General features: G+C 42.8%; 46 protein-coding genes, 1 tRNA gene and 2 pseudogenes (2 of these 49 cut by a window edge). 23 read left to right on the plus strand and 26 right to left on the minus strand.

All coding sequences use genetic code 11. From position 1 onward, the window contains the following. The 3 genes from Q7674_RS19740 to Q7674_RS19750 form a co-directional block, all read left to right on the plus strand. Positions 1 to 1,938, plus strand: the 3' portion of a protein-coding gene (locus tag Q7674_RS19740; protein ID WP_045063578.1) for a valine--tRNA ligase. Its footprint begins 924 nt before the window's first position; the window shows 1,938 of its 2,862 coding nt (coding positions 925-2,862); its start codon lies off the left edge, out of view; its stop codon occupies positions 1,936 to 1,938. Between the two features lie 179 nt (positions 1,939 to 2,117). Continuing rightward, positions 2,118 to 2,534 (plus strand): DUF2061 domain-containing protein, encoded by a 417-nt coding sequence (locus Q7674_RS19745; protein ID WP_045063577.1) that lies wholly within the window; start codon positions 2,118 to 2,120, stop codon positions 2,532 to 2,534. Positions 2,535 to 2,623: 89 nt separating this feature from the next. Then, the gene (locus Q7674_RS19750; RefSeq protein WP_045063575.1) at positions 2,624 to 3,529 is read left to right on the plus strand and encodes a bifunctional helix-turn-helix transcriptional regulator/GNAT family N-acetyltransferase; all 906 of its coding nucleotides are present in this window, start codon (positions 2,624 to 2,626) and stop codon (positions 3,527 to 3,529) included. 87 nt (positions 3,530 to 3,616) lie between these two features. Here the strand turns inward: Q7674_RS19750 and Q7674_RS19755 are convergent. Beyond that, positions 3,617 to 6,049, minus strand: a pseudogene (locus Q7674_RS19755) (beta-mannosidase). Positions 6,050 to 6,244: 195 nt separating this feature from the next. Next, the gene (gene rraB / locus Q7674_RS19760; protein ID WP_008989772.1) at positions 6,245 to 6,643 is read right to left on the minus strand and encodes a ribonuclease E inhibitor RraB; all 399 of its coding nucleotides are present in this window, start codon (positions 6,641 to 6,643) and stop codon (positions 6,245 to 6,247) included. Positions 6,644 to 6,948: 305 nt separating this feature from the next. Here rraB and Q7674_RS19765 point away from each other — a divergent pair, with 305 nt between their 5' ends. The 5 genes from Q7674_RS19765 to Q7674_RS19785 all read left to right on the plus strand — a co-directional run bounded on the left by Q7674_RS19765 (position 6,949) and on the right by Q7674_RS19785 (position 10,951). Continuing rightward, positions 6,949 to 7,959, plus strand: coding sequence for an ornithine carbamoyltransferase (locus tag Q7674_RS19765; RefSeq protein WP_045063573.1), 1,011 nt, complete (start codon positions 6,949 to 6,951; stop codon positions 7,957 to 7,959). Between the two features lie 276 nt (positions 7,960 to 8,235). After that, positions 8,236 to 9,165 carry an aspartate carbamoyltransferase gene (gene pyrB, locus Q7674_RS19770; RefSeq protein WP_008989774.1) on the plus strand — a complete coding sequence of 310 codons (930 nt, stop codon included), beginning with the start codon at positions 8,236 to 8,238 and terminating at the stop codon, positions 9,163 to 9,165. Between the two features lie 15 nt (positions 9,166 to 9,180). Next, complete coding sequence (pyrI, locus tag Q7674_RS19775) at positions 9,181 to 9,648, plus strand: aspartate carbamoyltransferase regulatory subunit (RefSeq protein ID WP_008989775.1); 468 nt, start codon at positions 9,181 to 9,183, stop codon at positions 9,646 to 9,648. A gap of 325 nt (positions 9,649 to 9,973) precedes the next feature. Then, a complete protein-coding gene (locus Q7674_RS19780; RefSeq protein WP_045063612.1) occupies positions 9,974 to 10,411 on the plus strand; it encodes an arginine repressor in 438 nt (145 codons plus the stop codon). A gap of 153 nt (positions 10,412 to 10,564) precedes the next feature. Beyond that, on the plus strand, positions 10,565 to 10,951 hold the full coding sequence (locus Q7674_RS19785) for a Rid family detoxifying hydrolase (RefSeq protein WP_053987200.1): 387 nt from the start codon (positions 10,565 to 10,567) through the stop codon (positions 10,949 to 10,951). 109 nt (positions 10,952 to 11,060) lie between these two features. On the opposite strand, the gene idi is transcribed toward Q7674_RS19785, so the two are convergent. From idi to nudF, 8 genes are all read right to left on the minus strand, one after another. Continuing rightward, positions 11,061 to 11,585, minus strand: a complete 525-nt coding sequence (gene idi / locus Q7674_RS19790; protein ID WP_045063571.1) for an isopentenyl-diphosphate Delta-isomerase — start codon at positions 11,583 to 11,585, stop codon at positions 11,061 to 11,063. Positions 11,586 to 11,703: 118 nt separating this feature from the next. After that, positions 11,704 to 12,432 (minus strand): 1-acylglycerol-3-phosphate O-acyltransferase, encoded by a 729-nt coding sequence (locus tag Q7674_RS19795; RefSeq protein ID WP_008989779.1) that lies wholly within the window; start codon positions 12,430 to 12,432, stop codon positions 11,704 to 11,706. A 173-nt stretch (positions 12,433 to 12,605) separates the two neighbouring features. After that, positions 12,606 to 14,885: a DNA topoisomerase IV subunit A gene (gene parC, locus Q7674_RS19800; protein WP_045063570.1), complete on the minus strand. Its 2,280-nt coding sequence runs from the start codon at positions 14,883 to 14,885 to the stop codon at positions 12,606 to 12,608. Positions 14,886 to 14,960: 75 nt separating this feature from the next. Beyond that, positions 14,961 to 16,844, minus strand: coding sequence for a DNA topoisomerase IV subunit B (gene parE / locus Q7674_RS19805; RefSeq protein ID WP_305423185.1), 1,884 nt, complete (start codon positions 16,842 to 16,844; stop codon positions 14,961 to 14,963). 217 nt (positions 16,845 to 17,061) lie between these two features. Continuing rightward, on the minus strand, positions 17,062 to 17,643 hold the full coding sequence (yqiA, locus tag Q7674_RS19810; protein ID WP_045063568.1) for an esterase YqiA: 582 nt from the start codon (positions 17,641 to 17,643) through the stop codon (positions 17,062 to 17,064). Continuing rightward, entirely contained in the window at positions 17,643 to 18,467 is an 825-nt protein-coding gene (gene cpdA, locus Q7674_RS19815) for a 3',5'-cyclic-AMP phosphodiesterase (protein WP_045063566.1), read from the minus strand. The genes yqiA and cpdA overlap by 1 nt, the downstream gene beginning before the upstream one ends. A 38-nt stretch (positions 18,468 to 18,505) precedes the next feature. Then, positions 18,506 to 18,898, minus strand: coding sequence for a DUF1249 domain-containing protein (locus tag Q7674_RS19820; RefSeq protein WP_045063610.1), 393 nt, complete (start codon positions 18,896 to 18,898; stop codon positions 18,506 to 18,508). 74 nt (positions 18,899 to 18,972) lie between these two features. Beyond that, positions 18,973 to 19,596 carry an ADP-ribose diphosphatase gene (nudF, locus tag Q7674_RS19825; protein ID WP_045063565.1) on the minus strand — a complete coding sequence of 208 codons (624 nt, stop codon included), beginning with the start codon at positions 19,594 to 19,596 and terminating at the stop codon, positions 18,973 to 18,975. Between the two features lie 317 nt (positions 19,597 to 19,913). Here nudF and tolC point away from each other — a divergent pair, with 317 nt between their 5' ends. Next, positions 19,914 to 21,203, plus strand: a complete 1,290-nt coding sequence (gene tolC / locus Q7674_RS19830) for an outer membrane channel protein TolC (protein WP_045063563.1) — start codon at positions 19,914 to 19,916, stop codon at positions 21,201 to 21,203. Positions 21,204 to 21,296: 93 nt separating this feature from the next. Here tolC and hldE read toward each other — a convergent pair whose 3' ends face one another. From hldE to Q7674_RS19845, 3 genes are all read right to left on the minus strand, one after another. Next, positions 21,297 to 22,727: a bifunctional D-glycero-beta-D-manno-heptose-7-phosphate kinase/D-glycero-beta-D-manno-heptose 1-phosphate adenylyltransferase HldE gene (gene hldE, locus Q7674_RS19835; RefSeq protein ID WP_045063562.1), complete on the minus strand. Its 1,431-nt coding sequence runs from the start codon at positions 22,725 to 22,727 to the stop codon at positions 21,297 to 21,299. Between the two features lie 78 nt (positions 22,728 to 22,805). Continuing rightward, a complete protein-coding gene (gene glnE / locus Q7674_RS19840; RefSeq protein ID WP_045063560.1) occupies positions 22,806 to 25,703 on the minus strand; it encodes a bifunctional [glutamate--ammonia ligase]-adenylyl-L-tyrosine phosphorylase/[glutamate--ammonia-ligase] adenylyltransferase in 2,898 nt (965 codons plus the stop codon). A gap of 124 nt (positions 25,704 to 25,827) precedes the next feature. Continuing rightward, entirely contained in the window at positions 25,828 to 27,411 is a 1,584-nt protein-coding gene (locus Q7674_RS19845; protein ID WP_045063558.1) for a methyl-accepting chemotaxis protein, read from the minus strand. A 130-nt stretch (positions 27,412 to 27,541) separates the two neighbouring features. On the opposite strand from Q7674_RS19845, the gene Q7674_RS19850 reads away from it, so the two are divergent. Further along, entirely contained in the window at positions 27,542 to 28,354 is an 813-nt protein-coding gene (locus Q7674_RS19850) for an ion transporter (RefSeq protein ID WP_305424167.1), read from the plus strand. Positions 28,355 to 28,378: 24 nt separating this feature from the next. On the opposite strand, the gene Q7674_RS19855 is transcribed toward Q7674_RS19850, so the two are convergent. Beyond that, a complete protein-coding gene (locus Q7674_RS19855; RefSeq protein ID WP_045063557.1) occupies positions 28,379 to 29,893 on the minus strand; it encodes a CYTH and CHAD domain-containing protein in 1,515 nt (504 codons plus the stop codon). Positions 29,894 to 30,079: 186 nt separating this feature from the next. Here Q7674_RS19855 and Q7674_RS19860 point away from each other — a divergent pair, with 186 nt between their 5' ends. The 3 genes from Q7674_RS19860 to Q7674_RS19870 all read left to right on the plus strand — a co-directional run bounded on the left by Q7674_RS19860 (position 30,080) and on the right by Q7674_RS19870 (position 32,794). Continuing rightward, complete coding sequence (locus Q7674_RS19860; protein ID WP_008989792.1) at positions 30,080 to 30,760, plus strand: TIGR00153 family protein; 681 nt, start codon at positions 30,080 to 30,082, stop codon at positions 30,758 to 30,760. A 31-nt stretch (positions 30,761 to 30,791) separates the two neighbouring features. After that, positions 30,792 to 32,060 (plus strand): inorganic phosphate transporter, encoded by a 1,269-nt coding sequence (locus tag Q7674_RS19865; RefSeq protein WP_045063555.1) that lies wholly within the window; start codon positions 30,792 to 30,794, stop codon positions 32,058 to 32,060. Between the two features lie 116 nt (positions 32,061 to 32,176). Further along, positions 32,177 to 32,794 (plus strand): TIGR04211 family SH3 domain-containing protein, encoded by a 618-nt coding sequence (locus tag Q7674_RS19870; RefSeq protein ID WP_008989794.1) that lies wholly within the window; start codon positions 32,177 to 32,179, stop codon positions 32,792 to 32,794. A gap of 78 nt (positions 32,795 to 32,872) precedes the next feature. On the opposite strand, the gene Q7674_RS19875 is transcribed toward Q7674_RS19870, so the two are convergent. Continuing rightward, entirely contained in the window at positions 32,873 to 33,817 is a 945-nt protein-coding gene (locus Q7674_RS19875; protein WP_045063554.1) for a general secretion pathway protein GspB, read from the minus strand. Next, positions 33,817 to 35,488: pseudogene (locus Q7674_RS19880) on the minus strand (AAA family ATPase). The gene Q7674_RS19875 and the pseudogene Q7674_RS19880 overlap by 1 nt, the downstream one beginning before the upstream one ends. Before the next feature lie 231 nt (positions 35,489 to 35,719). On the opposite strand from Q7674_RS19880, the gene Q7674_RS19885 reads away from it, so the two are divergent. Beyond that, positions 35,720 to 36,955 (plus strand): multifunctional CCA addition/repair protein, encoded by a 1,236-nt coding sequence (locus tag Q7674_RS19885; protein WP_045063550.1) that lies wholly within the window; start codon positions 35,720 to 35,722, stop codon positions 36,953 to 36,955. Between the two features lie 77 nt (positions 36,956 to 37,032). Here the strand turns inward: Q7674_RS19885 and Q7674_RS19890 are convergent, their stop codons facing one another. From Q7674_RS19890 to folB, 3 genes are read right to left on the minus strand one after another with little or no spacing between them, the layout of a single operon-like run. After that, on the minus strand, positions 37,033 to 37,836 hold the full coding sequence (locus Q7674_RS19890; protein WP_008989798.1) for an undecaprenyl-diphosphate phosphatase: 804 nt from the start codon (positions 37,834 to 37,836) through the stop codon (positions 37,033 to 37,035). A 57-nt stretch (positions 37,837 to 37,893) separates the two neighbouring features. Then, positions 37,894 to 38,376: a 2-amino-4-hydroxy-6-hydroxymethyldihydropteridine diphosphokinase gene (gene folK, locus Q7674_RS19895; protein WP_045063548.1), complete on the minus strand. Its 483-nt coding sequence runs from the start codon at positions 38,374 to 38,376 to the stop codon at positions 37,894 to 37,896. Then, a complete protein-coding gene (gene folB, locus Q7674_RS19900) occupies positions 38,373 to 38,726 on the minus strand; it encodes a dihydroneopterin aldolase (protein ID WP_008989800.1) in 354 nt (117 codons plus the stop codon). The genes folK and folB overlap by 4 nt, the downstream gene beginning before the upstream one ends. A gap of 248 nt (positions 38,727 to 38,974) precedes the next feature. On the opposite strand from folB, the gene plsY reads away from it, so the two are divergent. Beyond that, a complete protein-coding gene (gene plsY / locus Q7674_RS19905; RefSeq protein WP_023932249.1) occupies positions 38,975 to 39,586 on the plus strand; it encodes a glycerol-3-phosphate 1-O-acyltransferase PlsY in 612 nt (203 codons plus the stop codon). 57 nt (positions 39,587 to 39,643) lie between these two features. On the opposite strand, the gene tsaD is transcribed toward plsY, so the two are convergent. Next, the gene (tsaD, locus tag Q7674_RS19910) at positions 39,644 to 40,663 is read right to left on the minus strand and encodes a tRNA (adenosine(37)-N6)-threonylcarbamoyltransferase complex transferase subunit TsaD (protein ID WP_045063546.1); all 1,020 of its coding nucleotides are present in this window, start codon (positions 40,661 to 40,663) and stop codon (positions 39,644 to 39,646) included. A gap of 248 nt (positions 40,664 to 40,911) precedes the next feature. Between tsaD and rpsU the strand changes: the two genes are divergently transcribed. The 7 genes from rpsU to Q7674_RS19945 all read left to right on the plus strand — a co-directional run bounded on the left by rpsU (position 40,912) and on the right by Q7674_RS19945 (position 48,687). Further along, positions 40,912 to 41,127 carry a 30S ribosomal protein S21 gene (gene rpsU, locus Q7674_RS19915; protein WP_005301411.1) on the plus strand — a complete coding sequence of 72 codons (216 nt, stop codon included), beginning with the start codon at positions 40,912 to 40,914 and terminating at the stop codon, positions 41,125 to 41,127. Positions 41,128 to 41,157: 30 nt separating this feature from the next. Next, entirely contained in the window at positions 41,158 to 41,601 is a 444-nt protein-coding gene (locus Q7674_RS19920) for a GatB/YqeY domain-containing protein (RefSeq protein ID WP_008989803.1), read from the plus strand. A gap of 134 nt (positions 41,602 to 41,735) precedes the next feature. Then, complete coding sequence (gene dnaG / locus Q7674_RS19925) at positions 41,736 to 43,496, plus strand: DNA primase (RefSeq protein ID WP_305423194.1); 1,761 nt, start codon at positions 41,736 to 41,738, stop codon at positions 43,494 to 43,496. Positions 43,497 to 43,581: 85 nt separating this feature from the next. After that, complete coding sequence (gene rpoD, locus Q7674_RS19930; RefSeq protein WP_045063543.1) at positions 43,582 to 45,432, plus strand: RNA polymerase sigma factor RpoD; 1,851 nt, start codon at positions 43,582 to 43,584, stop codon at positions 45,430 to 45,432. Between the two features lie 203 nt (positions 45,433 to 45,635). After that, positions 45,636 to 45,711, plus strand: a tRNA-Ile gene (locus Q7674_RS19935). 578 nt (positions 45,712 to 46,289) lie between these two features. Further along, complete coding sequence (pykF, locus tag Q7674_RS19940) at positions 46,290 to 47,702, plus strand: pyruvate kinase PykF (protein WP_008989806.1); 1,413 nt, start codon at positions 46,290 to 46,292, stop codon at positions 47,700 to 47,702. Positions 47,703 to 48,021: 319 nt separating this feature from the next. Continuing rightward, complete coding sequence (locus tag Q7674_RS19945; protein WP_179946563.1) at positions 48,022 to 48,687, plus strand: GntR family transcriptional regulator; 666 nt, start codon at positions 48,022 to 48,024, stop codon at positions 48,685 to 48,687. A gap of 323 nt (positions 48,688 to 49,010) precedes the next feature. Here the strand turns inward: Q7674_RS19945 and ilvN are convergent, their stop codons facing one another. The 6 genes from ilvN to Q7674_RS19975 form a co-directional block, all read right to left on the minus strand. After that, positions 49,011 to 49,508: an acetolactate synthase small subunit gene (gene ilvN / locus Q7674_RS19950; RefSeq protein WP_045063541.1), complete on the minus strand. Its 498-nt coding sequence runs from the start codon at positions 49,506 to 49,508 to the stop codon at positions 49,011 to 49,013. Beyond that, a complete protein-coding gene (locus Q7674_RS19955) occupies positions 49,508 to 51,226 on the minus strand; it encodes an acetolactate synthase 3 large subunit (protein ID WP_043128841.1) in 1,719 nt (572 codons plus the stop codon). Before Q7674_RS19955 ends, ilvN begins: the two co-directional genes overlap by 1 nt. Before the next feature lie 326 nt (positions 51,227 to 51,552). After that, the gene (locus Q7674_RS19960; RefSeq protein ID WP_045063540.1) at positions 51,553 to 53,376 is read right to left on the minus strand and encodes an AMP-dependent synthetase/ligase; all 1,824 of its coding nucleotides are present in this window, start codon (positions 53,374 to 53,376) and stop codon (positions 51,553 to 51,555) included. 612 nt (positions 53,377 to 53,988) lie between these two features. After that, positions 53,989 to 54,945: a transcriptional regulator LeuO gene (gene leuO, locus Q7674_RS19965; RefSeq protein WP_023932256.1), complete on the minus strand. Its 957-nt coding sequence runs from the start codon at positions 54,943 to 54,945 to the stop codon at positions 53,989 to 53,991. Between the two features lie 324 nt (positions 54,946 to 55,269). After that, on the minus strand, positions 55,270 to 56,388 hold the full coding sequence (locus Q7674_RS19970; RefSeq protein WP_045063536.1) for an MJ1255/VC2487 family glycosyltransferase: 1,119 nt from the start codon (positions 56,386 to 56,388) through the stop codon (positions 55,270 to 55,272). A gap of 10 nt (positions 56,389 to 56,398) precedes the next feature. Then, the gene (locus tag Q7674_RS19975) at positions 56,399 to 56,908 is read right to left on the minus strand and encodes a phosphatase PAP2 family protein (RefSeq protein ID WP_045063534.1); all 510 of its coding nucleotides are present in this window, start codon (positions 56,906 to 56,908) and stop codon (positions 56,399 to 56,401) included. 508 nt (positions 56,909 to 57,416) lie between these two features. On the opposite strand from Q7674_RS19975, the gene leuA reads away from it, so the two are divergent. Then, a protein-coding gene (gene leuA, locus Q7674_RS19980) for a 2-isopropylmalate synthase (protein WP_305423199.1) crosses the window boundary here: on the plus strand, positions 57,417 to 57,671 show its 5' end (the start). 1,287 nt of this gene lie beyond the right edge of the window; 255 of the gene's 1,542 nt are visible here — the first part of the coding sequence; its start codon is at positions 57,417 to 57,419; its stop codon lies off the right edge, out of view.

The raw sequence follows: 57,671 nt of genomic DNA on the forward strand, positions 1-57,671 counted from the left end.
GACGCGGCAGAAGTATTTAATACAAACGGTGAGCCAAGCGACGCATACAGCGCGGAGCTACCTGCGAAATACCACGGTATGGAGCGTTTCGCTGCACGTAAAGCTATCGTTGCTGAGTTCGATGAACTAGGTCTTCTAGAAGAGATCAAAGATCACGACCTACAAGTACCATACGGCGACCGTGGTGGCGTGGTTATCGAACCAATGCTAACTGACCAATGGTACGTACGTACTGCACCGCTGGCGAAACCTGCGGTAGAAGCGGTTGAAAACGGTGACATCAAATTTGTACCTAAGCAGTACGAAAACATGTACTTCTCTTGGATGCGTGACATTCAAGACTGGTGTATCTCTCGTCAACTTTGGTGGGGTCACCGCATCCCAGCATGGTACGACAACAACGGTAATGTTTACGTAGGTCGTACAGAAGAAGAAGTGCGTGCAAACAACAACCTTGCACCTGTTGTGGTTCTTCGCCAAGACGATGACGTATTAGATACATGGTTCTCTTCTGCACTATGGACATTCGGTACGCAAGGCTGGCCTGAAAACACTGCAGATCTTCAAACGTTCCACCCTTCAGATGTATTGGTGACAGGCTTTGACATCATCTTCTTCTGGGTTGCACGTATGATCATGATGACCATGCACTTCTGTAAAGATGAAGACGGCAAAGCTCAAGTACCATTCAAGACAGTTTACGTAACGGGTCTGATCCGTGATGAAAACGGCGATAAGATGTCTAAGTCTAAGGGTAACGTACTTGACCCAATCGACATGATCGACGGTATTGATCTTGAATCTCTGGTTGAGAAGCGCACTGGTAACATGATGCAGCCTCAACTTGCAGCGAAGATCGAAAAGAATACCCGTAAGACATTTGAAAATGGTATCGAACCATACGGTACAGACGCACTACGTTTCACCCTAGCAGCAATGGCTTCAACAGGCCGTGACATCAACTGGGATATGAAGCGTCTTGAAGGTTACCGTAACTTCTGTAACAAGCTATGGAACGCAAGCCGTTACGTACTGATGAACACAGAAGATCAAGATTGTGGTTTTGCTGCAGGTAGCGAGCTTGAATACTCTCTAGCTGATAAGTGGATCGAATCTCAGTTCGAGCTAGCAGCAAAAGAATTCAACGCACATATCGACAACTTCCGTCTAGATATGGCAGCGAATACGCTATACGAATTCATCTGGAACCAATTCTGTGACTGGTACCTAGAGCTGACTAAACCAGTTCTATGGAAAGGCTCTGAAGCACAACAACGTGCAACGCGCCGTACCCTAATCACAGTCCTTGAGAAGACACTACGTCTTGCTCACCCAGTACTACCTTACATCACTGAAACTATCTGGCAGAGCGTGAAGCCGCTAGTAGACGGTGTTGAAGGTGACACTATCATGCTACAAGCTCTACCTCAGTACGATGAAAACAACTTCGACGCTGAAGCTCTAGCTGATATCGAGTGGGTGAAAGGCTTTATCACTAGTATCCGTAACCTACGTGCGGAATACGATATTGCGCCAAGCAAACCACTTGACGTAATGCTAAAAGCGGCTGATGAAAAAGATGCAGCACGCCTTGAAGCTAACCGTACAGTGCTAATGTCGCTAGCAAAACTAGAGTCACTAAACGTACTAGAAGCTGGCGCAGAAACACCAGCATGTGCAACAGCACTGGTAGCGAAATCTGAGCTAATGATCCCAATGGCAGGCCTAATCAATAAAGATGCAGAGCTTGCACGTCTAGCGAAAGAAATCGCCAAGACTGAGGGTGAAATCAAGCGTATCGAAGGTAAGCTAGGTAACGAAGGTTTCGTTGCTAAAGCGCCAGAAGCAGTTATCGCTAAAGAGCGTGAGAAGCTTGAAGGCTACCAAGAAGCACTTGCTAAACTTGCTGAGCAAAAAGAAACTATCGCTGCGCTATAATCTGCACCAATAATTTCTATTGATAAAAACCGATGGCTTAGGCTGTCGGTTTTTTTATATCTCCAATTTGCTACCTTGGAATAGATAATAGCTTTTACCTATTAGTAGAATATAAATTAACGAATTTAGTTATTGATGTTTTTTCATGATAATGACTTCATCGAATTGAGGATCAGATTATGAAAAAGACAATCAGTTTTGCCGCCATCCATTTTACTGTTGCTTTTACAGTGGCTTACCTTCTTACAGGCGACATTATTATTGGTAGTTTAATCGCAATGATCGAGCCTATGGTTAACACCGTAGCCTTCTATTTCCATGAAAAAGTATGGCAAAGCAAAACACTTAAACAGTCACGCTTTAGCACACCAATTCGTAAAACTGTTAGCTTTGCCATTGTTCATTTCAGCGTTGCATTTAGCGTAGTGTACTTACTAACTGGCGACGTTCTTATTGGTAGCTTAATGGCAATGATTGAGCCTGCGATTAATACCATGGCCTACTACTTCCATGAGCGTGTGTGGCAACGTAAAGACAATAGCCAAGAAGAGAAACACCAACACACATGGTTAGACGCAATGGCTTGTCAGCACTAATATCAGCATCATTACCATAAGTTAGGTTGACATTGTTGTAGGCTGCAACTAATTTAATTGCGTAGTGCAATTACACTCAAGGATGGATCATGCAGCCACAACAACTTCGTCAACTCTCTCGGCAATTAGTCCGTCAATTAGGCATGCTCAATAGCCAATGTGGACAACTCGCCTTAACCCCAGTGCAAGCACATACCTTGATTGAACTTGAGCAAGGCCCTTGCACAGTCAATCAAATGGCTGAGCGACTACGAGTTGATAAATCCAATGCCAGCCGTAATCTTGCTATGTTGCTCAATCAAGGACTTATTGATTCAGTCCCAAATCCTGACGACAAACGTAGCCAACTGTCTCAACTTACCTCAAATGGTAAACGCACTCTCACCGCCTTGCACCACCAACTCGATCAAGATACCCAAGCGATTTTAGATCAGCTTGATCAAGACGAAATCGACCAACTCGAAAGTAGTTTGCTCCGTTACTACAAAGCGCTAACGATCACAGAACATCAACAAGGTTATACGATAAGAGCAATCACACCGCTGGATAATGCCGCCGTTGCAGCGCTTATTCGTCGGGTATCAGCAGAATATGGATTAACACCTGATAAAGGTTTTAGTGTTGCCGATCCCCACCTTGATGATCTGTGTCAGCACTACCAAACAGCGAATAGCCGCTATTGGGTGATAGAAAAAAATAATCGGATTTTAGGCTGTGGTGGAATCGCACCGTTAGCGGGTGATACACAGTGGAGTGAGCTACAAAAAGTCTTTTTCTTACCCGAACTCAGAGGCAAAGGACTCGCACGAACACTGACCGTTAAAGCGTTAAAGTTTGCCAGAGAAAACGGCTTTAAAGGCTGCTATTTAGAAACCACAGAAGTATTAAAAGAAGCAGTGAAACTCTATCAATCTCTGGGCTTCGTTGATATTCCTACCGCATTAGGCAGTACCGGGCATGATGCTTGTGAAATTCACATGCTAAAAACCTTCTAACCCGTTATTAAGGTGTAAGGTTAAGATAATAAAAAAGCCTGCGGAGAGTGACTCAGCAGGCTTTATATTTCTCACAAGTAGTATGAATTAATAACTTTGTTTTAGGTGATAAACACGTAAACCTTGCACTAATTCATCAACACTTGCAGAGCCGATGTATTTCACTTGACGTTGGTGCTCAGGGACAAGAGTGAAACTTGAATCTTCAAAACGCCCTTCCCCTTCAAACTCAAGATGGACATAGAAAGCAGGCTTACTGCTACTTAGCATCACAAAGATCTCACCATGTAACTCTGCTACCTCAAAGCGCAGATCAGGATCTTCTAATTCACACTCTTTCGGCTTGGCTGGGAAGTAGGTATTTTCAATTAACTTCTCGCCATTACGTAAATGTACATGGAAGAAACCTTCTGTCTCGTGTCCCTCAAGATCTTCATTCAACCACTCCCACGTCACTTTCGTGCTATCTGGGTTTAAGAACTCTGAAATCGGTTCACGATATAAGATCTCACCTGCCCAACTTTGCCATACTACTTCACCTTTCAGCTCGGCACTGTCACGACCATCGTTGATCAAATGCAGTTTCACCCCTTGTTCATCACGAATAAAGGTCGCCATTTGCTGATCAAAGAAACGACGCACATGGTAATGCAACTGCTTCCAACGACCACTGTATTCCAGTGATGACCATGAACTTACTGACCAACAATCATTTAATTGCCAGTATAAAATGCCACGGTTCGTTGGCTTATGAGCACGCCAGTATTCCACTGCAGTTTTGATCGCCATCGCCTGTTGTACCTGCGATAAGTACAGCATATTAACGAAACCATTAGGAAAGCGGAAATAGCGGGTAAACATCTCAGTGATGATTGAGTTACCACGGCTGTTTTTCTGGTGACACTCAAAACTTGGTGAGGTGATGTTCCAGTCTTGCTCTGGTGCAAACGTCTTCACTGTAGGCAGAGATGACTATGATTGAAAGCCAAACTCAGAGCAGAAACGTGGAGTAACACTTTGGTACGCTTCTAAGTCTTTACCTGAATGCCACACATCCCAAAAATGCATATCACCACGTTTATCGTCATGCCAAGCATCACCAAAATCTAACTCACCGTTACATGGCGAACTCGCCCAGAAACGACGAGAAGGATCTTCTTGCTCAACCACTTCAGCTAATGCGCGATTTAAGCGATCGTAGTTCACCAAGTATTTCTCACGATTTTGACGAGACTCTGGGTACCAGCTGATTGCACCGATTACTTCGTTATCACCACACCATAGCGCAAGGCTGGCGTGATCTTTTAGACGACGCACCTGATATTCCACTTCTTGACGCACTTCTGCCACAAAGTCAGGGGTTGATGGATATAGCGCACAGGCAAACATAAGATCTTGCCATACTAAGATCCCAAGCTCATCACATAGCTCATAGAAGATGTCTTTTTCATACATGCCACCACCCCATACGCGTAGCATGTTCATATTGGCGGCAACCGCATCTTCTAACAGTGAACGGTAACGTTCATCAGTCATACGCGCAGGCATCGCATCCATTGGGATCCAGTTTGCACCACGAGCTGAAATATCAACATCGTTCACTTTAAAGACCATACTTTGGCCTAGCTCATCATCTTCAGTGATCAACTCAAGCTTACGCAGACCGATCTTCTTGTCGATCTTACTACCATCGGCTTCAATTTTAAGATCGTATAGGCGTTGTTTACCGTAACCTGCAGGCCACCAGCGACGAGGCTCAACAATACGGAATAACACACAAGCTTTGGTTGCATCACGATCAAGCGTTAACTGGAAGGTTTGATCATCAAACGTGACGGCAGCTGTCGCTAAACCTTTATCTGACACCACTTCATAGTTAAGCGTAACGGAAAGCTCACACTCTTGCTCTAACCATTTTTGCTTAGTACTGATATGACTAATACGAACATGCTCAATTGGCTGTAATTCAATATCGCCATATACCCCTAATACAGATAAACAAATACCCCAGTCCCAACCCGCATGACATTGGGTTTTACGCAAGGTATTCATATGTGGAATTTGGTTGTTTCCTTCCGCCCATGGCACTGGAAATGGCAATTTATCAGCACGCTTTTTAGCAGCAAGATCGGCACGATGTAATACGATTTCAATACGGTTACTGCCTACTTGCAGACAACTTAATACATCTACTTTGTGGCGCATAAACATATTATTGAAATCAGCCACGGTGTGACCGTTTAAACGAATTTCAGCCACGGTATCAAGGTGATCCATCACTAAATCCATCGCATTACAGGCTAACTGTGCTTCGGTTAAGTCGAACTGTCGACTTACGATCCAGTCGCATTCCCCAACCCATTGGACTTTCTTTTCATTAGTTGCCCAGTAAGGATCCGGGATCTCACCTGCAGCAAAAAGTGCAGAATGAACATCACCTGGTAAATCAATATGCAGATCTTGTAAAGCCGCTCGCTGAACACAGGTTAATTGCCATTGACCATTAAGCGAAATTGTCATCATAACTCCAGCACTGAGTACACTCAGTAAGCTTGATAATAAAAAAGGTATATCTACGCAGTTTTTCAATAACACACTGTGATCATTATTAAAATTTGATCATTAAGCAGAATAAAAAGTGCGAGTCCCCACAGCTAAAAGGCGAAAAAGCCAGCAAAAATGCTAGCTTTTTTATTATTCGTCTATTTTTAACGATTATTCTTCGTCGTCGTACTCTTCATCATCGTCTTCACCAGACTCGAAGTAAGTACCCCAACCGTCGTAATCGATCTTGTGTTTTTCAGCAAGTTTGATCAACTTCTCAGCTTGTTCATCGATCAATTCAGCTTTTAGTGCCGATTCCATTACCGCGTCAAAGCAAACAACCTTACCGCCGCCATCTTCTGGATCTAACTCAAGCTCTTCAGCTTCTAGTACTTCAAAACCAAGTTTAAATGCTTCTACAGCTGCACCTTCTAGCTCTTCAAATGTATCAGCTGAAAAATGGTGCTCAATCGTATAAAGAGCATCTGGCTCACTGCCATCTTCAAGTAGTGCGGCAATAATTTCGCGCGTTTCTTCTTTTTGCTCTTCGATTAGTTCTGCATAAGACATGGGTTCACTCCAACTGTGGAATCAATTTGCTGGCAAATATCGCATGGTTTGCACTCAATTACCACCTGTTAAAACACCACCACTGACAATTCCCTAAATAGCCTTTGTTATCCCACTGTGTTGGACTGCCTATAAGCCATGCTCAAGCTCAATTAAAGTAAATAAAATTGCTTAATAAGCGAACAAGTATTCACAACAAGCTAATAATAAGATAAACATAACGTAACATTATTAAATATCGAGCACCTAGGGATGACAGGTCGCATTCGATGTAAAGCAGCATAAAATGAACAGAGGGAACTCGTATGGCTTTTAATCTTCGTAACCGTAACTTCCTTAAATTACTCGATTTTACTCCTCGTGAAATTCAACACCTGCTCGAACTCTCCGCTGAATTAAAGAAAGCGAAATATAATGGCTATGAACAGCCACGCCTGACGGGAAAAAATATTGCGCTCATTTTTGAAAAAGCGTCAACGCGTACCCGTTGTGCATTTGAAGTGGCAGCATTCGATCAAGGCGCACGCGTTACATATTTAGGCCCATCGGGCTCACAAATTGGTCACAAAGAATCGATGAAAGACACCGCGCGCGTATTGGGTCGTATGTACGATGGCATTGAATACCGTGGATTTGGTCAGTCTGTGGTTGAAGAGCTAGGGCTATACGCTGGAGTACCAGTCTGGAATGGCTTAACCGATGAATTCCACCCGACTCAAATTCTGGCAGACTTCTTAACTATGCAAGAGCATGGACGTGGCAAACAGCTTCATGAAATCACCTTTGCTTATTTAGGCGATGCACGCAATAACATGGGTAACTCGCTACTTGTCGGTGCGGCAAAAATGGGGATGGATATTCGCCTTGTGGCGCCAAAAGCATTTTGGCCTGAAGCAGAGCTAGTCGCACAATGCCAAGCCATAGCAGCTGAAACAGGGGCGAAAATTACCCTAACAGAGAACGTGCAAGAAGGTGTGCAAGGCTGTGACTTCCTATATACCGATGTGTGGGTATCAATGGGTGAAGCAAAAGAAGCATGGGCCGAGCGTATTAAGCTGATGCTACCGTATCAAGTCAATATGGCGCTGCTCAAAGCAACAGGCAACCCAAATGTGAAATTCATGCACTGTTTACCCGCTTTCCATGGTGAAGACACGGTGATTGGTAAAGAGTTAGCACAAGAATATCCAGAGCTTGCACAGGGTATTGAAGTCACTGATGAAGTGATTGAGTCTAAACATTCCATTGTTTTTGATGAAGCAGAAAACCGTATGCACACCATCAAAGCTGTTATGGTGGCAACATTAGGTCACTAATAACGATAGACAATTGATAGTTTTAGCAAACGCTTGCGTCACTAAAAAATGGCGGTATAATCCTTGCCAATTTGTCTAACACGAGCTAACAAATGAACCTGACAATAACGTTACTAACAACTTATCGTCACCGCTTTTTCACGAAGGTTCGTGTTTCTATTTTTTCAAAAAAAGCCTCCTTTTGTTAAGGAGGCTTTTTTTTGTCTGGAAATCGGCAAATAGCACGGTTTGACCGTTTATTAGCGTTATTTATTTTTATTTTGAGGGAAAGACGCCATGGCTAATTCGCTGTTTAAAAAGCATATTATTTCCATCCCAGAACTAAGCCGCGCCGAGCTTGAACTAATTATCCAAACCGCTGGACAATTAAAAGCCGAGCCAAATCCGGAATTGCTAAAAAACAAAGTTATCGCAAGTTGCTTCTTTGAGCCTTCAACCCGTACTCGCCTTTCCTTTGAAACTGCTGTTCAACGCCTTGGCGGTACAGTGGTAGGTTTTGATACCGCAGGCAATACTTCGCTTGCCAATAAAGGTGAAACCCTGTCTGATTCCGTTCAAGTGATCACCTCTTATGTTGATGCCTTTGTCATGCGCCACCCTCAAGAAGGTGCAGCACGTTTAGCCTCTGAGTTCTCAAATGGTACGCCTGTGATCAATGGCGGTGATGGGGCAAACCAACACCCAACACAAACCCTGTTAGATTTATTCACCATCTATGAAACCCAAGGTACGCTAGATAATATCAACATCGCTTTTGTCGGTGATTTGAAATACGGTCGTACCGTGCACTCTTTAACACAAGCACTATCTAAGTTTGATAACGTGAAGTTCTTCTTTATTGCACCTGAAGTACTCGCAATGCCTGACTATATTTGTGAAGAATTAGATGACGCAGGTATCGCTTACAGCTTGCATAGCGATATGGAAGATGTGATCCCAGAGCTCGATATCCTTTACATGACTCGCGTCCAAAAAGAGCGCTTTGACGAATCTGAGTACGCACATATGAAAGCAGCTTACATCTTAACGGCGAAGATGCTTGAAGGTGCACGTGACAACTTAAAAGTGCTTCACCCTCTGCCACGTGTTGATGAAATTACGGTAGATGTCGATAAAACCAAGCATGCTTACTTCTTCCAGCAAGCAGAGAACGGTGTTTACGCACGTCAGGCACTATTAGCCCTAGTTCTTAACGAAACTTTATAAGCAGGAGCGATGATCATGTCTAAAGAAACCCAACTTAAAGTTGAAGCCATCAAAAACGGCACTGTTATCGACCATATTCCTGCTCACGTAGGCATCAAGGTACTAAAACTGTTTAGCATGGATAATTCAAACCAACGTGTGACTATTGGTCTGAATTTGCCTTCGTCTGCACTTGGTGCAAAAGATCTGATCAAGATCGAAAACGTCTTTATCAATGAAGATCAAGCGAACCAGCTGGCGTTATACGCACCGAAAGCAACAGTCAATCAAATTGAAAACTATGAAGTGGTGAAGAAACTAAACTTATCACTGCCAGATTTTATCAGTGCGGTATTTAAGTGCCCGAACACGAACTGTATTTCACACGGTGAGCCTGTCGATAGTGGTTTTAAAGTATTAACCAAAAAAGCGGACATTCAGCTGAAATGTAAATACTGCGAAAAAGTCTTCTCCCGCGAAATCGTGACCGAGTGCGGCGCTTAACCTCAGTCAATTCTTTTGCCTGCTATGACCGCCATAGCAGGCAATTAATCACATATCATCAACGAGCTTGCTACACAGTCAAAACCTATCTGAAAGTTGATATTAACATTATACATCAATACGTTATGCTAATCACCGTTTAGTGATAACCATCAAGTTTCTTATTCTCCTTAATTGATATTATTTTATTCCCTAAAAGCATTCCCTTTCTTTTGCTTTGCGTCTTACTAGCACAGCCGCACCCAATAACAATAAATATAAGGAGCTGTCCGTGACTGGACATGAATTCCCTAACGCTATTTCCTGTCATTTCAACGATGAAGATATGACTGTTGCCTGTAAACGGCTGTTACAAAAACAAAGTTTTTCCACTCAAGATGATATTCGCCATTCATTAGTTGAGCTTGGCTTTGAAGATATTAGTCAATCTACGGTGTCACGTCTTTTGGCAAAGCTTAAAATCATTAAAGTACCCAATGCTTACGGCAAAAGAGTTTACTGCTTAACCGAAAGTACAGAGCCTGCACACCTGCACGCTGCAATTTCATCGCAAATAGAATCAGTTACCCATAATCAGCTACTCGTGGTGGTAAAAACACGTCCAGGTTGCGCACAACTGGTTGCTAGGATCATCGATCTCCATCCTCATACTACGGTTTTAGGCACCATTGCTGGTAATGACACCATCATGGTTGCACCTCACGATATTCAGCAGATCGGAGAATGTGAAGCCGCGGTCTGTCAGTGCCTAGGCTTAAGATAAAAACCTCGATTACAGCTTGAATATCTCTTACTTTGTCCCCATAACTGTAACAATATCGGTGGCATGCTTAGCATGAATCCACTGTTTGCCTATATTTGCTCACGTTGTATTTACAGCGAATGAGCACAACCTGACAATAAGTAAGGAAAAACAATGACTAAGGTTCTTCACACAGAGCAAGCTCCTGCTGCAATCGGTCCATACGTACAAGGTGTTGATCTTGGCAACATGGTACTAACTTCAGGTCAGATCCCTGTAAATCCAACAACAGGTGAAGTGCCTGAAGATATCGCTGCACAAGCACGTCAATCTTTAGATAACGTTAAAGCTGTTGTTGAATCTTCAGGTCTACAAGTTTCAGACATCGTGAAAATGACGGTTTTCGTTAAAGATCTTAACGATTTCGCAGCAGTTAACGAAGTTTACGGTAACTTCTTCGACGAGCACAATGCACCATACCCAGCACGTTCTTGTGTTGAAGTTGCGCGTCTACCAAAAGATGTGAAAATCGAGATCGAAGCTATCGCTGTTCGTAAATAATCTCGTATTGATGGTGCGCGATTAAACTCATCTGCACCATAAAACAGAGATAAAAAAAGCTGCCATGGTGAACGCCTTGGCAGCTTTTTTATTGTGCGCTATTGATGGCTTATTTAATTGCAAAAGCAAATACTTGGCTAAACCATGCAGTAAATAACTCAGGCTGTGATACTAAAGCTTGCTTAATATCTTCTTCTTTCCACCAGCGATAATCCATCACTTCCTCAGGATTAGGTACAACGCTGATCTCACTAGCATCAGCGACTAAGACATGATCAAGTTCATGCTCAAACAGTTGGTTATCAAGCGTTGCGTGATAGCAAAAGTGACCAATATCGGTCAATGCGTTCACATCAGTGATCCCCATTTCTTCAGCTAATCGACGAATACCCGCTTGCTCTATCGATTCATGTTGACGAGGGTGAGAGCAACAAGTATTAGTCCACAAACCACCGCTGTGATATTTGTGCATTGCACGTTGTTGTAGCAAATATTCTCGACCTGAAGGGGTATTACGGTACAACAGCACCGAAAAGGCCAAGTGCAACGCGCCCTCTTTATGCGCTGCCATTTTTTCTTGCAAGCCTTGGAATTCACCTTGGCTATCAACCAAGATCACATACTCTTCCGTCATTATTCTTTTTCTTCTGTTAGCTATGATTCCCTGTATCTTCAGGGTAATAAAATAAAACAAGGACATGTCATCAACATGTCCTTGTTCATTAAAACTTGGTGTTCTCTATTATTATATTTTAGCGCTTGTTACGCTCATTCGCTTCAGCATTTAGCTCGGCTAACTTCTCTGCCATTAAATCATGACAACGAGTTGATAAGCTGCGAACATCATCTTTGCTTAAGCCATCCGTTGAAACAGGCTTCATTACTTCGACGATAACGACACCATTGTCCCAACGATTTAAGCTTACATTATCAGTAGAGCTACAAACGATAGGCACAACAGGAACATTAGCACCGATAGCTGCATGGAAGGCGCCTGTTTTAAATGGCAATAAGCCACGACCACGCGAACGAGTACCTTCAGGGAACATCCACACTGATACTTTATTTTGTTTGATCTTCTCAACCACTTGGCTAATGGTGCTCACAGCCTTACTGCGATTAGCACGATCAATTAAAATGTTACCTGTGATCCAATACAACTGACCGAATAAAGGGATCCACACAAGACTCTTTTTACCTACCGTCACGGTACGTGGCATGATCGCACCAGATACTGTGAATAAGTCGTAGTTATTCTGATGGTTAGCAATATATACCGCAGAGCCTAGCTCTTCAGCTGCATCATCGGCGTAACGGATCTCTAATTTGATCCCGAGTACGCGTGACATCTTGCTAAATAAGCGTCCAAACGTATAAACATGTTTAGGGTTACGTGGGCTTAATAAACAGTAACCACAGCCACCGATAAACATGACGATGGCAAAAATTGCGACAGCAAAAATCCGCAATAGAAAAATCATTTTAGCTCTCCTCAGCGTACAAGCGTTCGCTAGTATACTCAGCATAAGAGAAAATACACGCTTTATGTGTACGCTTTACCCATTAATTACAATAATGTTAATGGTAAAAACAGGGATAAATAACACAAAAAAAGCCCTCACAAGAGGGCTTTATCTATTCATAAACGCAATCTTTAAGCGTCAGTATCTGAGTCAGAACTAGCGTCTTTTGGTGAGTCAATTTCCATACGTGTTACACGTTGTAAGCCACGTGGTAGCATTGAACCACGACGACCACGCTCACCACGGAAGTTATCTAAATCCGCAGGTTTTAAGCACAGCTTACGCTTACCTGCATGCAATGTGACATGAGTATCTGCACCAATCACCGCAAGATAAGACAAGAACTCTTCTCGAGCTTTAGCACGTGCCGATGGAATATTGATGATCTTGTTACCCTTACCTTTACCCAGCTTTGGTAAATCTTTAATCGGGAACAATAACATACGACCTTCATTAGTGATCGCTAAGATCTCGTCGCTATCAATATTATCAACAGGCTGAGGCGGTAATACAGCTGCATTTTCAGGTACGGTCAATAAGGCTTTACCGCTCTTATTCTTCGATACCATGTCCGTACTCTTACAGATGAAGCCGTAACCTGCATCCGATGCCATTAACCATAGTTGCTCATCTTCCGCCATCAACACTTGGCGCATATTTGTGCCCGGTGTTAAGTTCAAGCGACCTGTAATTGGCTCACCTTGGCTACGTGCTGACGGTAAACTATGAGATTCTAACGCATAGCTTCGACCATCAGATCCTAGGAAGATAGCAGGCTGATTACTCTTACCTCGAGCATGAGCAAGGTAGTTATCACCAGACTTGTAGCTTAACGTGGTTGGGTCAACCTCATGACCTTTCGCATGACGGATCCAGCCTTTATCAGACAGTACAACGGTGATCGCTTCACTTGGAATCAAGTCACGCTCAGTCAGTGCTTTGGCTTCTTCACGCTCAACAAGCGGTGAACGACGCTCATCACCGTACTTTTCAGCATCAGATAGAATTTCTTTTTTGATCAGGGTATTTAGACGACGCTCAGAGCCTAATAACTTCTCTAGCTGCTCACGCTCTTTAGAAAGTTCGTCTTGCTCACCACGGATCTTGATCTCTTCCAGTTTCGCTAACTGACGCAGTTTAATTTCTAAAATCGCATCGGCTTGAATCGCAGATAAATCAAAACGTGACATTAACTCGGCTTTTGGATCATCTTCACTACGGATGATTTCAATCACTTCATCAATGTTTAAGTAAGCAGCCAGTAAGCCTTCTAAAATGTGCAGACGCGCAATCACTTTGTCTAAACGGTATTGCAGACGACGACGCACAGTAGTACGACGGTACTCTAACCATTCAGCAATGATTTGTACTAAACCTTTTACTTGCGGACGACCATCAAGACCAAGCATGTTCAAGTTGGCACGAAAACTCTTTTCTAAATCTGTTGAAGCAAACAGGTGATTCATCAACTGCTCGCAATCAATACGATTAGAACGTGGCACAATCACGATACGAGTGGGATTTTCGTGATCAGATTCATCACGAAGATCTTCCACCATTGGCAATTTCTTCGCACGCATTTGGCTTGCGATTTGCTCAAGTAATTTCGCACCGGATGTTTGGTGTGGCAGCGCAGTAATAACGATATCACCGCTCTCTTTATGCCAAACCGCACGCATTTTAATGCTGCCACGACCGCTCTTGTAGACTTTCTTTAAGTCTGCTTTCGAAGTAATGATTTCCGCTTCTGTTGGGTAATCAGGACCTTGAACAAATTCCATCAGCGCATCAAGATCCGCTTTTGGATTATCAATCATATGTACTGCCGCATTTGCCACTTCACGGGCATTATGCGGTGGGATATCTGTCGCCATACCAACGGCAATACCCGTCACGCCATTAAGCAAAATATGCGGCAGACGTGCTGGCAACATTTTTGGCTCTTGCATGGTACCGTCAAAGTTCGGAACCCAATCAGCCGTACCTTGACCTAGCTCAGAAAGCAGCACTTCAGAAAAACGAGACAAACGTGATTCGGTATAACGCATCGCCGCGAATGATTTCGGATCATCCGGAGCCCCCCAGTTACCTTGACCGTCAACCAGTGGGTAGCGGTAAGAGAACGGCTGCGCCATCAATACCATGGCTTCATAACAAGCTGAATCACCGTGTGGGTGGTATTTACCTAGTACGTCACCGACGGTACGAGCAGATTTTTTATATTTTGCTGTCGCACTTAAACCCAGTTCTGACATCGCATAAACAATACGACGTTGTACTGGTTTTAAACCATCGCCGATAAACGGCAAGGCACGATCCATGATCACGTACATGGAGTAATTTAAATAAGCGTCTTCAGTAAACTTCCTTAGCGGAAGCTGTTCAACGCCATCCATTGAGACATCTGTCATCGTAAGATAATCCGTCTTTAATTTTGCTTATCCGCAAGCCATTGCCTGCGGATGAAATAGAGTAGAAAAAGCTGCTTATACTTCAGCCATATCGCCTTTGCTTTGTAACCAATGACGACGATCTTCGGCACGCTTTTTACCTAAAAGCATATCCATCATTTCGTTCGTTTCACTGTCATCATCAATGGTCAGCTGGACTAAGCGGCGAGTGTTTGGATCCATGGTCGTTTCACGCAGCTGCAGTGGGTTCATCTCACCCAGACCTTTAAATCGCTGTACGTTAACTTTGCCACGTTTGCCTTTTAGGCGATCTAAAATGCCGTTTTTCTCAGCTTCATCAAGGGCGTAGTACACTTCTTTACCCAAGTCGATACGATACAGTGGTGGCATTGCGATAAACACGTGACAAGCACGTACTAGCGCTTCAAAGTGCTTCATAAATAGCGCACAAAGTAGGGTTGCGATATGAAGACCATCGGAGTCCGCATCGGCAAGAACACAGATCTTACCGTAACGTAAGCCGCTTAAATCATCGCTATCCGGATCAATACCTAACGCTACCGAAATATCATGGACTTCTTGTGATGCCAGTACCTGATCTGCTGACACTTCCCATGTGTTTAGGATCTTACCGCGAAGTGGCATGATCGCTTGATACATACGATCACGTGCTTGTTTCGCAGAGCCACCTGCCGAGTCACCCTCTACTAGGAATAATTCGGTACGGTTAAGATCTTGTTGTGAACAGTCAGCCAATTTACCTGGCAGTGCAGGACCTGAAGCGATCTTCTTACGGACAACCTTTTTGCTGGCGCGCATACGACGATGGGCATTCGCAATACACACTTCAGCCAGTTGTTCAGCCAGTTGTGGGCGCTCGTTTAACCATAAGCTAAAGGCATCTTTCACCACACCTGAAACAAATGCAGCACATTGACGTGACGATAAACGCTCTTTGGTTTGGCCTGCAAATTGCGGATCTTGGATTTTTACTGATAGTACGTAAGCACAGCGATCCCAGATATCATCAGCAGTTAGCTTTACACCACGAGGTAATAAATTGCGGAATTCACAGAACTCACGCATCGCATCAAGCAAGCCCTGACGCAGACCATTAACGTGGGTACCACCTTGGGCGGTAGGAATAAGGTTAACGTAACTTTCAGTGATCAGTTCACCACCTTCAGGTAGCCACAATAGTGCCCAATCAGCCGCTTCCGTTTGTGCGCTAAATACGCCTGTAAATGGTTCTTCTGGCAGTAAGGTATAACCTTTAACACCTTCCGCAAGGTAATCTTTCAGGCCATCTTCGTAACACCAACGAATAGTTTCATCAGTGATTTTATTAGTGAAAACAATCTCTAAACCCGGGCATAGTACTGCCTTCGCTTTAAGATTGCTCTTAAGGCGAGATACTGAGAATTTTGCGCTATCGAAATATTTTGCATCCGGCCAGAAATGAACACGAGTACCTTTCGCACGACGACCACAAGTGCCAATCACTTCAAGTTCAGAAACTTTATCGCCGTTTTCAAAGGCAATTTGATAAACCTGACCATCACGTTTTACCGTGACTTCAACACGTTTAGAAAGGGCGTTTACTACCGAGATACCCACCCCGTGTAGACCACCAGAGAATTGGTAGTTTTTACCAGAGAATTTACCACCGGCGTGCAGCTTACATAAGATCAGCTCAACCCCTGATACCCCTTCTTCAGGGTGAATATCAACAGGCATACCACGACCATCATCGACGACTTCTAACGATTGATCGGCATGTAGGATCACTTCAACTTTGCGGGCATGTCCAGCCAATGCTTCATCGACACTGTTATCGATAACTTCTTGACCTAAATGGTTAGGTCTCGCCGTGTCGGTATACATACCTGGACGGCGACGTACTGGCTCAAGGCCATTAAGAACCTCAATGGCTCCAGCGTTATAGCTTTGATCTGTCATATCACTGAAATTTACGGGAAAATTTTGAAAATAATAGTCAGTAACCCAGCCTTATATGTCAAGTTATGGGAAACATTAAGGCTCACGACTGTGAGTTCTGACGCGCTTATCAATAAGCACCTCAGGGTAAATATGTTTTAGAAATACAAACAATGATAGAGAGTATATAGTGACTCTCGCCTGCTAGCGAATGCTAAACATGGCATTATTGTCGATGTTATAGATCTAAGAATTGGATGATGGCGGCAGGAAATCGTTCAAAATTAACGAAACTATGATCGCCATTAGGCTCAATAGTGAGCTTAGATTGTGCGTATTTGGTAACAGCTTGGCGATAATCTAGCACTTCATCGGCTTCTTGCAGTAATACCCACAAACGTTCTGGATAGGTTATCGTTTCCACATCAAGTTGCTGTAATTGTGCCATGTGCTCTGGCACTAACACATACTCTTCGCCGCTGTATGGGTTTTGCTGAGCCCCTAAATAATCAACTAGCAGCTCATAAGGTCTAACGGCAGGGTTTACTAGTACCGCAGGCACATCAAATCGTTCACTCAGCCATGTACACAAGTATCCACCGAGCGAACTACCTACTAAACCAACCTTGTTATCACCGCCTTTTAAGCTATCCATGAGCTGTGTTAAATACTCAGCAGCATCATTGGGGTAGCTTGGCAGTTGCGGCATCACTAACTGAATATCTGGGCGATGTGCCGCACAATACTCAGCCATTTGTAGCGCTTTTAACGATTGTGGCGAGCTATTAAAGCCATGTAGATAAACAAGAACAGATTGCATTAGTAGCCTGCTGCATCAAAGGTGGGTTTAAACTGATCACCTTCAAGGCGGTGAACATGAGTGATAACGTCGCCTTTCGGCGTTAATTCTAAATAACGCCAACCCGGATTTTCTTGGTCTAGCGCAAAATCATCAGAGTCCGGCAAAAATTGAATGCATGTTGATGGTGTCGCAAGTACTCGCACGCCGCGATACATGCGATCAAGCTCTTGGTGAATATGACCACAAAGGATAGCTTTAACTTGAGAATGCTTTTCAACCACTTCCCATAACGCATCATTGTTGTGTAATTGATGCTGATCGAGCCATGCACTGCCCGCAGGTAACGGATGATGATGCAATAACACTAATGCATGACGCTCAGGGTATTGTGATAAGGCGTTATCAAGTAGCGCTAACTGCGCTTGAGATAATTGACCATGTGGCACTCCAGCAACTTGGCTGTCCAATAGGATCATTTGCCAATGCTCGCCTACTAAAACTTGTTCACAAGGCTTAATCTGTTCTGATGGTAAAACAGATGCCATGGTTGGCTGATAATCGTGATTGCCCGGTAACCAAAAACAAGGCTGCGACCAACGGGCAATACCACCAGCAAATTCTTGATAAGACTCTGGCGTATGATCTTGAGAAATATCACCTGTTGCAACAATAGCATCAAATTCACGTGCAACCGTATCTACCGCATCTAACACGGCATGAAAACTCTTCTGTGTTGCCACCCCCAGTAATGAACCGGATTCATTGGCAAACAAATGGGTATCTGTAATTTGAAGAAGAACCACACTTTCTGGGTTCGTCTGAGGCAGCAAATAGGTCTGCAAAACGTCAAAAACCTTGTCTTTAAATCAATCAAATATAATTAGCAAACAGATTGGTTGCTGATCCCATGGCGTAAACAATGGTTTAACCAATCACCTAAAAAACGATTTACTTGATGTTTCTCATCTTTCTGATGCATTCGCAAGTTAGGATAATCATATATTGGCTTTAACCGAGAAATCTGCTGTGCAGAACACACTTCTGCGACTTTAGCGTCATGATAAAGCCTGATAGTTAACGAAGGGGAAAGATAATCAGCAACAGCTTGCTCCCCTTGTAACTCAAGAGAAATCATCGTGGTATAACGTGTCGACTCAATGATTTTTAGGCAGTACACATCATCACACACTCGATAAAACCTTTCATCACCCACCGCATCACTACGAGGCAATAACGGGAGCAACTTAGCATAATTGGTTTCGTACAAGCGCATCAAGCTTGATAAATCAACAGAGTACCGAGAATTCAAAGATAAAATCCTTTAGGTCATCACGACCTTTTATTTGCCTATTTTTGCAGGCGTGAATAGTTAAGCTGTAACCATTGTAATGCAATAATGGAAGCTGCATTTTCAATTTTACCAGATTCTACCCACTCATAGGCTTGTTCACGCGATACTACGTGTACTCGGATATCTTCACTTTCCTCAGCTAGGCCATGAATCCCACCTGCTTGCGTGCTATCCACAGTTCCAACAAAAATATCGAGCATTTCAGAACAACCACCAGAGCTTGATAAGTAACGTGTTACCTGTTCCAACTCGGCAACGATTAAGCCTGCTTCTTCCACTGCTTCACGCTTTACGACATCTTTAGCTGACTCATCTTGGTGATCGATCATCCCCGCAACAATTTCTAACTGCCAAGGTGCACAACCAGCGGCCATCGCCCCAACACGAAATTGTTCAATCAGCACCACTTCATCCGTGATAGGATCATAAGGCAACAATGCAGCCGCATGTCCTCGTTCAAACATTTCACGACTGATTTCACCACTCCAGCCACCAGCAAAAAGTTTATGCCGAAAACGGTATTTCACCATTTTAAAGAAACCTTGATAAACCGTTTCTTTAACTAGGATATCGACATCTTCCATACCGAATGATTGCGGTTTTTCTGAATGCTGAGACATGATGTTTCCCTAAATAAATTCAGTGTGCCAAGTCGCAATAATTAATTTACAGCCTAAAAAAGCAGAGAAGATTGACTATTTTTTCATTCAATTGCTTTATCAGCAATGATTTACTTCAACAAATTTGATAAACCTTACACCTTTTTTTAATCTCCGTGGTGTATTGTATAATTCGCAAGCAGCATAAATGAAAAATAAACCGTTTTATTTACGTAAATATTTGCAATGATCAGTTTCAAGCAAGGCAGGTTAAGGTAAACTGTCTCTATATTTTTATTTTGCACTCATTTTTGTCAGCAAGACCAGGAAAGGCATCCATGAAAAAATTGCTTCCAATCGTTATCAGCCTTGCATTTGGCTCACTCAGTCAATCAGCATTTGCTGATGATCTCGCACAAATTTATCAGCAAGCGAAACAAAATGATCCACAACTGCTAAAAGCCGCGGCAGATAAAGATGCAGCCTTTGAAGCAATTAATTCATCTCGTAGTACCTTGCTACCACAAATCAACTTAACGGCGGGCTACAATACTTTCCATCTTGATGCAAAGAACAAACAAGACGGTTTTAATGCGGGTGTTGCTTTAACTCAAGAAATTTACAATCGTTCAAGCTGGATTAACTTAGATATTTCAGAAAAAGAGGCTCGCCAAAGTGATGCTGCTTATGCTGTACAACAACAAGGTTTGATCCTTCGCGTTTCAGAAGCATACTTCAACGTGCTAAAAGCAAAAGATGATTTAAAATTCGTAGAAGCTGAAAAAGCAGCGGTAGGTCGTCAGCTAGAGCAAGTAAAACAACGCTTTGAAGTGGGTCTATCTGCCATTACTGACGTCCATGATGCTCAAGCACAATACGATAGCGTACTTGCTAACGTGATCATCAAAGAAAACGAAGTGGCGAATAGCTACGAAGCACTACGTGAAATCACAGGTCAAGATTACACATCAATTGACACTCTAAACACTAAGACATTTGCAGCAAGTAAATTACCACAATCTGCAGATTCTTTAGTGAAAACAGCACAAACAGAGAACCTAACCCTATTAGCTTCTCGTATTGGTCAAGATGTTGCTCGTGATAAGATTTCTCTTGCTGATTCAGGTCACCTACCAACGTTATCTTTTGAATCAGGCTATAGCTACGATAAAACAGCAATGCCTGCAGTTGATGAAGGTACTTTAACTGCTGGTATTAAAATGAACCTCCCTGTTTACAACGGCGGTAATACAACATCGCAAGTTAAACAGGCTCAATACAGTTATGTTGCTGCAAGCGAAGAGCTTGAAGGCCAATACCGTACTGTTGTAAAAAATGTACGTAACTACTACAACAACATCAATGCACAAATTGGTGCTATTCACGCTTACCAACAGTCTGTGATTTCTGCAAAATCTGCATTAGAAGCAACAGAAGCAGGTTTCGATGTAGGTACACGTACCATTGTTGACGTACTAGACTCAACTCGTCGTCTATACCAGGCAAATAGCCAATTAGCGAATGCACGTTACGATTACATTCTTGCTCAACTACAGCTAAAACAAGCCGTAGGTACGCTAAGTGAGCAAGATATCGTTGATATCAACAAAGGCTTAGTACAAAACTAATACTTTGTTTAACCAACACGAAAAACAAAAAAGCGCCTCTCGGCGCTTTTTTATTATCTGTAGTTTTGCTACTAAGCAATCATAATCAACGTCTTAACCACGTCCACCACGGATCGCTTCAATAATCTTAGTGGTTGAGCAACCATCTTCAAAGTTCAGCACCAGTACCTGTCCACCAGCAGCAATCACTTCTTTACCACCAGCAATGTCTTCAGGCTTATAGTCACCGCCTTTAACAAGAAGGCTTGGTAGCACTTCACTGATCAAGCGTTGTGGGGTTTGCTCGGTAAATGGTACTACCCAATCGACCGCACCAAGACCGGCTAACACAGCCATACGACGATCTTCTGGGTTTACTGGACGACCGGGGCCTTTTAACTCTTTCACTGAACTATCAGAATTCACCGCAACGATGAGACGATCGCCTAATTTCGCCGCTTCTGTTAAGTAAGCGACATGCCCAGCATGCAAGATATCAAAACAACCGTTCGTCATAACCACAGTTTCACCACGTGCTCGTGCCGCTTTTACTGCTTGAATCAACTGAGGTTCAGAAATAACGCCGTAGCCACTATCTTGGCTACCATGAATCGCATTAGTTAATTCAATGGTAGATAGCGTTGATGTACCTAGTTTACCAACCACAACACCTGCTGCAGCATTAGCTAACTTACAACAATCAGATAACGATTTACCTGCTGCTAAAGAAGCAGCGAGCACAGAAATTACCGTATCACCGGCACCTGTTACGTCATACACTTCTTGTGCCTGCGTTGGCATGTGCAGTGGCTCTTGGCCTTTTTGCAGTAACGTCATACCGTGCTCAGAGCGAGTCACTAACAGCGCTTCAAAATCAAATTTATCAATAAGGCCTAGACCTTTCTCAACTAAATCTTCATCTGATGTTACTTTCCCCACCACCGCTTCAAACTCAGATAAGTTAGGTGTTAATAAGGTTGCACCACGATAACGTTCAAAATCAGAACCTTTAGGATCGATCAATACAGGTACACTAGCTTCACGAGCTAATTGAATCATGCTTTGTACATGCTCTAACGCACCTTTCGCATAATCCGATAAAATCACCGCTTTCACATCAGCCAATGACTGCTTCATTCGTGCTAACATTGGTGCAGGATCGACGTTATGGAAACCTTCTTCAAAGTCCAAACGGATCAACTGCTGACCACGACTCATCACACGTAACTTAGTAATGGTTGGGTACTCAGGAAGAGAAACAAAGTCACAAAAAACATTCAATGATGAAAGTTTTTCCGTTAACGCTTTAGCTGGCTCATCAATACCCGTTAAACCTACCAATTTAGCGTGACCACCTAAAGCTGCAATGTTCATTGCAACGTTAGCTGCGCCGCCCGGGCGTTCTTCAATCTGATCAACCTTTACTACAGGTACAGGTGCTTCTGGGGAAATACGACCAGTCGGTCCCGTCCAGTAACGGTCCAACATAACATCACCAACAATCAACACACCTGCTTGGTTATAATCAGGAAGGGTCAGTTTCATTTTTTTCTCCGGGAATGTGAAAACGCTCAGATACTAGCATAAACTAAAATTAAGATGCATCAGGACAATGTTATTCCATTAATTATCATCACTATTGGATGATATTAAGAGCTTTTGCCAAATCTCACTGACGTTTTGACGTAAATCTACAAATTGTGTTTCAGGTACATAAGCATCTAGCCCTAATAGGTTAAGTTTATGTATTTCATCTCGCATCTCACAATATGCCTGTTGTAAAAGCTTGGCATCTTCCGCTGACAATAACTCACACTGCACCATGGATGAGAAGATACGAATATTGTCTGACCAACGGGTAACATCTGGCTTATCAGCAGCATGAGCAAGCACTAAGTACTGTGCGATAAACTCAATATCAGTGATCCCACCTTTGTCTTGTTTTAAGCCAAACATCTGCGTTTTTTTCTTGCCCAAGTGCTCACGCATTTTAACTCGCATCTCAGCAACAGCAGTCGCAAGCTCCTCTGAATGACGAGACGCTGATAATACTTGTAAGCGCACAGCTTCAAACGCTTGCTTTAATTGCAGATCGCCGTAAACCATACGTGCTCGCACTAACGCTTGGTGCTCCCATGTCCATGCTTCTTGCTGCTGATACTCGGCAAATGCATTCACAGTACTGACAAGTAAGCCCGATGCACCGGATGGACGAAGTCGCATATCAACCTCATACAACACGCCTGATGCGGTGCGAGTAGAGAACAAATGAATAATGCGTTGAGCTAAGCGTAAGTAAAACTGACGACCATCAATTTCCTTACGTCCATTGGTATAAATGTTATCAGGGCAATCATGCATAAAGACTAAATCAAGATCGGAGCCATAACCTAACTCCCAACCACCCACTTTACCGTAGCCAACAACGCCAAAGCTCTTGCCATCACGATCAATTAAGTGGCTCGGCTCGCCATATTTTTCAGCCATTTGTAGCCAAGCTTGATTGACGACAGCAGCAATAATCGCTTCGGCTAAATAAGTTAAGTGGTCGCTCACTTTCATTACTGGCAATACACCTGCAATATCAGCGGCTGCAATGCGTAATAACTGGATTTGCTTGAACTGACGGATCGCTTCCATCTGCTGCTCCATATCCTCTTCAGGGATACGAGCGAGATACTCACGTAACTCATCTTTGTAACACGTTAGCTCGGTCGGCTTATACAAATGCTGTGGATCTAATAACTCATCTAACAGTAATGGATATTGCGCTAATTGATCGGCAACCATAGGACTTGCCGCACACAAGCGGATCAGCTGTTTTAACGCCGCTGGGTGTTCAACTAATAACTCTAAATACGTAGTACGAGTCGAAATACGAATGATCAGTTTAGTTAAACGCGGCAATAACTGAATTACATCATCACGGGTAACCACTTGCGATAAAACTTCTGGCATCAATCGCGCCATGACTTCACGTCCACGAGGACCGAGTGTGCGTTTCGACAATTCCGCCTTAAAACCAATTAAATGCTCGGCTAATTCAACAGATGCAGACTCATTTAGCTCAGATAAAATAGCCACTGATACTTCATAATTAAGTACCATTGCCCATAATTCATGGTATTGCGCATCCACTTCGACTTGTTCATCTTGCTCATCTGCACCAATGATCAGCTCAAATACTTGATGAATTTCACTCATATGATGATCAACTGCATCAAGTAAAGCGTCCCAATCTTGATACCCCATCGCACAAGCTAAGCGTTCTTGATCAAGCACTTTCTCTGGCAACGTCTGAGTTTGTTTATCATCAATGGCTTGTAGCAAGTTCTCTAAGCGACGTAAGAAACAGTAACCTAGCTCCAGTGCCGTCACTTCTTGCTCTGGAAGCAACGCTAGTTCTCTGACAGCAGAGAGGGTTGGCAGCAGACCACGCCCTCGCAAACTAGGTTCTCGTCCACCACGGATCAACTGGAACGACTGAGCAATAAACTCAACCTCACGGATCCCACCAGCACCCAGTTTGATGTTATTACTAAGGCCTCGACGTCTAACTTCACTACTGATCATCGCTTTCATTCGACGCAAAGCTTGCACTGCACTAAAGTCGATATAACGACGAAACACAAAGGGGCGCAGCATCTGACGCAATTCTTGATACTGAGTAAAGCTCTCACGCCCCATAACCCTTGCTTTGATCATCGCATAGCGTTCCCAGTCACGTCCCTGCTCTTGGTAGTAATCTTCCAGTGCCGCATAACTCATCACCAAAGGACCACTATCACCAAACGGACGTAAACGCATATCAACGCGGTAACAGAAACCATCAAAGGTTTGCTGATCGAGCGCTTTAATGAGTTTCTGACCTAATCGAGTAAAAAATTGTGCATTGGCTAAAGATCGACGCCCACCTTGAGTTTCACCATTCTCTGGATAGGTAAAGATCAAATCGATATCAGAAGAAAAGTTAAGTTCGCCACCGCCTAGTTTACCCATACCAAGTACTAGCATAGGCTGCGCTTCACCTTGCGCATTAGTCGGCGTTCCCCAATCAGCACAACATTGACGATACAGCCAATGGTAAGCTTCCATGATCAAGGCTTCTGCTAACTGCGATAACGCTTCTAAGCTCTGCTTTAAAGGCACAGTGTTTGCAAAGTCATGCCAAGCAATTAAACACATGTAACGACGACGAAACTGTCTTAAAACACGCATCAATCCGGCTTCATCAGTGATCTTAGCTAATTGCTCAACTAACAATTGGCGATAGCAAACAGGCTCGCATTCATGACGATGAGTTAGCATCCAACTTAACCACTCAGGATCTTTGACAAGTGACGCAGCAATAAAGTCACTTAACCCAAGGATGGAACGTAATTCCTCGAGATCTTCACCTTGCCATAATGCCAATACGTCAGGATGGTGTTCAGCTAGTTTTTCTATAGCAAGATCAGCTGCATCAGTCACAGCAGAAAAAGAAGAAATAGTCGGAAAAAGAGCGGGCGTTTCGACAGTCATGTGCTTTCCTTGAACAAGTAACCTGACAGAATTTTATCTACCTTAGCATAGAAAAACGCCCATCAAATGATGGGCGTAATAATTTTATAAGTTACATAACATTGAGTAACTTAATGACGGTTAGCTACACTTGAAATGCCTTGATTTTATGTTCTAAATCATTGGCATGTTGATGCATAGTATCGGATGTTTCTGCCAGCTCTGTGACCACAACTACCGAGGCTTCAACCAACTCTCGCACATTAGTTAGATTCTGGTTCATTTCATCAGCAACCGTGGTTTGTTGCTCTGCTGCTGATGCAATGTGGAAATTCATATCGTTAATAAGCTGTACTTGCGCCACGATTTTCTCGAGCTCATCACCTGCGTTGGTGACTAAATCGACCCCTTCCGCCGCTTCTTCTACACTTTGCTCCATCAAACCAACCGCTTGTTGCGCACTTTGCTGTAGCTGACTGATCATATCTTGAATTTCAACAGTGGCGGTTTGTGTACGCTGTGCCAAGTTACGTACTTCATCAGCAACCACAGCAAAACCTCGACCAGCATCGCCTGCACGTGCCGCTTCAATAGCAGCATTTAATGCAAGTAGGTTGGTTTGCTCTGAAATACTTTGGATTGTCACAATCACTGAACCAATCTTCTCTACCCGCTCTTCGACTTGATTCACCGCATCTGCTGATTGACGAATATCATTAGAAAGCTGATCAATTGTACCCATGGTTTTACGAACGAATTCTTGTCCTTGCGTTGCTTGCTCTGAAGTACCAACAGTAGCATCAGACGCTTGGCGAGCATGCTCTGCGACAGTTTGTACGGTTGATGTCATCTCTGACATTGCAGAAGCTAATTGATCAATTTCAGCAAACTCTTCTTGAGCCGATGATTTGGTTTCCACCATGCTGATAGACATGATATTCGATAAGCTTGATAGCTCACTTGCCGCTGCGCGTTGAGCTAATAATACCTCTTGTAATTGCAGTCGCGTTTTTTCTAATTCACGCGCTAAATCACCGAACTCATCATTACAATCCATAATGATAGGCTCTGCTAAATTACGTTGAGCAAGCTTTTGGATACTTTGCTTTAAATAGTCTATTTGACGCAACATCACACGCGATCCGCCAAGTAATAACACCATAAAGGCAATAATCATCACTCCGGTTTGCCATGCAATTTGCCATAAGTATTGATGGTAATAAGCCTTTGCAACATCACTGGATTGTGAGCCCACAACGAGCAAACCTAACTGAGGCAGTACTTCAGCATACTCAAAGCGCCCTTTTGACAACGTAATTGCAGAAGACGAGGTTAAATTGTTCAATAACGTTGATAACGGCTGATTACTTTCAGTCTCAGCATTTAATTGCATCACATTCGTGGCTTGTGGGTGACCAAACACCTTGCCAGTTTTTGGATCTAGCACATAAAAATAAGCATCTTGTGCTGTGGTCAAAGATGAGGACGCTAGCGCATCTTGGTTTAACCCTGCTTGCAGCATCGCTTTTAATTGATGGGCATGAGATATAGCAAGCTCTTTCGCTCTATCTTGTTGAACCTGTAATACTGCAGAATAAAACGTTTGTGCATCCCATAACTGCTTACCAATCAACAAGACAGTACTAAACACCATTAATAAGATCAGTTTGGGTACCAGCCGAATATTGGTTAATCCTTTTTCCCATGGTGTTACTGTCATTATTGCCATGTAGAACCTCCGGATTGCACTTCCTCATACCTAGCCAAAATGTGAAAGAGAAAACACAATAAAATGTGAATAAATTTGTTATTGTTTGTTCAATAGCACTATATCGGCAAAGGCAATAAAGACCTTAATGATGAAAGTAATAGATGACGAAAAACATGAGCTACATCCCATGAGCTTAATGGCTGTCGTGCTTTCTATAGCATCACTAGCCTTAGTAACTGCCACGCTTTTTCTAAATAAAAATGAACCGACTTTTCATATATTCTTAGCCATTGATACCTTCATCTGCCTGATCTTTTGGTGCCAATTACTCTTTGATTTATCAAGAAGCTCCTCGAAGTCAGCCTATTTAAAACAGCATTGGCCTGACTTCATTGCGAGTATTCCAGCCATCGAGCCTTTGCGTTTTATGCGCATACTTCAAGTGCTGCGAGTTTTCCGTTTACTCCGATCGAGTAAGCAGATTTACTTCCAAATGATCAATAACCGCCGCGAAACAACATTAGCATCCATTTTCTTACTACTGACGGTACTTATTACTATCGGTGCAACCTCTATCTTATTTGTCGAAGGTCAGGTGGAGAATGCCAATATCCACACAGCAGGCGATGCATTATGGTGGGTCTTTGTCACCATATCGACGGTTGGCTATGGTGATTATTATCCGGTTACAACACTCGGTCGGATCATCGCGATAGGGATCATCATTTGTGGGGTAGGTTTATTTGGTATGGTGGTAAGCTTGATCAGCTCCGTCATTTCTGATCCTCAACACGAGAAAGCACAACAAGAAAAAGAACACCGAAAGGAATGGCGTGAAATGCTTGCTAACCAACAGGTGTTACTTGCTAGGCTAGAACGTCTTGAGGCTAAGTTAGATCAGCAATCACAGACAGAAAACAAGAATCAACAGAGACAAAAAAGCCCAACTAAGCAGTCCTAGTTGGGCTTTTAAAAGCAAGTTTGATTAAGGCCAATATGGCGCTAATTCAATACTCATCTTTCGCGTTTGATCCATTGCATGGATCAGAGATTCATTCTGACGTTGTAGCCATTTCTCAATCTGCAATAAATCTTCACCTTCAAATGAAGTTAGCAGTTGGCGAATAGGCTCGAGCGCAGATAAATCTTCAATACCTTGTAATAAATCAAACCAAGGCATACGGAAAACTTTACGCAATTCAGGCTCATAAAGCTCCGCAAAAGATAAACCACACATCAGATTACGCTGTAGACGAGATTTCTGATCAATATAATCAGAACGCGTCAATTGACGCTCTGCTGGAAAAACCTCGAGCAACTCACTCCACGAGCGAGATAATACGTTATCCGCAAAAGGCTTGACTGCGCCTAATAATTTAGCGCGCGCTTTATCATCAAGGAATGGTTGCCAACCTCGACTTAAAATCCAACGACTTAAATCAAGTAATAACCCACAATAACGAGCAGAGTTCATCAGACGCAACATGTCTTCGCCATCTGGCAATTGCTCATAACGGGCTTCTAGTTGAGTCTGAAGTGCTTTTCGAGCATTAAGCTTACGGAGTACATAAGACTTATCTTCCGTTAGCTCGTCGATACTGTTCGCTTCTTCAAGCCACGACAGTTCACCTTCTAACCACTGCAGTTCTTGACGTAATAACGCACTCGCTCGACGTGGAATAATGCCACCGAAAGTTGCAAAGGTTTGACGAAGCAGGCTTAGTGATTGGGAAATTTGTACCAACGCTTGTTGATCTTGGCACTCAGTATAAATTTGCTCATGGTATAACCAATGCTCTAGCGCGTGTTCTAACGTTTTAATAAACGTTGATTCAACCGTATCTTGCTCTGTCGTTGCAACATTCTCTAATGGTTTAACGGGATCGCCTTGATAATCTGCTGCTAGGCGGTAGCCACGGGCCGCTTTGCTAAGATTACCTAATCGCATACCACCACTAGCACAAAGTTCACGTGCAAGCGTAAATAAGGCATCGGTTTGACCCGACTTTAACTCCAATTCCACTTCACAAATCGGTGATGATTTGCCATTAGCGTGTACTTCACCATGATCGAAAGCCAATTCAATTTGGCTACCATCAGGCATTGCAACCAACCATTGTTGGCGAGTGAAATCGGTAGAGAATAACGGTCTGATCTGTTGCTGAACCGCGACAACATCAAAATGGTCTGGCCATGCATCAGCAGGATGCAATGACAAAGTAGGTGCATCACCATCAATTTCTACATTATATTCAGGGCGCTGGTGTAAACCAGCAACAACCCGACCTGCAGTTTTTAATGTTTGCACAGAAACATCATCAAAACGACGAACCCGAAGGCCAATATCATTTTGACGTAATATTTGGTCTGGCGTATCGAAGTAAGTATTACCTAATTCTCGACTACTCTGCTGCAGAATTTTCGCTTCCGTTATTTTGCTTAATAACTGGCTTGAAAATTCCGGTGAGACGATAAACTTCAGTTCTATCTCGGTTTCCATAGTTATACCTATAAACAGTGGCAATCCAAGGATATTTGCTTATGCGCTCAAGGGCAAGTCAGAAATATCGATAAAACCTTGATCAAAATTAGTTCCACTATACTCACATATACGTTAACATGCGCGCTTCAATGACCATCGCTCAAGATTTAGCCTTTATTAGGGCGCTCTCTAGGTTGATCGGCTATGCCAGTAAATACAATTATGGGGCTCTTTGCAAAATCCCCAATCAAACCGCTACAACGTCATGTTACTCGCGTAAATGAATGTTGTGACTTGCTTATCCCGTTCTTCGAAGCATGTAATGCTGGAGACTGGGAAAAGGCGGCCGTTTTACGCGAACAGATCTCGCAACTTGAAAAAGATGCGGATGTGCTTAAGCGTGAGATCCGTCTGAAGCTTCCTCGTGGTCTTTTCATGCCAGTAGATCGTACTGACATGCTTGGACTGTTAACCCAGCAGGATAAACTAGCAAACCTCTCTAAAGATATCGCAGGTCGTGTCTTAGGTCGTAAGCTACAAATCCCTGCAGTCATGTACCCAGACTTTGTTGCTTATGTTCAACGTTGTTTAGACGCAGCTGATCAAGCTCGTCGTGTGATCAACGAATTAGATGAGTTATTAGAGACTGGTTTCAAAGGCAGAGAAGTGACGCTTGTTGCCGAAATGATCAATCAGCTAGATGTTATCGAAGATGACACTGATTCTATGCAGATTGCATTACGCCAACAACTTATGTCCATCGAAGACCAACACAGCCCGGTGGATGTCATGTTCCTGTATAAGATTCTCGAGTGGGTAGGCGCTATTGCAGATCAAGCACAGCGTGTTGGCTCACGTTTAGAAATTATGCTTTCGCGTTCTTAATAACGAGAATTAACAAAAACAAGGTTTTACAATGGAAATCCTGGCTAACTACGGCACTCTGATTATTGGAGTGGCAGCTATTTTTGGTCTTTTGATGGCGATTGGTATTGGTGCGAATGACGTTGCTAATGCCATGGGTACTTCAGTTGGTTCAAAAGCGTTAACAGTGAAACAAGCGATCATCATTGCGATGATTTTTGAATTTGCAGGCGCTTATCTTGCAGGTGGTGAAGTAACCGATACTATCCGTAAAGGTGTTATCGAAACCTCACTGTATGCAGGCCATCCTGAAACGCTCGTTTATGGCATGATGTCAGCGCTTCTTGCTGCTGGTACATGGCTACTTCTCGCTTCTTATATGGGCTGGTCAGTATCAACGACCCACTCAATCATCGGTGCTATCATCGGTTTTGCGTGTGTGTCTGTTGGTACCAATGCAGTGGATTGGCACTCAATCCAAGGTATTGTTGGTAGCTGGTTAATTACACCTCTTATCGCAGGTATTTTTGCTTACCTCATCTTTATCAGTGCACAAAAGTTAATTTTTGACACAGATACACCGCTTATAAATGCAAAGCGCTTTGTTCCTATGTACATGTTTATCACTGCGATGGTCATTGCATTGGTAACAATTAAGAAAGGTCTAAAGCACGTAGGTTTGCATCTAACAAATGGTGAAGCATGGGTAGCATCACTTGTAGTATCACTTATCGTGATGGTTGCTGGTTACTTCTACATTCAACGTAAATACACTGATGACGGCTCTTCTGTTGATAGCAACGGTTATGCAGGCGTAGAAAGCGTATTTAGCGTATTGATGGTTGTAACAGCGTGTGCAATGGCATTTGCTCATGGTTCAAATGACGTAGCTAACGCAATTGGCCCTCTATCTGCGATTGTTTCTACAATCGAGCATTCAGGTCAAATTGCGGCACAAAGTGAAATTGCATGGTGGATCCTTCCACTTGGCGGTATCGGTATTGTTATCGGTCTAGCAACACTTGGTCATAAAGTAATGGCTACCGTAGGTACAGGTATTACAGAGTTAACACCAAGCCGTGGTTTCGCTGCTCAGTTAGCAACTGCATCAACGGTTGTTTTAGCATCAGGTACAGGCTTACCTATCTCAACCACACAAACGCTTGTTGGTGCGGTTTTAGGTGTTGGTTTTGCTCGTGGTATCGCTGCACTAAATCTAGGTGTTGTTCGTAACATCGTTGCATCATGGGTTGTTACCCTGCCAGCAGGTGCGCTACTTGCTGTCATTTTCTTCTACATTATGCAAGCCGTATTTGGTTAAATAGTGGCACAGGTTCAAAAGAGGGAGGCTTAGCCTCCCTCTTTTCTTGCACCTTCCTCCCAAAATTCTTACTATCAACGACCTTAACAAAATTAAGACTCCCCAAGGATCAGATTGTGAAGTACCTCATTAGTCTTTGTTTACTTATTTGTGCTGCTGTTGCGCCAGTAGCAAATGCAGAACAGGTTCGTTATATCTCAGACAACCTATTCACCTACATGCATTCAGGTCCCGGCACACAATACCGTATTATCGGTAGCGTTGATGCTGGTACAAAAGTTACTCTACTTAGCTCAAATAAAGCCGCAGGCTTTACTCAAATTACGGATGATCGTGGTCGTAGTGGTTGGGTTGATTCCAAGTTTGTTTCTAATGAAATGGGCCTTAAAGAGCGTGTTCCGGCACTACAAACTGAATTAACTGAAGTAAAAGCAAAATTAGCAGAAGCGCTAACATCAAGCGATACGCAAAACGCAGGTCTTAAAAACACACTTGCACAACGTAACAGCCAAATTAACGATCTAGAAACGCGTAATAACAAACTACAAAGCGAGTTATCATCATCTCAAGATGAAATTCGTGAACTACGCGCTAAAATCGATACCCAAAAAGATGATCTACTAATGAAGTGGTTCACTTATGGTGGTTTAGTGGCTGGCGCAGGTCTTCTATTTGGCCTTGTGCTTCCACACATTATCCCACGTCGCCGTAAGCGTAATAACGGCTGGGCATAATCCCAATAGACTAAGATCGATAACGTTTGATCAAAAAAGGCAGCCGAGGCTGCCTTTTTTATTTTCTGTTATTTATCCTTACCACTCAGAAAGTGCTGGCATACTGATTTCATAGCCATCGTATTTCAAAATCACATCACGAGCTTCAATCCGCGCTAATTTCACACCAGGGGCTATATAATCACCTTCATGCAACTCTTGACCATTTACCTTTACCCAACGATTCGCAGGCTTTGAAGAATAAATATGTTGCTCAAAATTCATTTTAGGCAATTTATTTTGGATCGTTGTCGGCAATAAACCAATCGGGATCACCTTGCTTTGAGGCTCAGTTGCAACAGGTTTTGCTGCTTCCTCATCAACACTGCGGTCTAACTCGTTGTCTTGATAGTTTTCGCCATCCGTTGCCACAATGGCAGACTTCAACTGCGCAGCAAGCTCTGGTGATAACTCGGAAAGATCCAGGTTCTCAAGCTTGTATGGATCTTGATAGTTATCTGTTTTTTTATCTACAGGCTTACTCACTTCAGGTGGCTCGTAGCTTGGTTCATTGTCAGCATATGATGCTATAGGCTCTGATACCTTATAGTCTTGATAAGCTGGCTCTGCTGAATACAAACTATCTCCCACAGGTAGCGGCTCAGTTACCAGTGATGGAAAATCTAAAAACAATACATCTTGCTCAGGTGAAGCTATTACGGCTTCTTTCTTCGCTGTAGGTGCAGTTAACACTTGTTGCTCATGGGCTGATATTGCAGGAGCCAGTGCTGGCTTTGATGCTGCTGGCAATTGAGCCTGTTGCTCATGCGAAACTTGCGACTGCTGATAATATTTATACGCCACAATCGAGGTTGCAGGCAGTACAGCAATCACTAACGGTAATAACCATGATGTTGATGCTTTATGTGCTTTTACACTGTGCATCGGATGCACGACTTTCGCTGTTCCTTGCGGTGTTTTAACATCCTTTTGATCACTATTTTTCGTATCGGACTGCTTTAAGCTATCTAACAATTGAGACATTAACTTTGCTCCGGCTGTAACGTCGGCCCAGGTAAATTCATTGCAGAATCTAACACCATCAGTGTCATTGGACCTGCAATACCATCTGCCGTTAAATCTTGAGAGCGTTGGAAACGACGCAATTTATCTAACATTGATTGATCAAAATAGCCTTTACGAGGGCTATTCTCACCAAGAAAATCATTCAACTGTTGATCCAACCATGCGACGCGAGGGCCATTTTGACCAAAGCGAATACTGGTTTTGTCACCTAGTGGCGGGCGCCACAACAGACTAAATTGTCCATTCCAACGGGCTTCAAACCATTTAGGTGAAACTGAAATACGATCTTTACCCAACAATAATTCAATACGATCGTCAGTGATTGCATACACCACCGCATAAAACGGTTCTTTAGCGCCATCTTCTAACATCACCACCACAGGGCGATTAATTAAACCTAATTTGGCCAGTGTCGTTTTACCATCAAAGCAAGCAAGGCTAATACGTGAACTTGTCGCGCAAGTTGCTTGATTTAACGCAGTATCAAAGCCCCATAAACGATACAAATTCTGCATTGCTGTGCGCTCTTTGCGACTTCCATCAATCGCTTTGGCTAGACGAGAAAGCGTCGCTTCTTTAGTGTTAACGACAGGCGTTGTCGATAAAGATGGTGGCGTTTCTACGGCTGATAAATTGGCAACAGCATACAGTGACTGATTGGGCTCAATCGGTGCTGCTTTCGGGGCAACAGGCAGTGACTAATAATGCCATGCACCCACCGCTAATGCTGAGCACACTGCAACAGCCACACCCCATGGTAACCATAGTGATGGATGGCGTTGAGAGCCCCCTGCACGCGATGAAGATGCCGTAGCCTAGCACTTGCCAACTAAGAATATCTTCACACGCTTGCACTGCCATCGACTTACTCACTTGATGTGTTCCGGCTTGGCAAGCGAGCTGCATCGATTTATCACACACAAGGTTAATCAGGCGAGGAATACCTTGGGTTTGTTTCGCGATATATTTAATGCTACTGGCATCAAACACTGGGTATAAACAATCGACGGCCGTTAAACGGTAGTGAATATATTCACTGACTTCCGTTTCAGTCAGCGGTAATAAGTGATAACGCGAAGTAATACGCTGAGCAAGCTGACGTAAACGCTCTTGTTGCAATAACTGTTGTAATTCAGGCTGACCTATTAACACCACTTTGAGCAATTTACGGCTATCTGTTTCTAAATTAGTGAGCAGACGCAATTGCTCCAGCACATCTGGCATTAAATGCTGAGCTTCATCAACTAGTAATAGAGTTTGTCGCCCTTCAGCATGGTTTGCCATTAAGTGACGATAGATAATATCAGTGAGCTGTTTAAAGCTCGCATCAGACTCATAACTGAGCCCTAATTCATCACAAATAGCCGCTAATAAATCATGGGCAGAAAGTGCTGGGTTTAAAATCACAGCGACCTGTGTTTGGTGCGGTAAACGAGAGATCATCGCACGTAATACCGTCGTTTTCCCCGTCCCTACTTCATCGATTAGCAAACCGAAACCACCACCATCAGTTAATCCTGACAGCATATGTGTCAATGCTTCTCGATGTCGTTCACTGAGGTAGAGAAAGCGCGCACTTGGAACGATCGAAAAAGGCGCTTCAGTGATCCCGAAAAAGTCCTGATACATAGAAAATACTCTAGTGCCTAAATTGAGATTTAAAAATAACGTAAATGCGTGTTGGCTCTTAAATACGCATCAATATAGCAAGATTTATTATCATCGGTATTCTTGCGAATATTGTATACTGCCTTGCAGTAGCTCATCGACCAAGGTCACATTGATCGGGGTATTATGTTCAGTTTTAAACAAAAGCGATAGAGATTCATCTCAGTAGAGTGATTGATAAAGGAGCCTTCATTGCAAACATATCTTGTTGGTGGTGCCGTTCGTGACACCTTATTAGGCCTAACAGTAACAGATAAGGACTGGGTTGTAGTCGGCGCAACACCAGAAATTATGCTAGCGGAAGGCTTTGAGCAAATCGGCAGTGATTTCCCTGTATTTTTACATCCAAAAACCAAACAAGAGCATGCACTTGCTCGTACGGAACGAAAGTCTGGTCATGGCTATACGGGATTTATTTGTTATTCCGCTCCTGATGTGACACTTGAGCAAGATCTATTGCGTCGCGATCTTACCATTAATGCTATCGCACAAGCGCCTAATGGTGATCTCATCGATCCTTTCCATGGTCGGCAAGATATCACGGACAAAGTGCTACGCCATGTATCTCCAGCCTTTGCTGAAGATCCGCTTCGTGTATTACGCGTTGCCCGTTTTGCTGCGCGTTTTGCCCACCTAGGATTTACTGTCGCTCCTGAAACTATAGCACTTATGCAAGAAATGGTCGTTAGTGGAGAATTGGCAAGCCTAACTCCAGAGCGTGTCTGGAAAGAGTGGGAAAAATCATTATCAAGTGATGATCCACAAATGTTTCTGACCGTTCTTCGTCAGTGTGGCGCACTCGCGATTGTAATGCCTGAAATTGATGCGCTGTTTGGTGTCCCACAACCCGAAAAGTGGCACCCAGAAATCGACTGTGGCATTCATACCCTACTGGTTGCGAAAAAAGCCGCTGAGCTCAGTACAGATAAAACGATCCGATTTGCCGCACAAGTGCACGATCTTGGTAAAGCACTGTCGCCAAAAGACGATCTGCCACACCATACAATGCATTGTCGTGATGGTATCAAGCCAATCAAGGCGCTTTGCCAACGCTTACGTGTACCTAATGAATATCGCGATCTCGCGCTATTAGTATGTGAGCAACACACCAAGATCCACCATGCCGAAGAAATGCGTGCCGATACTTTTATTAAAATTTTTGATCAAATCGATGCATGGCGTAAACCTGAACGTGTTGCACAACTTGCAACGTGTTGTCGTGCTGATGCTCGCGGACGCACGCAATTTGAGCAAACACCATATCCACAGGCTGATATCTTCCAAGCTGTATTTGCTATCGCCCAACAAGTGGATGTAAAAGCAATTGTTGCAGCAGGTTTTAAAGGTGCGGAGATCAGAGAGCAATTAGCCACAAAACGTATAGAAGCAGTTGCTCTACATTTAAAAGCGACACGCCAAAGCAACTAAGTATTAGCTTTAAAATAAAAGACACAAAAAAAGCCGACTTGATGTCGGCTTTTCTGATCTTAAATAACGCGCTCTAATTACTTAGACATCAAGAATAAGAACAATCCGATACCTAAGATCAAACGGTAGATCACAAATGGTGTCATACCCAAACGTGTTACTAGCTTCAAGAATACATGAATACACGCATAAGCACTGATAAACGAAACAGCAATTCCAATGCTTAGATTACCGAAATCAATTGGATCTGTGCCTGTCACCAACTTTAAACCAAGGTAACCACCAGCAAGCAGAATAATTGGGATCGACATTAAAAATGAAAAACGCGCAGCCGCTTCACGAGTAAAACCAAGATAAAGCGCCGCCGTCATGGTTGCACCTGAACGTGACGTCCCCGGAATGATCGCCGCCGCTTGTGCTAAGCCAATAAACAACGCACTTTTCCAATTAGCTTTATATTCATCATCGGTTTGCTTGGCACGTTTATCAACCCACCATAGCAACAAGCCGAAGATAATCGTGGTACATGCAATCACCCATGCTGAGCGCAAATACATTTCGATAAAATCTTTCATCACTAGACCGAAAATACAGGCTGGGATCGTTGCTATTACGATCATCCATGCTAATTTCGATTCAGCACTGTGCTCACGCTTAAAAATGGAATTTAGCCATGCACTGAGTAACGCCACAACTTCTTTGCGGAAATAAAGAATAACCGCCATTAAAGTACCGACGTGAACAGCCACATCAAACGCTAAACCTTGATCCGGCCAACCTAAGATCTCAGAAGGTAAAATAAGATGAGCAGAGCTCGATACAGGGAGGAATTCTGTTAACCCTTGAATAAGTGCCAACATGAATGCTTCAAAATGACTCATTAATTGTCCTTAATTTACAACACAAACATCATAGTTAGTACCAACTTACTATGATGATTAAATGACAAACTCAACAGGCCATAACTCCTGCTGTTGAGAAAAATTGTGCCAAAGTTGAGCTAGCGTTTGTGTCTCTTTGGGGATCACAAGTTCAGGGCTCAACTCACTTAACGGCCATAACACAAAAGCAAAACGGTAAATATCCGAGCGTGGTAACACTGGTAATTCAGTACTTACCACATCACCATATAAGAGCAAATCAAGATCGATAGTACGACTTTGATTCTTTACAGCATGCTCTGGGCGACCTAGCTGACGTTCAATCTTTTTTAACTGAGCTTGCAATGCAGTAAGAGGCAACAAGGTTTGGATCTCAATTACCGCATTAAAAAAGTTATCGCCACTAAATCCGACAGGTTCAGCTTCAAATACCCGTGACATTCGCCACTGACTTGCCAGTTTTTTTACTGCATCTAAACCAGCTTTTAAGTGATACTCACGCTCAATATTCGTTCCAATACTGATATACGCAGTGATCACTTACTGCCTCGCTCAATTTGCACGCCCACACCACGAGCATTCACAACAGCACCAGGTTTTGTTACTCGCACTTTCACCCATGGCACATTGAAATCTGTCATGATCAAGCTCGCCACTTCTTCAGCTACACGCTCAACCAATAAAAAACGCCCTTGTTCAATCAGGTTTGTGACTGCGGTACTGACCGTTGAATAGTCCAACGCCAACATCACATCATCGTTATTAGCGGCAGGACGATTGTCATGTGCCATTTCCAAATCAAGCACAAGTTTTTGCTTAATTTCCTGCTCCCAGTCATACACCCCAATAGTGGCAATGACTTCTAATTGTTCGATAAATACCGTATCCATGCTAAATCGCTAATTTTGTTAGAGGTCGGATACCCAATATCGGCAAAAACGCGTATTATCAGGTAGTATTCGTTAACATGTATATTGCTAATAAGTATGCAACATTACCAATGTTAACTTGGGCTGGGACTATACCACAGCCATGAACGAGTCAAAATTTCTAACCAGTAATATTGACTCAGATAAGATCCAGTTAACATTTCAATTCATGTTGTACTGGCACTTACCCTAGATATTCGGAATAGTAAATGACGCCATTAGCGCTACTGATGATCATTGCCGCCTACCTACTAGGCTCTATTTCTAGTGCCGTACTCATTTCACGGCTATATCGCCTTCCCGATCCTAGAAAAAGTGGCTCTGGTAACCCTGGTGCGACAAACGTCCTTCGATTAGGAGGGAAAAGTGCGGCTGCCATGGTATTAGTTGCGGATATTTTAAAAGGCATGCTACCAGTTTGGATCAGCTACTTTTTGGGTATAAATCCGTTCCTATTAGGGATCATTGGTATTGCAGCCTGTTTAGGCCACATCTATCCACTGTTTTTTCACTTCCAAGGCGGAAAAGGCGTAGCAACCGCGTTAGGCGCACTTGCTCCCATTGGCTGGGATTTGAGTGGTATGCTGATTGGTACGTGGATCATTGCCCTGGCTGTCACAGGCTATTCTTCGGCCGCTTCTTTAATTGCAGCATTATCAGCACCAATGCTGACATGGTTAGTCAAACCAGAATACACCATGCCCGTTTCCATGCTCTCGTGTTTGATAATTTTCCGTCATCACGAAAATATCCGTCGCTTACTCGATGGTGAAGAAACCAAGATTTGGGACAAATTCGCTAAGAAAAATTCAAATTCTTAAGACAATAAAAAAGCGAGGTGATCACCTCGCTTTTTGCTATCAGCCTTACGACAACACTTATTCTGCAATCGGTTTTAGCTGATCGATAGGCCAACGAGGATAAGCTTTCACACCTAAATCCATCGTTTCTTTATTTTTCAAACGCTGCATCCCCGCATAAGCGATCATCGCACCGTTATCTGTACAAAATTCTGTACGAGGGTAGAAAACTTCCCCCTTTAGGTTTTTCATCATGCTTTCAAGCTCTTGACGCAAGTACTTATTAGCACTTACACCGCCTGCAATAACCAAGCGCTTCAAACCTGTTTGCTTTAGAGCACGCTTACATTTAATGGCAAGTGTATCAACTACCGCTTCTTGGAATGCAAAAGCAATGTCAGCACGAGTTTGATCATCATCATCGTTGTCACGAATCGTATTGGCAGCAAAAGTTTTCAAACCTGAAAAACTGAAATCAAGACCTGGGCGATCTGTCATTGGACGTGGGAACTTAAAGCGACCAGGTGTGCCCTTATCTGCCATTTTAGACAGCAGTGGACCACCAGGGTAATCTAATCCCATCATCTTAGCCGTCTTATCAAAAGCTTCACCTGCCGCATCATCAATTGATTCGCCAAGGATTTGATACTCACCGATCCCTTTCACTTCAACCATCATGGTATGACCGCCAGAAACTAGCAGTGCGACAAATGGAAACTCAGGCGCGTTATCTTCAAGCATTGGCGCTAACAAGTGACCTTCCATATGGTGAACGGCAACAGCAGGCAAATCCCACGCATACGCAAGGCTACGACCAATGGTTGCACCCACTAATAATGCACCCACAAGACCTGGGCCTGCGGTGTAAGCCACACCATCAAGATCTTCATGTGTCATACCAGCCGATGCTAGTGCAGCTTTGATCAATGGGATTGTTTTCTTCACGTGGTCACGAGATGCCAACTCAGGCACCACACCACCGTAATCAGCATGCAACTTTACTTGGCTGTAAAGTTCATGTGCCAAGAGACCTTTTTCATCATCGAAAATAGCTACGCCTGTCTCATCACAGGAAGTCTCGATGCCCAGTATACGCATAACAACCTCTATACTATTAGGGGGATCAAATGAAAAATCGGTATGGTTTCAATAACAACCGATCACTCAAATACGGTTAGGAAGTACTAATTAAGGGGCATGTTACCGTTGTTGACAGAAATTAACCAGTTCATAGACGCAGAATGCTTTACAAATGCCCCTAGATCAGATTAGAATTTCGCACCATTTTTAATCAGCTGACACTTTGACGTCAGCTTTAAACCGAATCACTCTGAGGTGAGTATTACATGCCAGTAATCAAAGTACGTGAAAACGAACCGTTTGACGTAGCACTACGTCGTTTCAAGCGCTCTTGCGAAAAAGCAGGTATCCTTTCTGAAGTTCGTCGTCGTGAGCACTTCGAAAAGCCAACTACTGTACGTAAGCGCGCTAAAGCAGCGGCAGTTAAGCGTCACCTGAAGAAATTGGCTCGCGAAAACGCGCGTCGCGTTCGTCTGTACTAATCTTACGATTAAAAACAGAAGGATCGCGTAATGACTCTAATTGAACGTCTTAAAGACGAACAAAAAGCGGCGATGAAGGCGAAGGATAAACCTCGTCTTGGCGCTATCCGTTTAGCGCTTTCAGCAATTAAACAGCGTGAAGTTGACGAGAAGATCACTCTTAACGACGACGACGTGTTGGCTGTATTGACTAAAATGGTAAAGCAACGTCGTGACTCTGTAGCTCAATACGAAGCTGCAGGCCGTCAAGACTTAGCTGATGTTGAGCACGCTGAAATCAGTGTTCTAGCCGAGTTTATGCCTCAACCACTAACTGAAGAAGAAATTTCTGCGTTAATGGATGAAGCTATCGCTGCGACTGGTGCTGCTAGCATGCAAGACATGGGCAAAGTAATGGGCGTACTGAAACCGCAAATTCAGGGTCGTGCCGATATGGGGATTGTTAGCAAGTTAGTGAAAACTAAACTAGGTTAATCACTCTCCTATTCAGCGACAAGCCGTGCTATCCTTTTGGGGATGCGCGGCTTGTTTGTATCTGACCGTCTCAGAGCACACAACCCTTCTAATTCTTATCTTCATTATTCTACTATCAGGTTATTTGCTTTCTTATGGCAGGAAAAATCCCTCGCTCATTTATTGATGATCTCATTTCTCGACATGACATTGTCGATGTCATTGATGCGCGAGTGAAACTCAAAAAACAAGGTAAGAACTTCGGCGCTTGCTGCCCTTTCCATAATGAAAAAACACCGTCATTCTCAGTTAGCCAAGAAAAACAGTTTTATCACTGCTTTGGTTGTGGTGTGCACGGTAATGTACTTGATTTTGTGATGGAGTTTGATCGCCTTGATTTTGTTGATGCGATTGAAGAGCTTGCTTCACAGTTGGGCTTAGAAGTCCCACGTGAAAACGATGGTAATAATACTCATCGTGGTCCAAAAGCTGCTGATAAACGGAATTACTATGAATTAATGGGCCAAGTATCGCAATTCTATCAGTCACAGCTTCGCACTAAAGAAGGTGAGATTGCGGTCGATTACCTAAAAGGTCGTGGCTTATCAGGCGAAATTGTTAAGAAATTCTCTATTGGCTTTATTCCCGATCAATGGGATATGGTCCGCAGCCGATTTGGCAGAGATAATGAATCGCAAAAAGCACTTGTGAACACAGGTATGCTGATCGAAAACGACAATGGTCGTCGTTACGATCGCTTCCGTGGCCGAGTGATGTTTCCGATTCATGATCGTCGAGGCCGAGTCATTGGTTTTGGTGGGCGTGTCATCGGTGATGGCACCCCGAAATACCTCAACTCCCCCGAAACAGATATTTTCCATAAAGGCCGTGAGCTTTACGGCTTATATGAAGTCCTACAAACTTACCGTGAACCAGAAAAAATCATGGTGGTTGAAGGCTATATGGATGTAGTGGCTTTGGCGCAATTTGGTGTTGATTACGCTGTTGCCTCATTGGGCACATCGACAACAAGCGATCACATCCAAAGTTTGTTTCGTCAAACCAGCACCGTCGTGTGTTGTTACGACGGCGATAGAGCTGGACGAGATGCTGCATGGCGCGCAATGGAACAAGCACTGCCCTACTTAACAGATGGTCGTCAGCTAAAATTTATGTTTCTGCCTGATGGCGAAGATCCTGATTCTTGTATTCGCGCAGAAGGCAAAGACGCCTTTGAGCTTCGCGTTGACCAAGCAATGCCGTTATCAGAGTTTCTGTTTAATAGCCTCATGCTACAAGTTGACACCACGAGTCGTGAAGGCAAGGCTAAACTCAGTACACTAGCCGTACCTCTGATAGATAAAGTCCCGGGCGGTACGCTAAGGCTATACTTACGTGAACTGCTTGGCAAAAATTTAGGCTTACCTGACGAAGCTCAGCTACAACAACTAATATCAATGCATGGCAAAGAATCTAAGCCTGTAGGCCAAGTGCAAATTAAACGTACGCCTATGCGTGAAGTCATTGCCTTGCTGATCCAACATCCAAACTTTGTCACTCAACTCGAATTTGATATGAGTGCATTTGATAATATTGAATTATCAGGCTTAAATTTATTGCTATCGATAGTTGATAAATGCCGAAATAACCCCAATATCAGCACTGGACAGCTTTTAGAGCACTGGCGCGGCACCAAAAACGAAGCCATGATGGCAAAACTCGCTGCGTGGGAGTTACCGTTGTCGAAAGATGAAGACAACAGCTTAGATGTATTTTTAGACGCAATGGACAAAATTATTGATCAGTGCGTCGAACAACAAATTGAACAGTTGCAGACTAAATCAAGAACAATCGGCTTATCAGTCGATGAAAAGCAGGATTTACAGCTTTTATTGCTGAACCTGGCTAGTAAGTAGTCAACAATTAAGAAATTTGTTATAATGACTGGTTTGCAACTCTGCATACTAAATTATCACTCAGACCCGAAGTTGGATACCGTCTATGGAGCAAAATCCGCAGTCACAGCTAAAGTTACTTGTTGCGAAAGGCAAGGAACAAGGCTATCTGACCTACGCCGAAGTAAATGACCACCTACCAGAAGACATTGTAGATTCTGATCAGGTTGAAGACATTATTCAAATGATTAATGACATGGGTATCAAGGTAGTTGAAACAGCACCTGATGCCGATGAACTCATGATGACTGAAGATAATGCCGACGAAGACGCCATTGAAGCTGCGGCGCAAGCATTATCAAGCGTAGAAAGCGAGATCGGCCGCACGACAGACCCAGTACGTATGTACATGCGTGAAATGGGTACGGTTGAACTACTTACTCGCGAAGGCGAAATTGATATCGCAAAACGCATTGAAGATGGTATCAACCAAGTTCAATGTTCAGTCGCTGAATACCCTTCTGCGATCGCTCACCTACTTGAGCAGTTCGACAAAGTAGAAGCTGATGAGCTTCGTATCACTGATATTATTTCAGGCTTTGTTGATCCAAACGAAGAAGCAACAGCAGCACCAACAGCAACACACATTGGTTCAGAGCTAAGCGAAACTGATCTTGAAGACGAAGATAAAGATCTTGAAGATGACGACGATGAAGACGCAGATTCAGAAAATGAAGATGACGGCAGCATCGATCCGGAGCTTGCGCGTGAAAAGTTCTTAGAGCTTCGTAACGCTTACGACAAAATGGCGCTAGCTATTGATACTAATGGTCGCCAAGACAAGCAAACTGAAATTGCTGTTGAAGAGCTATCAGAAGTATTCAAACAGTTCCGTCTAATCCCTAAACAGTTTGATCGCTTAGTTAGCTCACTACGTGACGCGATGGATAAAGTTCGCACTAACGAACGTCTTATCATGCGCATGTGTGTAGATAACAGCAAAATGCCTAAAAAGACCTTCGTTACACTATTTGCAGGTAACGAAGCGAACCAAGATTGGATTGATGAAGCACTAAATTCTGGCAAACCATATGCAGAGCGCCTAAAAACGTACGAAGAAGACCTTCGTCGTTCAGCAATTAAACTGCGCATGCTAGAAGAAGAAACAGGTCTTTCAATCGAGCGTATTAAAGACATCAGCCGTCGCATGTCTATCGGTGAAGCAAAAGCACGCCGTGCGAAGAAAGAGATGGTTGAAGCAAACTTACGTCTGGTTATTTCTATCGCTAAGAAATACACCAACCGTGGTCTACAGTTCTTGGATCTAATCCAAGAAGGTAACATTGGTTTGATGAAGGCGGTTGATAAGTTTGAATACCGTCGTGGTTACAAGTTCTCAACTTACGCTACATGGTGGATCCGTCAGGCGATCACTCGTTCAATCGCCGATCAGGCACGTACAATTCGTATCCCTGTTCACATGATTGAAACGATCAACAAACTGAACCGTATCTCTCGTCAGATGCTTCAGGAAATGGGTCGTGAGCCGTTACCGGAAGAATTAGCTGAACGCATGCAAATGCCGGAAGACAAGATCCGTAAAGTATTGAAGATTGCTAAAGAGCCAATCTCAATGGAAACACCAATTGGTGATGATGAAGATTCACATCTAGGTGACTTCATTGAAGATACAACACTTCAATTACCAATGGATGCGGCAACAGCAACTAACCTACGTGCAGCAACAAACGATGTACTTGCAGGCTTAACACCACGTGAAGCGAAAGTTCTACGTATGCGTTTCGGTATTGATATGAATACTGACCACACGTTAGAAGAAGTAGGTAAACAGTTTGATGTAACGCGTGAGCGTATTCGTCAGATCGAAGCAAAAGCGTTACGTAAGCTTCGCCACCCAAGTCGTTCAGATGTACTACGTAGTTTCCTAGACGAGTAATCGAGAACGATATAAAAAAGCGAGCTTAGTGCTCGCTTTTTTTAAATCTAAAACTCGACGCATAGTAACCGCTAAGTAAATACAGCTTTGTTTTCTTCAGTTTAGACTTGCTTTAATTATTCTAACTGTTGAAAAAGCAAACAAAATCCAAACCTTAATCGCTAGACAAGGGCAAAGCCATCCCCTATAATTTGCCCCATATTGGCCCCTTAGCTCAGTGGTTAGAGCAGGCGACTCATAATCGCTTGGTCCCCAGTTCAAGTCTGGGAGGGGCCACCAAATACAGAAAGGCCGAAATGGGTAACCATTTCGGCCTTTTGCTTTTCTAGTCATATGCCCTTTCGATTCATATCACAAAAGCCATCATTGTGATTTCATCAATTACTCGCAGTTAACTTAACCACAACAGAAAATATCACGGCACTAAGACAATATTGAATAACCCTTCAAGCCTTGATAAATAACAATACTTTATTTTAATTTTTCAGCATAATCATCATCGTTGCGTCACATTACGATGAGACGATTTAGCCACTTAACTCTAAGTGCAAATAAAAAGAGTTCTGCTATAATGTTGCGCTTGTGAATCACGGATTTGATTAAACAGTTTCATATTACTGGCTAAACGCAAGTACCAAGATCTAACCAACGATGAGTAACAATTAAAAATTCAGTACCACCACTTTATCAAAGCGCCAACGTTTTTATAAAGTAATGTTTATCGAGTTTTTTATTACAACCATCATATCAACAGTTATCTCATTAAAGGATGTAGCAATACAGAAATTAGCATGATGATAATCGTTCTATGGTGATAATTTCCCCTTGGGTAAAAGTTCGTCTGGAGAGAACCCTCAATGAAAAAGACCAAGATCGTATGTACGATTGGACCTAAAACTGAATCTGTAGAAATGCTTACTAAACTAGCTAACGCTGGTATGAACGTAATGCGTCTAAACTTCTCACACGGTGACTTCGAAGAGCACGGTCAGCGTATCCGCAACCTTCGCGAAGTAATGGCTAATACAGGCAAAGAGCTAGCAATCCTGTTAGATACTAAAGGCCCTGAAATCCGTACAATCAAACTAGAAGGCGGTCAAGACTTCTCTCTAGTAGCTGGTCAAGAGTTCACTTTCACAACTGACACTTCAGTTGTTGGTAACCAAAACCGCGTTGCTGTAACTTACCCTGGTTTCGCTAAAGACCTAACTAAAGGTAACACTATCCTAGTAGACGACGGTCTAATCGAAATGGAAGTGCTTGAAACGACTGACACTGAAGTTAAGTGTAAAGTACTTAACAACGGTGACCTAGGTGAAAACAAAGGTGTTAACCTACCAGGTGTTTCTGTAAAACTTCCTGCACTTGCTGAAAAAGATAAAGCTGATCTTAAGTTCGGTTGTGAGCAAGGCGTTGATTTCGTTGCTGCATCTTTCATCCGTAAAGCAGAAGACGTACAAGAAATCCGTGCTCTTCTAGCAGCTAACGGCGGCGAAAACATCCAAATCATCTCTAAGATCGAGAACCAAGAAGGTGTTGATAACTTCGACGCTATCCTTGAAGCTTCTGACGGTATCATGGTTGCTCGTGGTGACCTTGGTGTTGAGATCCCAGTTGAAGAAGTTATCTTCGCTCAGAAGATGATGATCGAGAAATGTAACCGTGCACGTAAAGTTGTAATCACTGCAACTCAAATGCTTGACTCTATGATCAAGAACCCACGTCCAACTCGCGCAGAAGCGGGCGACGTTGCTAACGCAATCATGGATGGTACTGACGCAGTTATGCTTTCTGGTGAATCAGCGAAGGGTAAATACCCAATCGAAGCTGTAACTATCATGGCTCAAATCTGTGCACGTACCGATGACGTTGTTAAGCCTGAGCTAGGTTCTCGCCTAGACAGCCCACGTCTACGTATTACAGAAGCAGTATGTAAAGGTGCAGTAGACACAGCTGAGAAGCTAAATGCTCCACTGATCATCGTTGCTACTGAAGCTGGTAAGTCTGCACGTTCTGTACGTAAATACTTCCCAACTGCACGCATCCTTGCTGTAACAACAAACACGAAGACAGCAGCTCAGCTATGTCTATCTAAAGGTGTTACACCTGTTGTTGTTGATTCAATCGAAAGCACTGACGCATTCTACCTACGTGGTAAAGAGCTAGCGCTTGAGACTGGTCTTGGTGCTAAAGGCGATATCGTTGTTATGGTTTCTGGTGCACTTGTTGCTTCTGGTACTACTAACACTGCATCTGTACACGTACTATAATTCGTACTTACAAATGCTAAAAAGGAGCCCATGTGGCTCCTTTTTTATTAATCTTCCGTTTATCATCTAATTGCATACTTACCTCTTCCGACTTCTCAGCACCCTTATAAAAATGAGTGATTTATCTTATTTTTTATCATCTTATCGTACTAAGTTAGCAATCACTTATTTGATATCCCTTCTATAAATGACCAAATACCATCTAAAATGTTTAAGCAATAAACAAAGCAAGGTATAATTAGCTTCGACGAACTGTAAAGTTCACTGTACAGCAAAACAAAATCCCAATAACAATAATAACGGGATAATAATAAAAATAATGAGGACTCACGTGTCTAGCCCGACTTTAACAAATCAGGTTATGGAAGTAATTCGACAGGACATCTTGCTCGGTAAACTCACTCCTGGACAAAAATTGGTTGTAGCTGATCTAAAAGAGCGCTACAACGTTGGTGCATCTCCAATCCGTGAAGCATTAGTGCAATTATCATGGAAAAAATACATTAAATTCGCACCGCAAAAAGGCTGCTGGGTAGCCCCTGTCTCTATTGAAGAGCTTCAGGATCTTTTCAGTGCCAATAAAGTAATTTCACGTGAACTATTAACGCGTGCAATTACTCATGGTGATGAAGCATGGGAATTAAATATCCTTACGGCTTACCATAAACTCAGCCGAATAGATCCTACATCAGATGAGACCGATTTATCAGAATGGGAACAACGCCACTGCGATTTCCATACCGCGATCCTAACCAGTGAGCATTCTCCTGTGATGCTTGATATCTACCACGATATCTATGATCAAATTAAGCGCTATCGCCATATTTGGGTCAGTAAAATGCGTCAAGTCGAAGATCGCTACACTGATGAGGGTGAACATGAAGCATTGATGAAGGCCGTCCTTGCTCGTGATCTTGAGCAAGCGCAAAAGATCATGCATACCCACTTTGAACGTGCGGTAGAAGATATCAAAAATTATCTTTAATAGGTTCTGCTTAAAATAATAAAAAGCTCGCTAAGTGATTAGCGAGCTTTTTAGATCTTACCAACCGAAAATCTCTTTGTGATGGGTATTTAATAGCAAAACCACCAATAAAAAGTAGATAGCGCTAATTTTAAACCCCAAAATTACCAGAGTGGCTGTGGTTAATCGGACCAAAAATTGCTGCAGCATCGCTTACCTCTGTGGCATAGCGCTTCCCTGCCTTCTGCTCCTTAATTAAGCTTAGTCTATGTTTCTTATAAAACATTACAAACAAAAGAGCCGATTGTTGCATCAACAATCGGCTCAATATTTATCGGCTATGATTATGCTCTTAGTGCTCGCTCACCACGAGCCATACCTACTACACCACTTCTTGCAACTTCAATAATTTCAGTCGCTTCACCTACGGCTTCAAGAAAAGCATCAAGCTTATCGCCAGTACCAGCAAGTTGAATGGTGTATAGCTTACTCGTCACATCAATGATCTGCCCGCGGAAAATGTCAGCGGTACGCTTAACTTCAGCGCGAGCAAAACCACTTGCTTTCACTTTCACTAACATCAGTTCACGTTCGACATGTTCTGACTCAGTAACATTACTCACTTTTAAAATGTCGATCAGCTTATGCAGTTGTTTTTCAATCTGCTCATAAGCCGATTCATTTTTAACATTAGTCGTAATGTTTAAACGAGAAAGCGTTGGATCATCAGTCGGTGCAACGGTTAATGATTCAATGTTGTAGCCACGCTGAGAAAACAGACCAACCACACGAGACAATGCCCCTGGTTGGTTTTCAAGTAATACTGAAATGATTCTACGCATTATGTTCTCTCCGTTTTACTTAGCCACATCTCATTCATTGCACCGCCACGGATCAACATTGGGTACACATGCTCCGTTTCATCGACGCTGATATCGATGAAGACTAATTTATCTTTCAGCGCTAATGCTTTTTCTAATTCACTTTCTAATTTATTCGGATCTGAGATACGTACACCAACATGACCATAGGCTTCAGCTATCGCGGCAAAATCAGGTACTGAGTCCATGTAAGAGTGAGAATGTCGACCTTGGTAGATCATGTCTTGCCACTGCTTTACCATGCCTAAGAAACGGTTATTTAAGTTAATAATTTTAACTGGGATATCATATTGTAGTGCGGTCGATAGCTCTTGAATATTCATCTGAATACTGCCATCCCCTGTTACACACACCACTTCTGCATCAGGCAAGGCAAACTTCACTCCCATCGCAGCAGGAAGACCAAATCCCATAGTGCCAAGACCACCTGAATTGATCCAACGACGAGGCTTATCAAACGGATAATAGAGAGCCGCAAACATTTGGTGCTGACCTACATCAGAAGTAACATAAGCATCACCATTGGTTAGACGGTGTAGCGCTTCAATCACTTGTTGTGGCTTAATGCGCTCGTTACTCGTCTCGTAGTTTAAACATTGGCGATCACGCCATGTCGAGATCTCTTGCCACCATTGATCAATAGCTGATTGAGCGTTGTTCACTTCATGCTCTTTTAACTGCTTGAGCATTTGATTTAAAACTGTATCTGCCGAACCTACGATTGGAATATCAGCAGAAACCGTTTTAGAAATTGATGAAGGATCAATATCAATATGCATGATGGTCGCATCAGGACAATATTTCTCTAAGTTATTGGTCGTACGATCATCAAAGCGTACACCCACACCAAAGATCAGATCTGCATTATGCATCGCCATATTGGCTTCATAAGTCCCGTGCATACCTAACATGCCTAAACACTGTTTATGGGTACCAGGAAACGCACCAAGCCCCATTAAGGTATTAACCACTGGAATATTTAACGATTCAGCAAGCTCAATCAACTGCTCACTACACGATGACATGATCGCGCCACCACCAACATACAAGACGGGCTTTTTCGCAGACAGTAATGCTTTTACGCCGCGTTTAATTTGGCCTTTATGACCTTGGGTAGTGGGATTATAAGAGCGAAGGGCAATCGACTCTGGATATTGATAAGGATACGCTTCTGCTGGGTTTAGCATATCTTTTGGAATATCGACTACAACAGGACCAGGACGCCCTGTTGACGCAATGTAGAACGCTTTTTTAATGATCGCTGGAATATCTTCAGGCTTGGTCACTAAAAAACTGTGTTTCACCACCGGACGTGAGATCCCGACCATATCACATTCTTGGAAAGCATCATTACCAATCAAGCTACTCATTACCTGACCGGATAGCACCACCATCGGAATTGAATCCATATAAGCGGTAGCAATACCCGTAATCGCATTGGTTGCGCCAGGCCCCGATGTGACAAGCACAACACCGACTTCACCCGTTGCACGCGCGTAACCATCTGCCATATGAACAGCAGCTTGTTCATGGCGAACAAGGACGTGTTCAATATCACTTTTCTCGTGAAGGGCATCGTAGATATCAAGAACTGAGCCACCAGGGTAGCCGAATATATGCTTAACGCCTTGATCGATCATAGAACGTACGATCATATCAGCGCCGGACAACATCTCCATATTTTGTCTCCAGGTCGATGAAACATAGTTAGGGCTTATTTTTAGCCTAATAAACACATGATCTCGTCATGCTATGTATGCTGCGTCAAGCCATAACAAAACGCAGTTACCTGTAACAACTTTAACGCTTTTGCAGCATTTAGATCCAGTAGCTAAATAGAGTTTACGGTTAAAATCTAACAAATGACTTATTCATAAGTATTTCTACAAACAACCTCTTTTACTGCCATATTAATAACTAGATTATTAACAAGATGCCAAACATGTCACTGCCGATAATAAAAAAGGAGCCCCAAGAGGCTCCTTAATTTATTAAAAGTAAAACATTAATCGTCTTTATGAGAGGCCTTTTTATGGCTTTCCTCATACATGCGCTCAATTTCTTGATGGTAACGATCTTGGATCACTTTACGACGCAGTTTTTGCGTTGGGGTTAATTCACCATGATCCATCGAGAACGATTTAGGTAACAAGGTAAATTTCTTCACTTGCTCAAAACGCGCTAAATCTTTTTGTAACTCTACCACACGCTTTTCAATCAACTCGACAATTTGGCTATGTTTGATCAGCTCTAAACGGTCTTTATATTTGATATTCAATTCACGTGCGTGCTCTTCAAGGGTCTCGAAACACGGAACGATAAGTGCAGATACAAACTTACGCGTATCAGCAATAACGGCGATTTGTTCGATGAAGTGATCTTTACCAATAGCACCTTCAATCACTTGTGGTGCAATATATTTACCACCTGAAGTCTTCATCAACTCTTTAATACGATCGGTGATAAACAAGTTACCTTGCTCATCAATATAGCCCGCATCACCCGTTTTCAAAAAGCCGTCTTCTGTGAAGTTTTTCGCTGTCTCTTCAGGCATGTTGTAGTAACCACGCATCACCATTGGACCACGTACTAAGATCTCGTTTTCTTGACCGATCTTCACTTCAGCACCTGGCATTGGCATACCGATGGAATCAGGGTTATAGCAGCTGTCATCCCAACAAGATACGGTTGCTGTGGTCTCAGTCATGCCATAACCTAGCTTCACATTAATACCGATGGCATGGAAGAAACGACCGATACCTGCATCCAGTTTTGCACCACCACATGGCATAAATTTAATGTTCCCACCGAGCACAGCCTGCAGTTTTGATAACACTACTTTCTCAGCTAATGCGTGAGATTTCTTCAATAACCAAGATGGCTCACGACATTCTTGGCGTGCAACCGACATCTTCGCGCCCATATTAACCGCCCATGTGAAGATCATTTTACGGTGTAATGGTGCACGAGAAACTTTGTCGTGAATACCGGAGTAAATTTTTTCAAATACGCGTGGTACCGCTGACATGTAATGTGGTTTTACTGTTACTAACGCTTCTTTTAGTTTGTTTGTATCTGACAGATAACAGTTCACCACACCACGATGGAGCACATAGAACGTCCATGCTCGCTCAAATACGTGTGATAGCGGTAAGAAACACAGTGATGTATCGCCTTCATCTAAAGCTAAACGCTGATCGTGCGCTTCAATTTGTGAAGCAATGTTCGCGTAATCTAGCATTACCCCTTTCGGTGTACCAGTTGTACCCGAGGTGTAAATAAGGGTGATCAGATCATCCATTGCTTGCTCAGCTAAACGGGTATCTAGCTCTTGCTGATACTCTGCGCTTGCTTGATTAACAAAGTCATTGTAATGACAAGCTAATGGATGCTTAGGAATAACTACATCATCAGATAAAGCGACAATACGCTCTAACTGAGGGCATTGATCTGCAATTTCGACAGCCGCATCCATTTGCGCCTGCTCGCCAACAAATAAAACTTTTACACTTGCATCTTGCAGAATGTAAGCCGCTTGTTGTGGTGTACTTGTTGGGTAAATAGGAACAGTAATACAACGATTGTATAAAGTAGCAAAATCAGCCACAGTCCAACGAGGCATATTATTTGAGAAAATACCTACTTTATCTTGAACTTGTAGCCCCTGACGCAATAGCGCTAACGCCAATTGCTGAATTTGTTCACCAAAACAATTCCAACTAATATCTTGCCATTCACCATCAACTTGATGACGTAATGCTGCCTTTTCGCCTAAACGGGCAATTTGGCTACGAATGCGGTGAACAATATGAAAATCGTGTTGTGCCATAAGTACTCTATTTTTTTAGCTTACACTTGTAAGCCGATTCGAGGTATGCAGTCTACAATTCAGCCTATAAAAAGCCAACCATAATGCACATAAAAATATCTCTTCTGACGCCTGAACTTTACTCTACGCCTTGTCAATAAAGGCTATCAAACGACTTTTTGAGCAATTGATAAAAGTGTAAGAATCTATAAATAACATGGACGAACAGCGAAACCTCACACTCACACTCACACTCACACTCACACTTATATACCCAAGTGACTTGGGTTTATTAATAATATTATTATTTCACTTCTCGTATTTACTGCTCTTACCACTACCTTTAATAGGGATATACCCAAGCGACTTCAATATGCCTGATTCAGAGCGAGGTCACTTATTCCAAGTTGTCTGACGCAAGAAGTCGGCTCAGTGACACGATCCCAAAGGGCGAGCGTCCTTAGCTCTCAGACTTTGTTAACGATTCTCAATGTAGAACCACTATATCTACGAATCGTTGCCGCGCCTGAGAACTAAGGTCATCTCGCTGAACACTGCACCTTGAAGTTACTTGGGTATATAAGAAAAAAGGCCAGCAACTTAGCTGACCTCTCTTTCAATGATGCTTATTGATTACTGGGCTAGATTGCCACAGATAGCCATTAATTGATCACGCATCCAAATGTTACCTTTGTCTTTTTGGGTTGATTCATGCCAACTTAGGTAACCGCTGATCTTGTTGTTCGCAAATGGTAGCTCTAATACCTTTAATTGTAGGTTATCAGCCACAGATTCCGCTAACCAACGAGGTGCTACCGCAATCAGCTCAGATTGACCAACAACGTACATAATGTTGCTCAAGCTTGCACCGTGGTATGCTTCGTTGTAATTCACTGTTTGATTGTAAATATGATCAGAGAAACTTTTCACTTCTGGTACATTTTTAAGTACCGCGTGCATTTCATGGTTAAACTCTGATTCTGAAATGCTATCACCTAAACGCGGGTGCTTATCTGATGCTATAACCACTAACTCATCGCTAAACAATTCTGTGCTACAAAAACCTTGCTCATCAAAGCGCACATAATCAATAACAAAATCGATTTCCTGATAACGCAATTTTTGCGCTAAATCCACTTCAAATTCTGCTTCAAGTTGTACACGCAAGTTCGGTGCTTGCGCTCTCATTTCTGTCAAAATTTGAGGTGCAAAACGCATGTCAGAAGGGCTACAAATAGCAAGCTTAAATGAGCGGCTCGATGTCTGAGGACTAAAGATAGAGCACGGCAATTCATTCTTCACTAATTGCAACGCTTGGCGTAGTGGACCAAACAGTTGTTTTGCTCGTTGAGTAGGTTGAATACCACGACCATGGCGAATAAAAAGTTCATCATTGAACATAACTTTCAGGCGAGCAACAGCATTACTTACAGCAGGTTGTGACATACCCAAATTATGTGCAGCACGAGTGATATTTTGCTCTTGCATCACGGCATCAAAAACCGTCAATAAGTTAAGATCAACACTGCGTAATGTAGATTCCATTGAGTAATTTTCTGCTGGGTAAACTGTAGATGTCTTACGTGTCATGTTATGCCTCTAATTATTAATTTATAGGCATATCCGTTATGCCAGCAGTAACTTAGAAGCCTAACGCTAACTTCTAGTGTTACCCCCCTAAACTCGGGATGAGACAAGTATTATCCAAACCGATTGACGAGACTAATAATAGAAAATAAGCGATCATGAAGATTGTATGAATTGATGAGCATTCAGAAAATAAAACAATTAAAATCAAATAGATAATTAACACATAAAATAAATGAAAAAATATATAAATAAAAATTTAGATCGTTTTTTAATATAAAACATCACCACCGATTCAAGAATAATCAGTATTCTAAGGTAATTAATTCACTTCATTAATGGTTTAGTTAACGAAAGGTTCGAGGTGATATATTGGCTTTCTGGATAATGTTCAGACATCACTTCACAAACCAATTCGGGAAATTCAACTTGCGACCAAAGTGTATTTTGCAGCGTTGTTATATCATCCCAACCACTACTAAGTAACCACTTACCAACTTCACTTGCAACATCAGGAATTTTGACTCGTCCAACACTTTCACTATCTAGCCATACTCGCATGGTCGTGATATCTAACGACTGAGTCACATGAGCCAATCCCATCATTGCTAAAGTGGCAACATTACTGCTTTGTTCAAATTGCCCTTGTAGTGGTTTCAACAACAATTTTTTTCCCAGTGAAATCGCCTCCGATGGCAATTCAAATCCACCGTTTGCCACCACGCCTTTGCATTGATGTAAGTGATGATGAAAACCATCACGACTGAGTGGTTTTAACTGCACATTTTGCCACTGAGATTCAACCTCAATATCGGGGTGATAACAGACAAAATTAATCTGCTGAAAATGTGAAAGTAGCTCGGTAATTTGAGTTAAGGATTCAAATGGCAAATACACCAAAATGAACGATGCTTGATTGATGCTTGGCTTATCAAAACAAGGAATAATCGGCGGTAATATTGGACAGTTAAAATGATACCAATGCAGTCCAATTTGATACTGAGTTGGAGCAAAATAACGCGTCAATAATCGATCAAATAGACTGTCATTGACCTTAGGTACATGATGAAGAAATGCCGCTTGGTGACTAAGCGATAAACTCGGTACTTGCTGTTGCTTGGCTGCCCATGCCGTTACTGGCTCAAAATCATTAAGCACCAAATCATAATAGGATAAATCTAACGTTTTCACTTCTTGACGGAAATAACCTAAATTCAACTGACGCCACGTTTTCCACTTTTGCACACATCCTTGCTCGGTAACAAACGTTAGCCCTTTACCTACTTGAAAGTCACCAAAGCAACTCATATCAAAAAATTTGTCTGAGGCTCGACCTGAAAAGTAATAATCAACCTCACAGTCTAACGCCTGAAAAACCCGAGCCATTTCGCGAGCACGAGAAATATGACCATTGCCTGTACCTTGGATCCCATAAAGTATTTTCATTATTTATTCCTCACAAGGTAACACTGACTAATTCAAAGCAAACAAGGCCTAATAACGCACCTGCCACAATATCGCTAAAGTAATGCACTCCCAGCAACACTCGAGATAGCCCAATACAGCCAGCCCAGCACCAAACCAAAAAGCTAAAAGCAGGAAAAAAACTTGAAATCAAAGCTGCCATCATAAAAGCAGCCGCGGTATGACCTGACGGCAAGCTGTAGCGATCGGAAGGTTTAATAAAGGTGGGTAAACTGACTGGGCGATCGCGTTTGAAGCTATTTTTCAATAACCAATACAAGGGTAATTCAATTAGAAACATCAATAAGCCATAGCGAAGAAATGCACTACCTTGTTGATCATCAATCAACCATACCATCAAGCCAATCAAAGCATAAAGATGACCATCACCAGTACGAGAAACAATACGGCTGATCTTGGCTAAGGAAGGGGTAAAGCGATGACAAAGGCAAAGCGTTGAAAACGCATAGTCAAAACGCTGGATTGGGCTTAATAACGTCATCTATCAATCTCCTTTTATAATTATCACTAGCATAAAAAGGAGTTATGACAGCAGGGTTAAGCTTCAAAGGAGACTCAATGACAATCCATTTCTCTATTTAAAAGCAATTAAATGTTAATAAAAAGTAAGTCATGAAAACACTCTAAAACAGTATCGATAGCTTTATGTCTTTTACTTATATCGTGAAACAACACTTTCCATTAATTTAAAATCAACACCTTAATGGCATATTCGTAAAATAAACGTAATTATTGGTTGACCTTTGACCTGTCTATTTGGTATTCATTTGTTAATTAACTTTATATAAGTGTGTACAAAATGAAAAAGCATTTCTCATTACTCCTAAGCCTCCTCCTTATCGTGACTTAATCGCGCGGGTTGCTTATGGGTGGGAAATGCCACTAACGATTTTAGAACCCGCGCTACTTGCGCGGGTTTTTTCATATATCGACTAGCGCAAGTGAATGCGAACTAACCTGTAACGGTAATAGACTAAAAGGAAGTAGCAATGAAAGATCAGGTCATTATTTTCGATACTACGCTACGTGACGGTGAGCAGGCGCTATCAGCAAGCCTAACCGTTAAAGAAAAACTACAGATCGCATACGCATTAGAACGTCTAGGTGTTGATGTTATTGAAGCCAGCTTCCCTGTTTCATCACCCGGTGATTTTGAATCAGTACAGACGATTGCTAAAAACATCAAAAATAGCCGCGTTTGTGCCCTTTCTCGTGCCGTTGCGAAAGATATTGATGTGGCGGCA

Origin of the sequence: Photobacterium leiognathi (assembly GCF_030685535.1) — a bacterium.
Taxonomy (GTDB): Bacteria; Pseudomonadota; Gammaproteobacteria; order Enterobacterales; family Vibrionaceae; genus Photobacterium; species Photobacterium leiognathi.

Coding starts and splice junctions, on each gene's coding strand:
- Q7674_RS19745 (WP_045063577.1), top strand. CDS start 2,118: ATGAAAAAGACAATCAGTTTTGCCGCCATCCATTTTACTGTTGCTTTT.
- Q7674_RS19750 (WP_045063575.1), top strand. CDS start 2,624: ATGCAGCCACAACAACTTCGTCAACTCTCTCGGCAATTAGTCCGTCAA.
- rraB (WP_008989772.1), bottom strand. CDS start 6,643: ATGTCTTATGCAGAACTAATCGAAGAGCAAAAAGAAGAAACGCGCGAA.
- Q7674_RS19765 (WP_045063573.1), top strand. CDS start 6,949: ATGGCTTTTAATCTTCGTAACCGTAACTTCCTTAAATTACTCGATTTT.
- pyrB (WP_008989774.1), top strand. CDS start 8,236: ATGGCTAATTCGCTGTTTAAAAAGCATATTATTTCCATCCCAGAACTA.
- pyrI (WP_008989775.1), top strand. CDS start 9,181: ATGTCTAAAGAAACCCAACTTAAAGTTGAAGCCATCAAAAACGGCACT.
- Q7674_RS19780 (WP_045063612.1), top strand. CDS start 9,974: ATGACTGTTGCCTGTAAACGGCTGTTACAAAAACAAAGTTTTTCCACT.
- Q7674_RS19785 (WP_053987200.1), top strand. CDS start 10,565: ATGACTAAGGTTCTTCACACAGAGCAAGCTCCTGCTGCAATCGGTCCA.
- idi (WP_045063571.1), bottom strand. CDS start 11,585: ATGACGGAAGAGTATGTGATCTTGGTTGATAGCCAAGGTGAATTCCAA.
- Q7674_RS19795 (WP_008989779.1), bottom strand. CDS start 12,432: ATGATTTTTCTATTGCGGATTTTTGCTGTCGCAATTTTTGCCATCGTC.
- parC (WP_045063570.1), bottom strand. CDS start 14,885: ATGACAGATGTCTCAATGGATGGCGTTGAACAGCTTCCGCTAAGGAAG.
- parE (WP_305423185.1), bottom strand. CDS start 16,844: ATGACAGATCAAAGCTATAACGCTGGAGCCATTGAGGTTCTTAATGGC.
- yqiA (WP_045063568.1), bottom strand. CDS start 17,643: ATGCAATCTGTTCTTGTTTATCTACATGGCTTTAATAGCTCGCCACAA.
- Q7674_RS19820 (WP_045063610.1), bottom strand. CDS start 18,898: ATGCGCTTGTACGAAACCAATTATGCTAAGTTGCTCCCGTTATTGCCT.
- nudF (WP_045063565.1), bottom strand. CDS start 19,596: ATGTCTCAGCATTCAGAAAAACCGCAATCATTCGGTATGGAAGATGTC.
- tolC (WP_045063563.1), top strand. CDS start 19,914: ATGAAAAAATTGCTTCCAATCGTTATCAGCCTTGCATTTGGCTCACTC.
- hldE (WP_045063562.1), bottom strand. CDS start 22,727: ATGAAACTGACCCTTCCTGATTATAACCAAGCAGGTGTGTTGATTGTT.
- glnE (WP_045063560.1), bottom strand. CDS start 25,703: ATGACTGTCGAAACGCCCGCTCTTTTTCCGACTATTTCTTCTTTTTCT.
- Q7674_RS19845 (WP_045063558.1), bottom strand. CDS start 27,411: ATGGCAATAATGACAGTAACACCATGGGAAAAAGGATTAACCAATATT.
- Q7674_RS19850 (WP_305424167.1), top strand. CDS start 27,542: ATGAAAGTAATAGATGACGAAAAACATGAGCTACATCCCATGAGCTTA.
- Q7674_RS19855 (WP_045063557.1), bottom strand. CDS start 29,893: ATGGAAACCGAGATAGAACTGAAGTTTATCGTCTCACCGGAATTTTCA.
- Q7674_RS19860 (WP_008989792.1), top strand. CDS start 30,080: ATGCCAGTAAATACAATTATGGGGCTCTTTGCAAAATCCCCAATCAAA.
- Q7674_RS19865 (WP_045063555.1), top strand. CDS start 30,792: ATGGAAATCCTGGCTAACTACGGCACTCTGATTATTGGAGTGGCAGCT.
- Q7674_RS19875 (WP_045063554.1), bottom strand. CDS start 33,817: ATGTCTCAATTGTTAGATAGCTTAAAGCAGTCCGATACGAAAAATAGT.
- Q7674_RS19890 (WP_008989798.1), bottom strand. CDS start 37,836: ATGAGTCATTTTGAAGCATTCATGTTGGCACTTATTCAAGGGTTAACA.
- folB (WP_008989800.1), bottom strand. CDS start 38,726: ATGGATACGGTATTTATCGAACAATTAGAAGTCATTGCCACTATTGGG.
- plsY (WP_023932249.1), top strand. CDS start 38,975: ATGACGCCATTAGCGCTACTGATGATCATTGCCGCCTACCTACTAGGC.
- tsaD (WP_045063546.1), bottom strand. CDS start 40,663: ATGCGTATACTGGGCATCGAGACTTCCTGTGATGAGACAGGCGTAGCT.
- rpsU (WP_005301411.1), top strand. CDS start 40,912: ATGCCAGTAATCAAAGTACGTGAAAACGAACCGTTTGACGTAGCACTA.
- Q7674_RS19920 (WP_008989803.1), top strand. CDS start 41,158: ATGACTCTAATTGAACGTCTTAAAGACGAACAAAAAGCGGCGATGAAG.
- dnaG (WP_305423194.1), top strand. CDS start 41,736: ATGGCAGGAAAAATCCCTCGCTCATTTATTGATGATCTCATTTCTCGA.
- rpoD (WP_045063543.1), top strand. CDS start 43,582: ATGGAGCAAAATCCGCAGTCACAGCTAAAGTTACTTGTTGCGAAAGGC.
- pykF (WP_008989806.1), top strand. CDS start 46,290: ATGAAAAAGACCAAGATCGTATGTACGATTGGACCTAAAACTGAATCT.
- Q7674_RS19945 (WP_179946563.1), top strand. CDS start 48,022: ATGAGGACTCACGTGTCTAGCCCGACTTTAACAAATCAGGTTATGGAA.
- ilvN (WP_045063541.1), bottom strand. CDS start 49,508: ATGCGTAGAATCATTTCAGTATTACTTGAAAACCAACCAGGGGCATTG.
- Q7674_RS19955 (WP_043128841.1), bottom strand. CDS start 51,226: ATGGAGATGTTGTCCGGCGCTGATATGATCGTACGTTCTATGATCGAT.
- Q7674_RS19960 (WP_045063540.1), bottom strand. CDS start 53,376: ATGGCACAACACGATTTTCATATTGTTCACCGCATTCGTAGCCAAATT.
- leuO (WP_023932256.1), bottom strand. CDS start 54,945: ATGACACGTAAGACATCTACAGTTTACCCAGCAGAAAATTACTCAATG.
- Q7674_RS19970 (WP_045063536.1), bottom strand. CDS start 56,388: ATGAAAATACTTTATGGGATCCAAGGTACAGGCAATGGTCATATTTCT.
- Q7674_RS19975 (WP_045063534.1), bottom strand. CDS start 56,908: ATGACGTTATTAAGCCCAATCCAGCGTTTTGACTATGCGTTTTCAACG.